Genomic DNA, 53,718 nt, shown 5'->3' with positions numbered 1-53,718 from the left:
CACAGAACGACATGGCTACGATCCGACTTCGCGTTCGGTCCGGCCGCGCAGGCGCTCGCGGTGCTCGGACTCGGGGCCGCGCTCGGCGCCGGTCCGCGACCGGCCACGCGGCACCGCGCCGCCGAGAAGCCTTGACGACGCCTTCCGGACGGCCGGGCACGGCGGGCACACGATCGAGGAGGGAGTGCGGATGATCCTCGGTGTCACCGCCGTGCTCGGCGCCGCGATCTCGAACAACGCCGGGCTCATCGTCGAGAAGCGGGCCCTGGACCGGATGCCGCCGCAGGAACTGCGCCGACCGTTGAAGATGGCCGCGACGCTGGTTACGCGTCCCTTGTGGGCGCTCGGTTTCGCGCTGTTGCTCCTCGGCGCCGGTTTGTACATGTACGGGCTCGCCTTGCTGCCGCTGTCGGTCGCGCAACCCTTGTTCGTGGTCGGACTCGCCCTGGTGCTGGTCGTGGCCGCGGTCGTCCTCGCCGAACCGCTCCGGCCGGCCGAACGGCGGGGCCTCGCGGTGGTCGCCGTGGCCTTCGCGCTGCTCGCCCTTTCGTTCGACTCGCACACTGACAAGTCCGGGGCTCAGCAGCACGCTGTGATGTGGAGTGTGGTCGTCGCCGGTTTCGCGGTGTTGTCAGTGGCCGTGTTCGCCAGGGCCGGCTCCGGAGTTCCCTACGGCGTCGCGGTCGGGCTGATGAACGCGGTCGGCGGCATGGCTGCCAAGGCGACCGCGGCTCACCTGGTCCGGCACGGCTCGGCGGTCGGTCTGATCGCTTACCTCGGCGTGTTCGGGGTTTCCGGGGTGCTGATGCTCGGCATGACCCAGATCGCTTTGCAGCGCAGCCGCGCGGCGGCTGTTCTGCCCGCACAGGTGGTCGCGGGCAACGTGGCGGTCACCGCGGCGGGGACGCCGGTGTTCGGCGAACACCTGCCGGACACGCCGCTGCGTCTCTTCCTCCGCCTGGCGGGCTTCGTCGTCGCCCTGCTCTCCCTGGCTGTCATGCAACGGGCTGGTGACGCGCCCTCGGCGCCGCGTTCACCACGGTCGCCGAATCCGGCACGACACTCGAACCCGGCACGGCACGCGAGCGCATCGCGGCACCCGAACCCGGCACCGTTGCTGCTGCCGCCGCCACCGCTACTGCCGCCACTGCCCCCGCCCCCGCCACCGCTGGCAGTGCAACCGGTGCGGCCACCGGGCAGGCATGCAGGCACGACCCGACCGGTACGGCTGCGCGTCCCGTTCCTGCGCCGTCACGCCGGACGGCGCCGCTCCACCGCCTCGGCGAGCACGGACTCGAAGCTGGAAACGGTCGCCGACCAGCGCAGCGCGCGGGCGCGGGCAGCGGCCTCGTCGCCCATCGCGTGACGCCGCCGGTCGTCCAACGCCAGCGTCGCCCACGCCGACGCGAACCCGCCCTCCGTGTCCGCGAGCAGCCCGGTCCGGCCGTGGTTGAGCGCGTCCCGCACCCCCGGCACGTCGAATCCCACGGCCGGGGTCGCCCGCACCGCGGCCTCGGTGATGACCAGCCCCCAGCCCTCGATCTGCGCCGGATGCAGCAGCAGCCAGGCCCGGCACAGCAGAGCGTGCTTCTCGGGCTCGGACAGCCGCCCGGTGAAGTCCACGCCCGGTCCGGCCAAGCCACGCAGCCGGTCCCGCTCGGGGCCGTCGCCGGCGATGGCGAGCCGGCCGCCGGTGACCGGCCGCACCCGCTCCCACAGCCGCAGCAGCAGATCCAGCCGCTTGTAGTCGGCGAGCCGGCCGAACGCGACGAACAGCGGGTCGCCCGACTCCGCCACCAGGCGCGCCGGACGATCGACGCCGTTCAGCACGATCCTGATAAGATCCGGATCAACGCCGATGCCCTCCAGCTCCCGCGCGGTCGACGGCGACACCGCCACGAAGAGGTTGCCCCGATGGACACGCGGCATCACGACAGTCTCGGCATAACGGCCCGCCACGGACACCGGAGGACGGTACCGGACCGGCCACAGGTCCGCGTGTACGTGGTTCACCAGGCAGACCACCGGCCCGCGCCACCACAACGGAGCCAGGTAGGGCAGTCCGTTGCAGACCTCGACGAGGACGTCTATCCCCTCACCGCCACCGGCCGTCCGGCGCCGGACGGTGAGCGGGGCTTTCAGGAACTGGCTGAAGTCGCCGCCGTTGCGGACCACGTCGTAGGGACGTGCGCCGGTCTGGCCGCCGCACACCAGCGTCACCCGGTGGCCGCGCGCCACGAGACCGGCCGCGAGCTGGTCGACGAGCATCTCCGAACCGCCGGCGCGCGGATGGGCGAGGTCGCGCCCCGCGATGAACGTGATGTGCATCGCGCCCGTCCTCGGGGAGGGGTCTGGCGAACAGGTCAAGACGCAAGCTACTGTCTTGTTGACGGATCGTCAACAAGCTGTGCCGAGCCTTTGCGGATCGGGCGGACCACAACTCCGAGGGGTGCGTCGTGGCGGTGAGCGAGACCGAGCCGCCGGGCCGGCCCGCGGCCTCCTCCGCGTCCGGCCGCCCGCGCCGCCGGATGGCGCCGGACGACCGGCGGCAGGCGCTGATCAAGGTCGCGCTGGACCTGTTCAACACCCGGCCGTACGGCGACGTGTCGGTCGACGAGATCGCCGAGGTGGCCGGCGTGTCGCGTCCGCTGCTGTACCACTACTACGGCGGCAAGTACGGGGTCTTCCTCGCCGCGCTCGGGCACGCCGCCGACGAGCTGATCACCGTGGTCGTCGAGGCGTCGCGGAACGCCCCGCGGGACTGGCTGCTGGCGGGCCTGCGCGCCTACCTTGACTACGTCGAACGGAACCCGATCGGGTTCGGCGCCCTGGTTCGGCACGGCGCCGGGCCCGGCGAGGGCGAGGACCAGGCCATCCTCGACGGCGTGCGCGACAAGCTGCTGCGGCTCATCGTGGACGCGCTCGCCGTGCCGGAGCCTCCGCCCGCGTTGCGGACCGCGATCCGCGGCTGGATCGCGCAGGTCGAGGTCTCGTGCCGGGACTGGCTGCCGGGGGCGAAGCCGGTGAAGGCCGACCTGTATCTGCTCGATCTGTTCGGCGGCGTCCTGGTCACCGCGGCCCGTCACGACGAACAGGTGCGGCGGGCACTGCGCAGTTCGCAGACCGGGCTCGAGGGCTCCGGCGTCTCTCTCCTCTGACTGCTCAGTCGTCGCCGCGGAACGCGTGTGACTCGTAGGCGAGCCGCGACAAGCTGTCCGCGTACAGCTGGTTGGGGACCAGCGCCCGGTACAGCGCCTCCTGGGCGCGCTCAGGGAGCAGCCCCGCGAGCCGCCACACCATCCCGATGCGGCCCGGAACCCAGACCTCGAACCGTGGCCGCAGCACGACGTCGAACACGGCTTCGGCGACCTGCTCCGGGGCCAGCCGGCGCGTGACGCCCCTGGCGGTGCCCACGGCGAGCGGAGTGTCGACGACACTGGGGAGCACCAGCGACAGGTGCACGCCGCTGCGGTGCAGCTCCTCCCGGACCGCGGCGCAGTAACCGTAGACGGCGCCCTTGGTTCCCGCGTAGCTCGCCGCGCCTGGCGCGGACATGCGCGCGGCGGCGGAAGCGATGGTGATGACGTGGCCGCCTCCGCGTTCGCGCATCCGCGGGACGACCAGCTTCATGCCGTGAAGGACACCGAACACGTTGACGTCGAACTGCCGCGCCGCCACTTCGTCGGACTCCTCGGCGAACGGGCCGACCCACATCACGCCGGCGTTGTTGACCAGCACGTCGAGCGGGCCCAGGGCGTCCTCGGCCTCGTCGAGGAACGCCGCGAACCACGGCCGGTGGGTGACGTCCAGCGGGATGCCGACGGTCCGGGACCCGGTCAGCGTGCCGACGTGCTCGGCCGCCGCCTTCACCCGCTCGGCGTCCAGGTCGCCCAGCGCCACCGCCGCACCGGCCAGCGCCAGCCGCCGAGCCGTCGCCAGACCGATGCCGCGGGCCGCGCCGGTGACCGCGACCACGGTGCCGTCGAGACGTTCGTGTACTGACATAGCGGGCTCTCCCCGGCTGGACCCCGGCCCGGCGGGACCGGCCAGGCCAAGTGACAACACGCAGTGTCAGTTCTACGATGCGATAAGTCAATACACTGTGTTATCGAATCGGAGCAGGCTGTACGGCCGACACGGACCATGACCGAGATGGAGACCCGTCGTTACCGCGGCCTGGACGCCTCCGAACGCCAGGTCGACCGTCGCGAACGCCTGGTCCACGCCGCCTTCGACCTGTACGGCACGCTGGGCTACCAGGCGGTCTCCATCCGCCGGCTCTGCCGCCACGCGGGCCTGACGGAACGTCACTTTTACGAATCCTTCACCCATCGTCACGAGTTGCTGAGCGCGGTGTACGAGACCGTCTTCACCACGGTCCGCGACGCGACGTTCCACGCGGTGGCCGACGCTCCCGCGACGCTGGAGGCCCAGGCCCGAGCCGGACTGCGCACCTTCATCCACGCCCTGGCCGACGACCCCCGGGTGGCCAGGGTGCTGTTGTTCGAGACGGTCGGAGTCAGCGAATCCCTCGACAGGCGCCGTCGCGCGGTCGTCAACGAACTCGCGGACTTCATCGCGGCGACGGTGCTGCCCCACTCCGGCGAACCGGTCACGCCCCGTCTGTCGATGGTGGCGGCGATGATCGTCGGCGGCATCAACGAGCTCATGGCGCAGTGGACACAGGGGCAGCGCCATGGGTCGATCGAGGACTTGATCGATACGGGGGTCGATGTGAGTACGGCGCTCTACCGCGCCTTCGTCGATCGGCCGTGATGCGCGGGCGGGGCCCGCTCCGGCCGGAGATGCATAAAGCATTCATATAAAAGCTGTATGCTTCTGCCATGAGCCGTCAAGACGCCACTCATGGCGCTTCCGCTGCCATCGGGTCAGCCCTCTACGGTCTGGCCACCAGGGCTGTGAGGCGCCTTCCCCGCGACATGAGCCTCACGTCCGCTGCCACCCTGGCCACCCTGGACAGGACCGGCCCGCGGCGCATCACCGATCTGGCCGCGATCGAGGGCGTCACCCAGCCCGCGATGACCGTCCTGGTCCGGGTGATGGAGGAATCCGGGCTGGTCGAGCGGAGAGGCGACGCGTCCGACAAGCGGGTCACGCTGGTGCATCTGACCGAGGCCGGCGCGACCTACGTCCAGGCGCGGCGCCAAGCGGGCGTCGAGGCGTTCGCGCAGTTGATCGACAACCTCGCCGACGACGAGGTCGAGGCCCTGGCGGCGGCCCTTCCGGCGCTCCAGCATCTGGCAGAGCTCGAAAGCCAGGACCGGGAAGGGCCGAAGAAGTGACAGGGTCCTCCCTTCAGGCCGCTGAGCCGGGCGAGCCGCGGGAGGCGCGGCTGCTGGTCCCCTCCCTGATGTTCATCGCCCTGGTCGTGGCGGCGGTCGGCAGCCTCGGGACGCCGCTCATCACCAGCGTGGCGACCACCTTCCACGTCTCACTCGACAGCGCGCAGTGGACGCTGACCATCGCGCTGCTCAGCGGGGCCGTCGCGACACCCCTCCTCGGGCGGCTCGGAGCCGGCCCGCACCGGCGGGCCACGATCCTCGCCACGCTGGCGGTCGTCGTCGCCGGCAGTGCGCTCACCGTGCTGCCGCTGCCGTTCGCGTGGTTGCTCGTCGGCAGGGCCGCCCAAGGCGTCGGGCTCGGTCTGACGGCGCTGATGATGGGCGTGGCCCGTGACCATCTTCCCGAGAAGCGCGGCGCGCCCACGATCGCCCTGATCTCGGTGGTCTCGATCATCGGGGCCGGGGTCGGTTACCCGCTCGCCGGGCTGCTCGCCGAGTTCGGCGGGGTGCGCGCCGCCTACGGCCTCGGTCTGTTCGTCACCGCCATCGCTTTTCTGGCCGCGTGGCGTTCCATACCCGTGGCTCCCGAGGGCCGTTCCGCTCACGTGGACATAGCGGGCGCGCTCGTCCTGGCCGGTGGATTGTTCCTTGTCCTGTTCCTCGCGAGCCAGACACGTCTATGGAGCCACCACTTCACGGTCGCGGCGGTCCTCGCCGTCGTCGCAGCGCTCTTGCTCTGCGTCTGGACTGTCTTCGAGCTGCGCAGTAAGACGCCCCTGGTTGATGTCCGGGCGGTGCGGCACCCCGCGGTCGCCGGGGCGAACATCGCCATGTTCGTCGGCGGGATCGGCATGTACCTCCTGCTCACGCTCATCACGCGGTACGCGCAGACGCCGCACGGCGCCGGCTACGGCTTCGGGCTGACCACCTTCGTCGCGGGGCTGGTCCTGGTCCCGTTCTCGGTGCTGGGGTTCGTCGCCGGCAAGCTCACGCCTCGGGTCCGCGAACGAATCGACGCACCCTTGCTCTTGGCCGGCAGCGCCGCCGTCGTCGGTGGCGGATTCGTGCTCTTCGCGGTGGCCCGGTCGAACCTGGCTGAACTGTTCGCAGCAATGGGCGTTCTGGGCTTCGGCGTCGGCAGCTTCTCGGCCGCCATGCCCGGCGTCATCCTGGCCGCGACTCCCAAGAGCGAGACGTCGAGCGCCATGAGCTTCAACTATGTCGTGCGCAGCGTCGGATACTCCCTGGGCAGCGCCATCGGCGGCCTGGTTCTGGCCGCCGGCACCGACACCGGCCATCTCCTCCCGAACGACGGCGCCTACACCACGGCGGCGCTGGTCGGCCTCGCCGCGATGGCGATCACGACTGCGGCCGGCCTCGCTCTCGCCCGCCGGCGTTCGCACGAGACCACCCCGGCGGCAGCCTTGGTCGGCGCGTCGAGTCAGGGCCGGCCGGGTCGATGACCAGGTTGCCGGGAGGTACAGCAGGTGGTCGGCGGTGTGTGATCGCACCTCGTCTGCCCCAGCCGTGGCGGCTGGCCTTGGCGCTCGCCTCCGCACCCCCTTGCCGACTCTGACCGCGCCACGCGAGCTGAACTCGACTCTGCCTGCTCTTCGAATGTCTGAGAGAACACCATCCGCGCTGCTTGTGCGCAGACATGCGCGGCAGCGCGGATGGCAATCGGACGACCTGTCGGTCAGCGGGCGGTCTCGGTCGGCGGCGGGCTCAGGTGCCGAGCGAGGAATCGGGCCGCGGCCTCACCCGCGAAGTGCGGGATGCCGGTGTGCCCGCCCATGTTGGCGTTCAGGGCCTTCTCCTTGGAGCCGAAGGCGTCGAACAGGTCCAGGGCGGCCTGCCGGTCGTTTCCCTCGTCGTCCCATTGCAGCAGGACGTGCAGCGGGATGGTGATCTGCCGGGCGTCTTCGAAGATGCTGCGGGGAATGAAGCTCCCGGCGAACAGAATGGCGGCCGCGATGCGCGGCTCGACCACCGCCAGCCGGACGCCGATGGAGATCACTCCTCCCGAATAGCCGACCGGGCCGCCGATCTCGGGCAGGGAAAGGAGCGCGTCCAAGGTGGCCTGCCATTCCGGGACCGCCTGGTCGACCAGCGGGAGGATGAGCCGGTCGATGATCTCGCCGTCGACCGGCCCGCCCGCCTTCAGCGCTCGGCGCAGGTCGTCGCGGGCCTGCTCGGCGCCGGCCACCGGAGGCCGGTCACCGCTTCCGGGGAGCTCGATGGCGGCCGAGGCGAAGCCGTCCGCCGCGGCGTGCCGGGCCCGGGCCGCCAGCCGGGGGTACATCTTGCGCAGTCCCAGCCCGCCGGGGCTGCCGAGCAGGATCAGCGGGGCCGGTGCGGACGCGGATGCGGGAGTCCACAGGATGCCGGGGACGTCGCCGAGGGCGAACTCGCGCTCGAGGACGCCGTCGTCGAGGCGCTGTTCAGACGTGAAGTGCATGGTCGTGCCTTTCGGGAGTGCGTGAACGGCGCTCCCGGACGACCTATCGCCCGGCCGTGACCCCAGAGGGGAGCACCCATGTCGATACGTTCACGGGTACCACCTCCTCCATCTCTCGCACGGCCTCAGGCACCGTAGCAGTGGTCGCCGAGGCCCGCCAACGGGTTTTGCGGTAGGAGCGATGACAGACGAAGCCGGCCGAAGCGATCACACCCGGATGGCCAGGAGCTTGGTCCCGTCCGCTGAATAGGCGGAGAGGACCGGCTTGTCCGTTCCGGTGTCAGAGCCGGCGGCCTCGGCGGCGAAGGCCATCCAGCCGGGCGAGCCGGGGAGGGTCAGGACCTTGGCGGGCACGGATCGTCCGCCGAAGGTGAGGGTGACGGTGGCCGGGGTCCCTGGGCCGTGGTAAATCCCCGCCCACAGGGTCGTGGAGCCCACGGTCCGGGCCACCGCGGTGACCGGTGCGGTGCTGGGGTCCGGTACCGGAACTGTGTCGGACTGCTGATGGCCCGTCCCCAGAGCCAGTGACAAACCTTGGCTGCTCAGCCACAGTTCCGCGCCCGATGGCATCGTGACGTGCTCTCCGGCCGCCACCGTCGTGACGGTGTCCCGGGCGGACTGGGTGTCGATCGTGCGCGTCGCCGCCGGCTGCTGCCCGGGTGAGGCGGAGTGGGACCGTGCGGACCAGTCGGGGATTCCGATCGCGCCGATGGCCCCGACCGCCGCCACAGCCAAAGCCGTCGTCGCGGTGCGGCGGCGCCGGCGGGCGACCAGGCCGCGCCGCACGGTCTCCGCGGTCGGCGAAGGGTTGACGGCGATTCGGTGCGCGGTCCGCTGCATCGCCTCGGCTAGCGTCTCGTCGAGATTCATGAGGCCTTCTCTCCGGTGATCGGGGCGAGCGCGGACGCGAACGTGGACGCGGAAGTGGACGTGGAAGTGGACGCGGAAGTGGACGCGGACCTGGGGGAGTCGACCGGCTGGGTCCGGCCGGTCAGCTGGGCCAGCAGGCCGTCCCCGCGCAGTCTGGCCATGGCCCGGGACAGCTGGCTGCGCACCGTGCCCTCCCGGCTGCCGAGCGCCGCCGCGATCTCGGCGTGCGTCATGTCGTCGAAGTAGTACAGGACCACCACGGCCCGTTGGCGGGCCGGCAGCCGTCCCAAGGCGGCGAGGAGAACCTCGGCTTCCTCGCCCGACGGTTCGGCGGGCGAGGCCGGCGGCTCCGGCAGGCGTGAGGTGAGCCATTCGGCGACGCGCCGCCGGCGGAACTGGTCGGCGTGGCAGTGGACCATGATCTGGCGGACGTAGGCGCCGGGATCGTCGCTGGCACGCACCCGCTGCCACTTCACGAAGGCACGCACCAGCGCGGTCTGGGCGAGGTCCTCAGCCCCGTGGTGGCTGCCCGTCAACAGATAGGCGGTGCGGACCAGGGCCGGCCAGCGGGCGGCCATGAAGTCCCGGAAGTCGTCGTCGGCGGTGGTGGTCACGTAGTCCCTATCAAATGGTGCGACTGCGGGGGAGCGGTGATGCGCGGCCGCGATCCCGGGGATCACGGCCGCTGTTCCCCTAAGAGCTCTGCACCGTGATCGACGGCTTGTCGGCACCGACCTTGTGCGAGTCGAGCACGTAGTACACACCCCAGCCGGGGTGGCCCGCCAAGGAGGTCACGTGGGCCTCCAGGGTGCGTCCGCCCACCTTGATCGTGACCTTGGTGGTGTCCGAGACCGGGCCACGGTAGATCCCGGCCCACAGCGTGCCGGAGGCGTTCCCCGACGCAAGGGTCGAAACCTTGCCCGGCAGCACTTCCGCGACCCGCAGCAGATCGGGCTTGTCCACACCGAGAGCCTGCACAGAGAGCCCTTCGGGCGAGAGCAGCAGCTTGTAGTCGCCCACGGCGATCGGACCGTCGGCGGCGGGTGCGGCCGCGTCAGCGGCGGCATGGACGACCGGCTGCGCTGCCGGTGCCGTCGCGACCCCCGCTCCAGCGGGCGCCGCCGAATCCGTGCCCACCGCCGCGGCGACCCCCGCCCCCGCGCCGAGCGCGCCGGTGACGGCCACCGCGATCATGGCCAGTCGCCCGCGCTTGCCCACGCGCCCACCATCGGATGTCATCTTCACTCCTCGAAGCTGGATGTCGACCCCCGGTTCACCCCGAGCCGGAGAGGCCGGGACTTGTTCGCCCCGTCCATCTCCCAGACAGGGCTTCGAGGCTTCGGTGCTGCTTCCGTGCAGGAATGCCGCTGTGATGTGCGTCACGCCCCGGTGCGAACGGCTCGATCCCAGCCTGGTCCGCGGGCGAGGTCTGTACCCAGCACCATCTGCTCCGGACGGCCGGTTCGGCAGTGTTGCGGCCGGCGACTGTTGATGCCGCAGGTACAGATGAGCCGCCCGGGTCGTCAGTCGTCGTCCACGGCCGGGATGCCTTTCGGCTCCGGCGAGCGAAGCATGGATACGCGCGGTGCCGACCGGCCCTGCCGCTTGGGCCGAATGCCTCTACTGGTTGAGGACGCCACGCGCGATGGTAGCGGGGAAGGAGGTCGGTTTGTCGTGTCTCTCCCCGACGTGATCGCCGACCCGGTTTTCGGCCGGAGAGAGTCCGAAGACCGCATTGCCACCCGGTCAAGAGGGGAACGGTCATGACGAAGCAGGCCCAGTCCCCGCCGCCCGGTGGCCGGCCGTCACCGACGGCTCCGCCTCCCCAGCCTTGGTGGCGAAACCTCGTGTGGCCGATCGCCATCGGCGTGATGGCGCTGGTGTGGATCGTCACGCTGACGAACCTGTCGAGCAGGCCAGCCGATACGACCTTGTCATACTCCCAGTTCCTGGCCGACGCCGACGCCCATCAGGTCAAGGACATCACCCTGCAGAGCAACGGGACGGCCACCGGCACGCTCACCAACGGGCACACCTACACGACCACGGTGCCGGTGCAACTGGCCGGCTCCTCGTTGCTGGACCGTCTGCAAGCCGACAACGTCGTGATCAACGCCAAGGCGTCGAGCTCGTCGTCCGGCTCCCAGGTGCTGTCCTGGGTCCTGATCCTGGCGCCGTTGGTGCTCATCATCTGGTTGTGGCGCCGGCTCTACCGTGGCGCCACCTCGCAGGTGCAGGGCGTCATGGGGGTGGGGAAGTCCAAGGCGAAGGTGTTCGACGCCGAGCACCCGCAGACCACGTTCGCCGACGTCGCCGGGTACGAGGGTGCGAAGGCCGAGATCGCCGAGGTCGTCGACTTCCTGCGCCAGCCCGACCGCTATCGGCGGGCGGGGGCGATCGCGCCGCGCGGGGTGCTGATGGTCGGTCCGCCGGGTACCGGCAAGACCCTTCTGGCGCGCGCGGTCGCGGGGGAGGCGGCGGTGCCTTTCCTGTCGGTGGCCGGCTCCAGCTTCGTGGAGATGTTCGTCGGCGTGGGCGCCGCCAGAGTACGGGACCTGTTCGCCGAGGCCCGCAAACGCGCGCCGGCGATCGTGTTCGTCGACGAGATCGACGCCCTGGGCGGCCGGCGGATGGGCGGCGGCGCGGCGGTCTCCAACGACGAACGCGAGCAGACGCTCAACCAGCTGCTGTCGGAGATGGACGGCTTCGACCCGGCCGAGGGGATCGTCGTGCTGGCCGCCACCAACCGCCCGGACGTCCTGGACCCGGCCCTGCTGCGGCCCGGCCGATTCGACCGGCAGGTCGTCATCCCCCTGCCCACGCTGGCCGAGCGGAACGCGATCCTGGCCGTGCACTGTAAGAGCAAGCAGCTCGCCGAGGACGTGGACCTGGACGTCGTCGCGCGCGGCACGCCCGGCTTCTCGGGCGCGGACCTGGCCAACCTGGCCAACGAGGCGGCCATCGCCGCCGTCCGCGACAGCCGCGAGGTCATCACCGCCGACGACTTCGACACCGCCCGCGACCGGATCCTGCTGGGCCGTCGCGAGGGCTCGAACGTGCTGCTGCCCTCGGAGAAGCACGCGGTCGCCGTCCACGAGGCGGGCCACGCCCTGATCGCGGCCTTGTCCCCGCACGCCGATCCGGTCGCCAAGGTCACGATCCTGCCCGCCGGGCAGACCCTCGGCGTCACCGAGCAGCTCCCCCTCGTCGAACGCCACCTGCACGGGGAGGACTACCTGACCGAGACGCTGGCCGTGCGCCTGGGCGGCCGGGCGGCCGAACTCGTCGAGCTCGGCCAGGGCTCCACCGGCGCGGCCAACGACCTGGCCGACGCCACCGAACTGGCCGTCAAGATGGTCCGCGAGTTCGGTCTGTCCCCCATCCTGGGCCCGGTGGGCTATCCGCAGGGCGGCTCGGCGTTCCTGGGCGCACGCGGCGACCAGCTGTCCAGCAGGCCGTACGCCGAGGCCACCCAAGCGGCCATCGACACCGAGGTCGCCCGCCTGGTCAGAGAAGCGGAACAGCAGGCCGTCGGACTCCTCGAAGCCCACCAGGGGAAGTTGCGGCAGCTGGCCGCCCTGCTCGTCGAGCACGAGACCATCGACGGACCGGCCGTGTACCGCCTGCTCGGCGTCCAGCCGCCGAGTGAACAACCCGCCGGCACCACGGTCGCACCGCACGGCCCGAGCCCCGTCCGGCAACCGGCCGCCCACCGCACCCACCCCACTGGGGCCGGCGGCCCGACGGACGGCGCCCAGCCCCGGGAAGGGCATGACACGCCGTGAGCGTCACCGTGTGTGATGCCCGATGCCCGGCGCCCGATGCCTGATGCCCGGCGCCCGACGCCAGTAGCCAGGCGTCGGGCGTGTGGTTCGCCCCGTCGGCGGAGACGGAGACGGAGACGGAGGCGGGGGCGGGGGCGGGGGCGGAGGCGCGGGGGATCGCAGCCGCACCTCACGCCCGGCGCCGTGCCGCCACTTGCAGATAGCCGACGACATCCTCATCGGTGACAGGGGTGAAATCGCCGTAGAACTGGTCGATTCCGGTGAACTCGTGCGGGGTGTCCAGGCACACCAGCTCGTCGGCGACGTCGGCCAGGCGCGTGGTCCAGCCGCGCGGGGCGACCGGCACGGCCAGCACGATCCGGCCTGCGCCGGCGGCCCGGGCGGCCAGGCAGGCGGCCCGGGCGGTCGACCCGGTGTGCAGGCCGTCGTCGACGATGATCGCGAGGCGGCCGGACAGCGGCTCCGGTTCCCGTCCGGACCGGTACAGCCGCGCTCGGCGCGCCAGATCCATCCGCTCCACGGCCTCCACCTGATCCCACTGGGCCTCGGTGGTGTCGGTGGCGTGCAGGACGGCCTCGTTGACGACCCGGACACCGTGGTCGCCGATGGCGCCCATGGTCAGCTCGTCCTGGCCCGGTACGGCCATCTTGCGCGCCATGACGACGTCCAAAGGGGCGCCCAGAAGCCGGGCCACCTCGGCGGCCACCGGCACACCGCCGCGCGGCAGCCCGAGCACCAGCGGGTCCTGCTCCGCCAGATGCCCCAGGAGCCCGGCCAGTCGCCGTCCGGCCTCATGACGGTCGCTCAGATACACGATCCAGCTCCTCAGCTAGCGGTGGCCATCGGCACCAGGCCACCACGCCGCGGCGTGATCGGCAACGCGGCCGACCGCGATCAGCCCGGCCACAGCCGTGCGGGGACCTCGAACGTGCTCGTCACGGTGTGCGGCCGGTGGGCGACGGGCTCACCTGGACCGGACGCCCCTCGATTTCCTCGATGTCCGCGGCCGCGGCGTGCAGCAGGTGGTTGCCGAACGCGATGAACGCGCGGCCCACGGCCACCTCGTCGCCGATCTCCGCCACGTCCAGATCGGTGGGGCGGCGGTGCGCCTCCCCATAGCTCTGCAGCTTGCGGACACCGGTGTCCGCCACGATGTGGGCTTTGGTCAGGCCGCTCTCGTGCTCGTCAACGATCACGTCGACGTGCCACCTCTTGCCGTGCGACGGCCCTTCGGGTTCGTGCGGCGCCTGCTGGTGGATGATGCGGGCATCGGGCCCCGGAAAGATGAGGTCGGTGTGGTCGGTGTGTCCGTCCTCGGACCAGCGCACCACATAGGGCGGGCTGCCGTCTGCGCCGCGGACTTCGATGATTTCGCCTTCGCGCACCGGCGCGTCGAGGCGCCGGGACGTGATCACGATGCGATCGCCGACTGTTGCTTTCATCGGGAAAGCCTCCTTGCTGGGCTCGTCGTCGGGCTTCCGCCGCTGGTCAGGGGAACCGGCAGAGCGCTCCGACGCCGTGGTACGGCGCGCCGGGCGTTCGCGGGTCGAGCACCCAGACGTCGGCGCCCCCGAGAAGCGCGGCGCGCACGGCCACATCCGTGACCGGTCCGCGTTCGGGTTCCACGCCGTTGCGGGTGAGGCCGGTGACGTGCAGGCCGATGTCCGTGGCCGCCGGCCCGAACCAGGCCACGCCCCCGTCGGCCGCCTGGTCGGTGACCAGCAGGGTGCGCACCTGGCCGCGCGCCAGAGCACGCAGCGTGGCGGCGACGCCTTCGACGCTGCGGCCGTTCTGGCCGGACCGGTCGGCGAACTCTTCAAGGAGTCTGCGGCCATGGCGGTGCGCGGCCTCGGTCATCTCGGCTTCGACTTGCTGGGCGCGCAGGTCGGTGGACCCGTCTTCGCTGCGGCCGCCACTGACCATGCGGACTTCCACCTCGTTCTGGATCCAGGCCGGGAGTTGGTCGGTCAGGAGTTGGATCGTCCGTATGTCCCCGGCCACCAGCAGCAACCGCGCGTCGCTGCGCTCGAGCGCGGCGGCGATGGCCTCGACGTCGTGCCCGGCGTTGTGTTTCCAGGAGTCCTCGGCCCGGCGCTGGTACCGGGGCTGCGCGGGGCCGCCGGGCGCGGTGCGCACGATCTCGTCGTCGGGCCCGGTCACCGTGGTGGACGTCGGGGAGTGGTCGCCCGCGGGGAAAACGGTGATGTCCGCGCCGGCACGGTCGACGACCGCGACGACGTGCGCCGGGTGGGTCTGCCACCAGGCCAGCAGCGGGGTCAGGTGCGGTACGGCCGAGGCGATGACACGATCCTCCCCGGGCGCGCCGGGAATCGGGAAGAGTCTGCTGGAACCGTCTGCCCCGATGAACACGGCCTTGGCCTCGGTACCGGCGGGAATCTCTTCGATGACCTTTCTGAGCGCCTCTACGGCCTTGGGCGGAGATCCCTGCGCGACGGCGCGCAGGACGGCGCCGTGCAGATCGGCCGTGCTGTACTCGTGGGTCGGGGGGACCCCGCCCAGGTAGACGGACAGGATGGGGACGGGGAGCTCGAACAGCTCGCTGACGTCGGGTGGGATTGAGGTCTGGAGGGTCTTCATGGATCAAGCCCAGTCGATATCGGCCGGTCCCGGTAGTGTCTTTCGGCCTGTTTGTCACGGTTGGAGACAAGAATCCGGTATCGGGCGGGACCGGGCCTGACCAGCCCAGAGGGGTGGACGGGGCCGAAGGCGCCGGCGACCGTGTGCCGGGAGCGAACCCGGTTGGTCCAGCGTCGCCCGCCGGCCGCACCCGAAGGTCCGGCCGGCGAGCTTCCTGGTGCTCGGTGAAGACCAGGCGTCAGTCGCCGTGGGTGGACGCGGCGAACGCCAGCGCCGGGACGAAGTACGCCCCGTCGATGGTGCCCCAGCCGGTCGCCATGTCGTAGCCGGGTCCCGCGGCCGGGCCGGTCACGTCGTGGTCGCTGATGTCGCCGACGGTCACGTCCTGAAGGCCCGTGAACTTGCCGAGCTTCGGGTTCGCGGACAGGCGGCCGAGCTGGTACAGGGCCGGGTTGATGGTGCCGAGCCGGTGGCCGGCCACCTGGTCGGCGAGCGCGACGACGCCGGACATGATCGGGCAGGACTCGCTGGTCCCGGCGATCAGGTGCCAGCCCGGGCGGGTGAAGCTGAAGTACACCCACGCCGCGCCCGACAGGGTCGCGCTGAACGAGATGTCCGGTGTGCCGCGCTGAGCGCCGACCACGGCCTTGACGCCGTCCTGGTAGTCCGGGCGCTTGAACACGTGGGACTGCCCGCCGCCGCCGACGACGCCGCCGGGGAACAGCAGGTCGTTGTCGTTGCCGGTGACGTCCGGGGCGAGCCGCTTGCCGGTGTCGTCGATGGCCGGGTAGGTGCCGCCGATCGAGGTGACCAGCGGGTCCGCCGAGGGCCAGGAGTTCGCCGGGTACGGGAAGAACCCGTTGCCGTCGAGGGTCTGGCTGGTCACGCCGTTGTCGCCGGAGGACGCCAGAACCGTCACATGGTGCGCCGCGGCGTCCTTGTACGCGTACCGCAGGTTCGTCAGCGACGAGAAGTCGTGCTGGTCGAAGCCGGGGAACGTGTCCTCGGTCGCGCCGAAGCTCTGGGAGATCACATCCGGGACGCCGGCGTCGATGAGCGACTTCTCAGCGTCCATCATCTCCGGCAGGCCCGTGACGCCCTCGGTCTCGGCGACCGCGGTCTCGGCCAGGACGATCTTCGCACCGGGGGCGATCGCGTGCGCGTACTCGACGTCCAGAGTCGTCTCCTCGGCCCAGCTGACCATGGTGGAGTCGTTCGGGTCGAAGGCGGGGACGTTCCCGAACTTCCGGACGTCCACCGTGGTGTCCGGCAGACCCCACTGCTTGTCGAAGACCTCCAAGTCGCTCTGGATGGTGGGCGACCCGTAGGAGTCGACGATCAGGATCGTCTTCCCCTTGCCGGTGATCCCGGCCTGGTACAACGGGTTCAGGTCGTAGGCGCTGCGGTACTGCAGAGGGCTGTAGCAGTTGATCCCGAGCTGCGTCAGGCACTGCGAGGTCGGCAGCGGTGTCGGCAGGTTCGCCGCGTCCCGGCTCCCCCAGGTCATGGGGTGCACGTGGACGGCCTTGCCGGACCCCTGGATGCCAGCGGAGGTCACGGTGGACGCGGCGGACGAAGCGGCCAGGGTGAACGCGCTCGCGATCGCGAGGGTGAGCGCGCCGGCACGGGTGGCACGTTTGCGGGTGCTCATTTGACTCCTAGTCTTGGGAAAACACCCCGATGGAACAGTGCACTGTCACGTCACCCAAAACGCGGGTCGAGCGCAATGCCACTCGGCTGTGGTTGGCTGAATCGTTATCGGGGATAAGGGTTTCTCCTCTGGAATCATTCGATGATGGCCGACCGGTCACGTCTTCTGCCGCAGGATGCCCGGGTCGGAGGCGACGGGTCTTCGGCGAACACTTCGACGCCGGTGCCGAGGCCGTCGGTGAGGGTGCGGGAGCGGCGGCCATCCAGCACGGTGCCGAACCCGGCGCCGGGATCCGTGATCGCTAGCGCGAGGTGAACTTGCCGTCCGCCAACTTGGTGACGGCCGCCAACTGCTGGGACGATCCGGTGACCGTATCGTCGTAGTCGGCGACGGTTATCAGAACATTGTCTCGTCGGATGATGCTGACGTCGTTGTCGGACAGGTGGGTGTCGCCCTTTTTCGTGGCGCGGGCCGTGACGGTGAGGCTCTCGTCGCCGACTCCGGCTCCGTCGACCACGCCGAACTGAACCTGGTTTCCGTCCATGTCGACGCCGGTCGGGCACCTGAGCACGAGCTTTCGGATCGCCTCGACCGTCTTGTGGGCCCCGTCGCCGGAGTAGGAGAGCAGTGCTTCCATGCCGCTCCAGTCGGACCCCGTGTCATCTTGTCCACCGAGGTGGACCGCGGCCTGGGCGAAGGCGCTCCCGCCCAGGTCGACGAATGAGAAACCGTCGATGAACGATCCGCAGTCGGGACTCGGGTCCACCCCTGGCTCCTGCTCACCGGGGTACGACATCGGCTGCACGGAAAAGCCGGCCGGCAGATCGCTCGTCGTCGGCAAGTGCGCGGTCAGCTGTTGAGCGTTCGCCGGAGTCGCCACGGGCGTGGGCGTTGGCGAGGGCACTGGCGTCGGCGCTTTTGCTTGCGTCTTTGTCGTGCCCGAATGGCCGCAGGCTGCCAAGGCGGCCATTGCCAATCCGATAGCGAATCCAGCCAGCGGTTTGCGCGTCATACTTTCAGCCCCCTGAGTAGCGATCCCATCCGGGCTGGACGCTAACGGCGCCGCTGTAAGGCTTCGGTCAAAGGAGACATGACGCAAAGTGCTGTTCGGATTACCCCATGTTCGGCCTGGATGCGACGCGACCGTCGCCAGTGGACGTATCGTTACGCGACCCCACGCTCCCGCAGATACCTCGCCAACGACTCCACGGTGTCCAGCGCGACCAAGTCGTCATCCGGTTCCACCGCGATGCCGAAGCGGCGTTCGACGGCCTGGATCAGGCGTACCTGGCCGAGGGAGGTCAGCCCGAGCAGCGCGAGCGAATCGGGCTCGGCCAGCGCGCCGGCGGCGGTGATCTGGCCGTCGCTGGCCTCGGCGACCAGGGCGGCGACCACGGCGGCGACGTCGTGGCGCGGGTCGTCGCGGGTCATGCGTCCTCCTGTTGCAGCTCTTCGACGCAGGCGACCACGCCGTCGATGGTGGGGGTGTCGAAGAAGAGGTCGAACGGCACCTCCACGCCGACGGCGTCCAGGATCCGGGCGGTGATCTGCATGATGGTGAGCGAGTGCCCGCCCAGGTCGAACAGAGAGTCGTCAGGCTTGATCCGGTCCTCCCGCAACACCTCCCGCCAGATGTCGGTCACGATCCGGGTCAGGTCCGCGGGGTCCGGCTCCGCGGCGGTGGCGGCCGGCGCCGCAGCACCGTTGTCGAGGTCGGCCCCGTCCTCCGCCGGAGCGGGCAGCGCACCCCGGTCGAGTTTGCCGTTGGGTGTGGCGGGCAGCCGCTCCAGCCGGACGAAGTCCCTGGGGATCATGAAGCGCGGCAGCACGCGGGCGATGTGCGCGCGGACCGGTGCGAGCTCATTCACGCCGACCACGTACGCCACCAGCTCGCCGGACCACACGGCCACCGCAGCCTGCGTGACCCCGGGCGCTCCGAGCAGGGCCTGCTCGATCTCGCCGAGCTCGATGCGGTGCCCGCGCAGTTTGATCTGGTCGTCGCCGCGGCCCAGGAACTCGATGTCTCCGTCCATGCCGAGCCGTACCCGGTCGCCGGTGCGGTAGAGCCGGCGGCCGGACGGATCGGTCACGAACCCCGCGGCGGTCAGGTCCGGACGTCCCCGGTACCCCCGGGCCAGCCCGGCACCGCCGATCCACAGCTCGCCCGGCACGCCGACCGGCATCGGCCGCATCCCGGCGTCCAGCACGTGCAGTGTGGTGTTGGCGATCGGGCCGCCGATCGTGACGCGCCGCGGGTCGGGCGGCACCTCGGCGGCGGTGGACCAGATGGTCGTCTCGGTCGGGCCGTAGACGTTGATCAGGCGCCCGACGAGCGGTCGCAGCCGCCGGGCCAGCGGCAGCGGCAGCGGCTCGCCGCCGCACAGCGCGGTGACCGGGGCGCCGTCCCAGCCGGCGTCGAGCAGCAGCTGCCAGCTGGAGGGCGTGGCCTGCACGTGCGTGATCCCGGTGTCGCCGATGAGCCGGGCCAGCGCCGTGCCCTCGCGCACGGCCGCGTCGGCGGCCACCGTGACCTCGCCGCCGGCGGTGAGCGGCGCGAAGATCTCCAGCCCGCTGATGTCGAAGGAGACGGAGGTCAGGTTGAGCCAGTGGTCGGCCGGTCCGGTGCCGATCAGTTCGCCCATCGCCGCGACCAGGTTCACCAGCGCGGCGTGGCCGATCTCCACGCCCTTGGGACGTCCTGTCGAGCCGGAGGTGTAGATGACGTAGGCCAGCCCGTCCGGGTCCGTGGCGGCCGGCGGCGTCGCCGGCTCGGCCGCGAACGCCGCCCCGGCGTCGAGCGGCACCAGCTCCAGCGACAGCCCCGACAGCGGCGTCATCGCCGCCTCGTGGCCGAGGACCAGCTTCGCGCCGGCGTCGGCGGCGATGAAGGCCGAGCGCTCGGCCGGATACGCCGGATCCAGCGGCAGATAGGCGGCCCCGGCGGCGAGGATGCCGAGCAGCCCCGTGACGAGTTCGGTGCGCCGGTGCGCGCACAGCCCCACCACGTCGCCGGCGGCGACACCGCGCCGGCGCAGCCCGTGGCCGACACGGTGCGCGCCCGCGACCAGCTCCCGGTAGCTCAGGGTGCCGTCGACGCCGGACACCGCCGGCGCGTCGGGGGTGCGTTCGGCAGCGGCGCGGACCTGGTCGAGGACGGTCGTGGACGGCCGGGGGAGCGCGGGACCCGTCAGCGCGGCCAGCGCCGCCCGCTCGGCCGCGCCGAGCAGGTCCAGTTCGCCCACCGCTCGGTCCGGCTCGGCCAGCCCCGCGCCGATCAGCGTCCGCAGATGCGCGGCGAACCGTTCGGCGTCGGCCCGTGCCAGCAGCCGGGTCGGCACGTGCATCCGTCCGGTCAGGCCGTGCGGAGTGTCGATGAAGTGCAGATGCGTCGCGGCGCGGACCGACGCTGTCGCGAACAGCCGGTCCACCCCCGAAGCCGAGGGGTCCAGCCGCAGATAGCTGGTCGACACCGGAGCCAGGGCGAGCCGGGGTGGCAAGCCGGTCCGAGCTCTGGCCGGCGGCACCTCGCGGTGGGCGTAGGCGGCGCGCGCCTCGGCCCGTACCGCGCGGACCAGGTCGGCGAAGGAGGTCTGGAGGTCCACGCTCATCGTGACCGGCACTTCGTTGACCCACATCCCGAGTTCCCCGGCGGTCTCCGGACGGCGGGTGGTGACGTCCACCGCCACCGATGTCAGGGTGTTGCCGTAGCGGGCGAGCACCGCGTGGACGCCCGCCAGCAGGATCTCGAACCGGGTCGCCCCGAGCTCCGCCGCACCGGCCGTCATCGCGGCGTCCAGCCGGGGGTTCCATTCGATGTCGAGGTGGGTGGCCGGTTCGGCGACGGTGGGCGTGGCCGCCAGCCCCGGCATGAGCACCTCGGCCGGGGGCGCGGGCCGGCCGGCCCAGAAGGCGCGGGCCGCGGGCAGGGCTTGGGCGATGCGATCGCTCTGGGCCTGGACGAGCTCGCCGATGTGCGTCAGCGATCCGGCTCCCAGGTCCCGGCCGGCCAGCGCGGCGGCCAGGTCGGTACCGACCAGGTCCCGGCCCGAGGCGTCGACGACGAGATGGTGGCCGACGATCATCATGACCGTGCGACCGTCGTCGACCCGCAGGGCCACGCAGCGTGCGAGCGGGCCGACGGCCCGCCCGGCGCCGGCGAAGTCGAACCCGACGGCGAGTTCCTCGGCGAGCCCGGCCATCAGACCGGCCGCGCCGACTGTGCGGTGGGCGACCGGAACCGGCTCACCGCGGACCAGCCGGGGCTCGCCGGCGGTCTCGACCACGAGCGCGGCGAGCAGCGGATGCCGGCGGACCAGCGTGGTCCACGCCCTGTCGATCGCGGTCTGCTCCATCGGTTCCGGTACCACGACGACGGCCGGGACCAGATAGGCGGCCGCCGCCGTTCCGGTCCGCTCGGCGAACCAGAGTCCTTGCTGAGCCGGGGACATCGGGATGCCGGTCGGTGCCTGCTCCATGGATCCGCCTCTCCTCTCCTTCACGTACGGGGGTCCGGCGCGGCGTCGAACAGTTCCCGCAGCCGGTGTTTGACGACCTTGCCGCCGGCGTTGCGGGGGAGTTCGTCGACGTGGACGATCCGGCTGGGCTGCTCGTGTCCGGCCAGCCGGGCGGCGAGGAAGGCGCGCACCTCGGCCAGGCGCAGCTCCCGGGTGGCGACCAGCACGGCGACCGGGGTCATGCCGAGCACCGGGTCGGGCAGGCCGAGCACCGCGGCCTGGACGATCTCGGGGTGCTCGTGCAGCGCCGCCTCGACCGCGATCGTGGAGACCTTGTCCGCGCCGCTCTTGATGACGTCGCCTTCGCGGTCGACGAGGAACAGGTAGCCGGCGGCGTCCAGGTATCCGACGTCGCCCATCCGGGTCCAGCCGCCGCGGAACACGTGCCGGGTGGTCTCGGGATCGTCGAGGTAGGACCGGGGGATCCCGGCGCCGCGCATCCACACCTCGCCGACCACTCCGGCCGGGCAGGGCCGTCCGGCCTCGTCGCACACCCGCAGCGTCCCGCCGGCGGCGGCACGGCCCAGCGCCGCCGGCCGGGCCGGGTGGAAGACCATGCTGGTCTGGGTGGGCGCCGCCTCGGTGGAGGTGTAGTAGTTGACGAGCGTGGCGTGCGGCATCGCCGCCGCGAGCTCGGCGGCCACGGTGGGCGGCAGCGCGGCGGCGGTCGAGCCGAACAACGCCACACTGGAGACGTCGTGGCGCTCCAGAGCCCCGGAGCGCAGCAACTCGATCGCCATCGCCGGTACGACGAACACGGTGCCCACCGCGTGCCGTTCGATCAGCCGCGCGAAGTGCTCGGGGACGAATCGGGCGGTCGCCAGCATCCCGGCGTGCGCGGTGAGCGCGTTGAACAGCATGGTCTGCGCCGCGTTGGTGCCGATCGGGAAGGCGTGCAGGAAGTGCCGGGAGTGCGCCAGGGCCCGCAGCGGCGGGTTCAGCCGGGCGCCGTGCGTGAGGTTCGCGTGCGCCGCGACGACACCCTTGGGTCGCCCGGTCGTGCCGGAAGTGTAGAGGATCTGCGCCGCGTCGCCCGGCCGCGGCCCGGGGATCGGCTCCGCCTCCGGCAGGGCGCTGATGCGTTCCGGACCCCAGCACAGTTCGACCGGGACGTCCGGCGGTTTCGCGGCGGGACCGTACACCAGTGCGCGGGCGTCGCAGTGTTCGAGCATGTACGCCAACTCGGCGGGCGCGCTGCGAACGGACATCGGCACCGCGACCGCTCCGGCGGCGAGCACACCGGTGTAGGAGCAGGCGTAGGCGATCCAGTCGCGCGGGCCGTACAGCAGCCCGACCCGCTCACCCGGCCGGATTCCGGCGGCTCGCAGCCCCGCGGCGATCGCCTGGGTCCGGGCCTGCCAGGCGGCCAGATCCAGCGTATCCGCACCCTGACTGATCGCGATGTGCGCGGGCTCGGCCTCAGCCCGGGCGGCGAGCAACCGGGGCACCGTCAGCGCCACCGACGGTCCGGTGCCACGACCGGTGCCATGACCGACGCCCCCGTCGGCACCCCCACCGGCTTCAGCCGCCGACGCACGCATGGTCATGAGCCCGTCCTCCCCGTGGTGTCCGTGCCCGGCCGCTGGGCGACAGGCTGCGCCGCACGGCGGCTGCGAACGGCCTCCACGCCGAACTCGTCGTCCGGTCGCGCGTCGGGCACCTCGTCGTCGAAGCCCGCGGTCCGCGGCAGGCGCCGCGCCACCAGCACCACGACCGTGATGGCGACGGCGAGCAGCAGATACAGCAGCCCGATGCCGCGGCCCGGCCCCACGCCGATGACCCGCCCGACGCTGCCGGCCAGCGCTCCGCCCGGAGCCATCAGCGGCTGAAGCAGCGCCGAGCCGGCCGGACCGACCAGGGCCCAGCCGACCGGCAGTGTGGACCAGGCGATGACGGTGTTGACCGCGAACACCCGGCCGTGGAACCGCTGCGGGACCTTGACCTGCACGATCGTCGTGTAGACGCCGTTGAGCAGCACGAGCGCGGCCGACATGCCGAACGCCCCCGCCGCGATCACCCACAGGGCCGGCCGGGAACCGATGACGACGCAGAACAGCGCCAGCACCAGCGCGCAGCGCAGCACCGTGCGCAGCCGCCGGTGCCGCGGCCCGCCCCACACCGCCATCGCCAGGCCGCCGAGGAACGCTCCGAGGCCGCCGGCGACCGACACCTCGGCCACCTCGTGCAGGCCCGCGAACGCCAGCACCAGCGGCGCCATCATCAGGAACAGCGGCGACAGGAACACGTTCAGCGCCATGAAGAACAGCAGCATGGCCCGGAAACCGCGGTGTCCCCAGGAGAAGCGGAAGCCCTCACGGATCTCCGAGGCCAGACTCTCCTTGCGGCGCCAGGCCAGCGTGCGCGGGAACCGCACCAGCAGCACGATGCCGATCGCGGCGGCGTAGCTGAGCACGTCGACGACCAGGATGCCGCCCAGGCCGATCGCCGCGAGCAGCGCCACCGCCACCAGCGGCATCATCGTGGTGGCGGCGCCGCCGACCATCTGCACCACCCCGTTGGCGTGGCCCAGGTACTGCTTGGGGACCAGCTGCGGGACCGCCGAACCGTAGGCGAGGCGCTGGAACGTCAGCGCCACCGACAGCGCGGCGAGCAGCGGGTAGATGTGCCACGTCTGGAGCGACCCGGTCCACAGCAGGATGCCGAGGACCAGTTGGGTGCCGCCGGCCCCGATGTCGCCGCACAGCATGACGGCGCGTCTGCTGCGGCGGTCGACGACGGCGCCGGCGATCGGCAGTGTCAGCAGGCTGGGCAGGAGCCCGACGACCGCCAGCAACGCGAAGTTGAGCAGCGACCCGGTCTGCTTGAGCACCCACAGCGGCAGCGCGACGTCGGTGAGAGTCGATCCGAGCAGCGAGATGAGCTGGGCGCAGGCGACCACCAGGAACCGGCTCATACTGGGCGCCGGCCCCGCGGCGGCGACCGGGCCGGGGGAGCGTGACGTGCCTTGCAGCCACCACGTCGCGTTCTGGCCGCGCGCGGCGCGCGACAGCGGCTCCGGCTGTTCCGCCGCCAGGGCCGCGTCCGTCGTGGTGACGATCTCGGCCAACTCCGCGGCCCGCCACTTGAGGAAGAAATGCCCGGCCTCGTCGAGCACGACGACGGCGGTGCGGTCGGTGAGGAAGTGCCACTCGGTGAAGCGCTCAGAGGAGAACTCCGTCGCCGGGTCCCGGGTCCCCGCCACGCTGATGACCGGCGCGCGCAGCCGCTCGGTACCGTTGTGCATCAGCTCCGTGAAGTACGCCTCCGCCTGATCGGAGTCCCGGCGCATGTTCTGGATGATCCGTCGCGCCTGGCCCGGCTCGAGGTCGTTCACCTCGACGCCCAACCCGGTCAGCCAGTTGGCGTACGCCTGGTGGGACCGCAGCCGTTCCCACCGGGACAGCCGGGAGAGGCCGGACCAGAGCGGGTTGCGAGGCCGGGCGAAGGGGAAGATCGCGCCGATGTAGACCGCGTCGAGCTCGCGCCCGTGCGCCTCCAGACGGCGGGCGATCTCGACGATGAGGGCGGAGCCCACGCCGCAGTGCCCGTACAGCGCGATCGGGCCGTCTACACGGTCCAGGATCTCGGCGACGCAACGCTCGGCCAGGTCCTCCAGCGGCGACGCGTCCTCGTCTACGCCGACGTCGTGACCCGGTATCGCGACGGAGAACAGCCGGTGCCCGGCCGGCAGCTCGTCGGCCAGCGCCTGGTACACCACGGCGCTGCCGCCGCCGTAGGGCACGCATACCAGGCTACGTACGCGCTGCGCGACCGGTACTGGTCTGGTGAGCTCGTGCAGCAGCGCCCGGGGCGCCTGCCGCTCGGCGGGGGTGTCGACGAACCGTGCGAGTTCGCGGACGGTGCGGTGCTGGAACACGTCCATCACCGACACCCCGGCGCCGACCGCGCGGCGCAGACCGGCGACGACCCGCACCGCCAGCAGCGAATGCCCGCCGAGGTCGAAGAAGTCGTCGTCGATGCCCACCCGCGGTACCCCGAGCAGTTCCGTCCACAGGTTCGCGATCACGATCTCCGTGGCGGTGCCCGGTGCGGCGTATTCGGCGCCGACGTCCCGGATCCGGCGCGGCGCGGGCAGGCGACGGCGGTCCAGTTTGCCGTTCGGGCTCAGGGGCAGCTCGCGTATCGCGTCGAAGGTCGCGGGCACCATGTGGTCCGGCAGCCGCCGCCGCAGCGCGGACCGCAGCGCGGTCGCGTCGGGCGGGGTGTCCGCGACCAGGTACGCCGCCAGCCGCTTGTCCCCGGGAACGTCCTCCCGGACGGCGACCGCGGCCTCGCGCACCCCCGGCTGGTCGCGCAGCGCGGCCTCGATCTCGCCGAGCTCGATGCGCAGACCGCGCACCTTGACCTGGGAGTCGAGGCGGCCGAGGAACTCCACCGAGCCGTCCGGGCGCCACCGGCCCAGGTCGCCGGTGCGGTACCACCGCTGTCCGTCCCGGCCGACGACGAACCTCTCGGCGGTCAGCTCCGGGCGCCGCAGATAGCCGTGCGCCAGGCCGACCCCGGCCAGGTACAGCTCACCCGGCACGCCGACCGGCAGCGGCTCACCGTGCGCGTCGAGCACCGATATCCGCATGTTGTCGATCGGCCTGCCGATGGGGACCCGGGCGCGACCGGTCAGCGCGTCGGCCGTGCAGTGGTGGGCGGTGACGTCGACGGCGGCCTCGGTGGGGCCGTAGAGGTTGTGCAGTTCGGCGCGCGGCAGCGCCGTCAGAGCTCGAAGTGCCAGGTCGACGGGCAGTTCCTCGCCGCTGCAGATGATCCGCTCGAGCGGGCTGGACTCGTCGGCTTCCTCGCCGGCGTCCTGCTCGGAGCCCTCCCGGGCCAGGAAGACGGCGAGCATCGACGGCACGAAGTGTGCGGTGGTGACGCCTTCGGCGGCTATCACCTCGCGGAGGTAGCCGGCGTCCTTGTGCCCGTCCGGGCGGGCCAGGACCAGCCGCGCGCCGGCGAGCAGCGGCCAGAAGAACTCCCAGACCGACACGTCGAACCCCGCCGGAGTCTTCTGCAGCACGGTGTCCGCGGCGGTCAGACCGAAGCGTCGCTGCATCCAGTGCAGCCGGTTGACGATGCCCCGGTGACCGTTGAGGACGCCTTTGGGCTGTCCCGTGGAACCGGAGGTGTAGATGGCGTACGCGGGATCGTCCGGCCCGGCCGCCGGCTCGGGCGCGGTCTCCGGAACGCCGGACCAGGCGGCCTCATCATCGAGCACGAACAAGGGACGGTCCGTCCGCGGCACCGCCTTTCGGGACGTCCCGGTGGTCAGGACGGCGACCGGGTCGGCGTCGGCGAGCATGAACGCGAGCCGTTCGGCGGGGTGATCCGGGTCCAGCGGCACGTAGGCCGCACCGGAGAACAGCACGCCGAGCAGGCCGACGACGAGCTCAGGGCTCCGCTGGGCGCATACCGCGACCAGCTCGCCGGGTCCGGCGCCGTGTTCGCGCAGCCGATGCGCGACCCGGTACGCCCGCGCCGCCAGTTCGGCGTAGGTCAGGGTCGTGCCTTCGAAGGTGACGGCCGGCGCGTGCGGCGTGGCGGTCACCTGGTCCTGGATCAGGTCGTGCAGGGTGCGGTCGGCGGGGAAGTCGGCGGCGGTGTCGTTCCAGGCGGCGAGCATCCGCTCGTCGGATCGCCCGGCCGTGGCGAACAGGCGGCCCAGCGGCCGGTCCGGATTCCGCACGGCCGCGTCCGTGAAGGCGACGAAGGCTTCTGCGATCCGTTCCATCTCCTGGCCGGTGAACAGATCGCGGTTGTAGATGAGCGCGCCGGACAGATCGTCCGCGGCGACCAGGTCCAGCTCCAGGTCGAACCTGGTCGCCACGGCGTCGACGGCGAACGGCGTCACCGTCGGGCCGGACGCCGAAGCGGTCCCGGAGGCCGAAGCGGTCCCGGACGCTGAAGCGGTCCCGGACGCCGCGGCGGCTCCCGGTGTGCGCATCGACAGCACGGCCTGGAAGATCGCGGCCCGCCCGGTGTCGCGGACCACGTCCAGCTCCGCGACCAGGTCCTCGAACGCCACGTCCGGGTGCGCGTAGCCCTCCAGCACGGCGTCCCGGATCCGGGCCAGCAGTTCGGCGAACGTCGGATCACCGGCGGCGTCGACGCGGGTGACCTGCATGTCGACGAACATGCCGATCATCGGTTCCAGCTCGGCGTGCGTGCGCCCGGCCTGCGGCGACCCCACCGCGAAGTCGTCCTGTCCGGCGTACCGGGCCAGAACCGCCGCGTAGGCGGCGAGCACCGCCATGTGAAGGGTCGCCCCGTGGCCGAGCGCCAAGCGCCGCAAGCCTTCGGCCGTCTCAGTGCTCAGGCGCACGCCGACCGGCGCGCCGCGGTAGCCGGGCCGCGCGGGGCGCGGCCGGTCCGTGGGCAGGTCCAGCGGCGGTACCCCGGCCAGCCGTTCCCGCCAGAAGGCGATGGCGCGGTCGTGCGTGCCGTCGGCGACGCGTTCCCGTCGGCGTTCCCGTCGCCAGAGGGCGTAGTCACCGTACTGGGCCGGCAGCGGCGGCAGGGATGCGCCGGCCGTCAGGGCCAGCAGCTCGCTGATCAGGATCTCGGCCGACCAGCCGTCGCAGACGATGTGGTGCAGGGTCAGCGCGAGTACGTGGTCGTCGGGCGCGACGGCGTACACGGCGGCGCGCAGCAACGGAGCGCGGGCCAGATCGAACGGTTCGGCCAGCCGGGAGCGGACGTCTTCCCGCACCCAAGCCTCGCGCGCGGCCGCGTCGGCGCCCACCGCGTCGCGAACCTCGAGGTCGACCACGGCGCTGTCCTCGACGGACAGCGCCGGCCGGCCGTCGGCGGTCGCCTCGAAGCGCATCCGCAGGCTCTCGTGCCGGCCCACGACCGTGTTCAGCGCGGCACCCAGCGCGGCGACGGACAGCGTCCCGCGCAGCCGTACCACGACCGGCACCGTGTACGCCGCCGTGCCGGGAGCGAACTGTTCCATGAACCACAGCCGCTCCTGCGCCGGCGACAGCGGCACCGCCGTCCCGGGCGGCCGGGGCGGCACGCTCTGAGCCGGGGCGGCGGGCTGCCGGAGGCGGGCGGCCAGCAGCGAACGCTTGGCCGGCGAGAGCCGATCGGGGGCGGTGGTCATCCCGCCTCCGTCCGCGCGGCCAGCTGGGCCTCGGCCTCGGCCTCGGTGAGCTGGTCGATCTCCGCGACCAGCGCAGCCTCGACCGCTTCGGCGAAACCGGCCACCGTGGGCCGGTCGAACAGCAGCCGCACCGGCACCTCCAGGCCGACGACCGCCCGGACCCGCGCGATCACCCGGACGGCCAGCAGCGAATGCCCGCCGAGGACGAAGAAGTCGTCGTGGGCGCCCACCCGCCGCACCGGCAGCAGCTCGGCGAAGATCGAGGCGACCAACTCCTCCGCCTCGGTACGCGGCGCCTCGAAGACCGGCCGCGGCGCATCGGCCTCGGGCACCGGCAGAGCCCGGACGTCCACCTTGCCGCGTGCGGTCAGCGGCAGCGTGTCCAGCACCACGACGACATCCGGCACCAGCAGCGCGGGCAGCCGCTCGGCGCAGAAGGCGCGCACCTCGTCCGCGCCGGCGGTGCCGGTCACATACGCGACCAGCGACTCGCCGAACGCCGTCACCACGGCCCGGCCCACCTTCGGATGGCCGGTCACCACGGCCTCCACCTCACCGGGCTCGATCCGCACACCGCGTACCTTGAGCTGCCGGTCGAGCCGGCCGAGGAACTCCAGCACCGGCTCGTCGCGCCGCCACCGGGCCCGGTCGCCGGTCCGGTACATCAGACCACCGCCATACGGGTCGGCCTCGAACCGCTCGGCGGTCAGGTCGGGCCGGCCCAGATAGCCGTCGGCCAGCCCGGCGCCGGCCAGGCACAACTCGCCCGCCGCGCCCCGCGGCACCAGACGGCCGGCCGCGTCGAGGACATAGGCGCGGACTCCGCCGATCGGGCGGCCGATCGGCGGTCGGCGACCGGACCCGGTACCTGTCCCAGACCCGATCCCGGCCCCAGCCCCGGTACCGATCCCAGTCCCGATCCCGGTCCCCGTCCCGATCCCGGCCCCAGCCCCGGTACCTGTCCCAGTCCCAGTCCCGATCCCGGCCCCCGCCCCCGCCCCGTCCTCTGTCCCGGCCCCGGACACCGCGTCGGCCGCCGTCAGGTCGGTCGCGGTCGCGATGACCGTCGCCTCGCTCGGCCCGTACGTGTTGACCAGACGGATCCGGTCGCCGTGCCGCTCCCGCCAGCGCCCGATCGCGGCCGCGTCCACCTGCTCGCCGCCCAGGACCACCAGCCGCAGCGCCCGCGGCCAAGCCGGCTCGAGGTCCAGCAGCGCGTGCCAGTACGCCGTCGGCAGGTCGAGCACGGTGATCTCCGGATCAGCGGCCAGTACCTCCGGCAGCGAGCGCGGCCCCTCCGGCAGGAGCACCAGCGGGGCGCCGACCGCCAGCGCCGGCCAGATCTCCTCGGCGTGCGCGTCGAAGCCGAGGTCCGCGAACTGCACCACCCGATCGTCGCCGGTGAGCCGATAGGCCCCGACCATCCACGCGACCCGCTCGGCCACCGCGGCCCGGCCGATGAGCACCGGCTTGGGCACGCCCGTCGAACCGGAGGTGAAGACGACGAAAGCCGGATCGGCCACGACCGTCGGCGTGTCCGCCCCCCGCCCGACGCCGTCCGCCGCGACCACCGCCGCGACCCCGGCCTGCTCCATCAGCATCCTGAGGCGCCGGTCGGGCAGCTCCGGGTCGAGGGGCACGTATCCGGCACCGCAGCGCCAGATCGCCAGCAGCGCGACGATCTGCCGCGGGCCGCGCGGCAGCGACACCCCCACCAGGTTCCCGGGCCCGGCGCCGGCCGCGCGCAGCCGGTCCGCCAAGTCCCCGGAATCCGCCCACAGCTGTCCGCGGGTCATCCGCTCACGGCCGCTGTGGATCGCGACCGCGCCCGGCGCCAGCGCCGCCGCCAGCTCGACGCGGGCCAGCGGCGACGCGCCGGCGTCGGTCGCGACCGGCGGCCCGGCGCCGATCCGGAGCAGTTCGGTCCGCTCGGCCCCGGACACCAGCGGCAGGTCCCCCACCCGCACGTCCGGGTCCTCCAGGACGGCGCGCAGCACGGCCGCGAACCGGTCCGCCAGGTCGTCGGCCGTGGCCTGATCGAACAGGTCGGCGCTCGCGGTGAGCACCACCTCCATCCGGTCCCGGTCGGCGCGCGGGGCGATCGCCGTCGAGCTGACGAACACGTCCATCGCCACATCGGTGACGGTGCGCCGCGCCCCCTCCCCGAACGCCTCGACCGCGACCCCCTCGAAGCCCTCGAAACCGTTGGCGGAGGTGTCCATCGTGGTGTGCAGCGTGAACGCGGCCTGGAACAGCGGATTGCGGCGCGGGTCGCGCCGCGCCCCGGCGTCGGCGACCAGCTCCTCGAACGGCGTCCACGAGTGGGCGAAAGCGCCCAGGCACGCGGTCCGGGTCCGGCGGGCCAGCTCGCGGAAGACCACGTCGCCGGACAGATCCCCGCGCAGAACCAGCATCCTGACGAAGTACCCGAACACCGACTCGGCCGCCACCTCGTCGCGCCCGGCCAGCGGCGTGCCCACGCAGACCTCGTCCTGCCCGCTCACCTGCGCCAGCGTCAGCTGGTAGACCGTCATCAGCACCATGAACGGCGTGCAGCGCAGCTCGCGCGCCACCTCCTGCACCGACGTCCACACGCCGTCGTCGAACACCCGCGAGGCCACGAGTCCCGCCGATGTGCGCCGCCGGGGACGCTCCCGGTCCAGTGGCAACTCCAAGACCGGCGCGTCGGCCAACGCGGCCCGCCAGTACGCCAGCGCCGCCTCGTCGGTCCCCTGATGCGTACGGGCGTAGTCCAGATACCGCAGCGCGGGAGCGGCCGGCTCGGCCCCCCGATAGACGTCCGCCGCCTGGCTGAAGAGGAGATTGAGCGACCAGCCGTCGCCGATGATGTGGTGCGCGACGATGCACAGGACGTGCCGCTCCGCGTCGAGCCGGAACAAGGCGATCCGGACCAGATGCCCCGCGGAGAGGTCGAAAGGCGCCAGGAGCAGTTCCGCGACGGCTCGGCGCGCGGCGTCCTCGTCCGGCAGGTCGGCCCGCAGCACCGGCGTCGGCCGCGGCGGGAGCACTTCGGCCACCGGTTCCCCCGCGGACTCGACGAACCGGGTGTGCAGACACTCGTGCCGGGCGGCGACCGTGTCGAACGCGCGGGCGAGCCGGTCGGCGTCGAGGCGGCCGCGCAGCAGGACCGTGGTCGAGATGTGGTGGGCCGGATCGCCGGGATCGAGCCGGTCGAGGAACCACAGGCGCCGCTGCTGGTCGGTCAGCGGGCCGCGGTCAAGGGCGGACACCGGTGGCTCCCGGTGCCGTGCCCACCGTGGTCTCGGCCGACAGCAGGCGATCGAGCAGCGACGACAGGTCGGGCTCGTGCCAGCTTCGGAACACGCCGACGGCACCGGCCGCGGTCACCGACGCCAGGTAGCCCGGGTCGGCGACGGTCGGCACCGCCACGAACGGGCTGCCGGCCGCGCGCGCCGCGGACATGCCGACGACGGAGTCCTCGAAGACCAACTGCCGGGACGGCGGCACGCCGAGCCGCCAGGCGGTGATCCGGTAGGCGTCGGGGGCCGGCTTGGGCCGCGTCACGTCCTGCGCCGTCACCACCCGCGCCGCGCCGAACACGGGCAGCAGCCCGGTCCGGTGCAGGATCGCGAGCGCGGTCCCGCGCTCGGTCGAGGTGGCCACGGCCACGGGGACGCCGCGACCGCGCAGGCGGTCCACCACCTCGGCGACGCCGGCGCGCGGCACGATCTCCTCGACAGCGCCGACCAGGGCGGAGAACCACCGCTCCTTGGCGGTGAGCGTCCGCTCGGGCGAGGCCCCGGCCGGTGCCAGGGCCACGATCTGTGCCGCCACCCGGGCGTCGGGTCCCCCGATGAAGTTCGGGAGCCGCCGCAGGGCCTGCTCCCAGGTCAGTTCGACGCCGACGCTGCGGGCGGCCCGCAGCCAGGCCTCGTGGTGGAACCGTTCGAGATCGACGAGGGTGCCGTCGAGGTCGAACGCCACTGCCGCGATGTGGTCGCTCTTCACCGTCCACCGTCCTTGTGCCGCGCCAGCCGGACCACAGCCATCTCCGTGTCCTCGTAACAGATCGCGGCGTCGTATCTGGGACCGACCATGGACAGGAAGTAGTCCAGGTCGTCGATCAGCCCGATCCCCTCGCCGTGATCACGGCGCAGCCCCTTCGACTGGACGAGCAGCGCCGCGCCGGCGATGCGCAGACTGTCCATGATCAGGGCTGACAGGTCGATCGGCGTGAGCATGCGCCACAGGTCGAGGTGGACGACATGGTCGAAGGAGCCGTCCGGGTACGGTGTGCGGACACCGAACAGGTGCGGATTGCCGGGGCTGTGGGCCGCGGCGTGGTCGATGGTCGTCGTGCGGTCGGAGGCGATGGTCGCCGACACGTCGAATCCGATCCACAGGCTGCTCGCCGCTTCAGGAAGACCGACGGCCTTGCGCACCCGCTCCGCGTCCACCCGGCTCGGATGGTCGCGGACGAACTCACGGCAGTCCTCGTAGAAGGGCAGAGTCCGTGCGACTCGGCGGTGGTTGTCCGACGGGTGGGTGAAGAACTCGACGTCGTAGTGTCGGTACTTGTCGACGAGGTAAGGCAGCACCGGCTTCGTGTTCTCCCACTCGGTCGCCCAATCGCGGAAGTGCGGCATGTGGTAGCAGACAGCCTGCGGGTCGTAGCGGAAGCGGCTGCTGTCCCGGCCGAAGTGCCGGTAGATCCGGTACGTGAAGTCGGTGTCCTCGTATCCCCATCGGACGAACGACTCGTCGAACCCGCCGACCCGGCGGTACAGGTCGCGGGGGAGTGAGAGGTTGTGGGTGAAGCCGAACATCCACGCCGAACGCCGGTAGACGTCGAAGCCGCGGCCGCCCTCGGCACCGCCCGCGTCGCCGTCGGGCCGCGGCAGGTCCCGGTGGTCGCCCTCCATGGGCAGCAGGTCGTCCTCGGGCGGCAACGACTGCCGTAACCGTGCGAACGTCCCCCAGCTGGGCTCGATCCGCCGGCCGTAGACGACCTCGGGCCCCGCGCCGCCGGCCGGCCGCAGGTGGCGTTCGATGAGATCCGGGGCGGCGTAGGAGTCCGCGTCCATCAGAAGCAGAAGGTCGGACTGGGACTGGGCGGCGCCCAGGTTGCGCGCGGCGGCTCTGCCTTTGTTCGACGCCTGCCTCACGTAGCGCAGACACAGCTCGTCCTCGTGACGGCGGACCACCGCGCGGACGTCCTGCACGGAGGCGTCGTCGACCACGATCACCTCGAACCGGTCAGGTCCGGCGCTCTGGCCCGCGAGCGAGGTGAGGGTCAGGTTCAGGCATTCGGCCTGATTGTGGGTCGGAATGATGACGGACAGCACGTCAGGCCCCCGGATGAGTGTCGATGCGGCCGCTGCCCTGGTCCACCACTGCCTGCCGCCGCCATTCGGCGCGGGACCCCGGCCGGGCCGGTGCCCGGTGGCAGATGACGTACCAGTGCGGCGCCATGGTCAGATTCCCGTCGAGTCGGCGGATCAGGGCGTCGTGGAGCTGCTGCGGCGTCGCGGGCCGGTCTATCACGACGTACGCCACCAGCCGGGCCGCGGCGCCGTCGGCCTCGGTGGTGAAGACCTGCGCGGCGGTGGTGCCGGGCACGCTGGTGAGCAGGCGCCGCACCGCGTCCGGAGCGACCCAGCAGCCGTCGATCAGAACGCTGTCCTCCGGTCTCGCCAGCGGCCTGATCCCGGCCAGCTCGGCCACTCGCCGGAGATCGAGGTCGCCGGCGTCGAGCGTCTCGATCAGGACGAGTTCGAGGCCGGCCAGGAACGTCCGCGCCACTGAGCGGCTCACGTAGCGGCTGTCGCAGAACAGCTCGATGACCGCGCGAGATCGCAGGGCTTTGGCATGCAGGTAGAGCTTCAGCTCCTCGCTGTCCCGTCCGTCGAGATCCGATATCCGCGTGGCGGCGGTCATCTCCCGGATCTCGCGGACGCCCAGCCCCGCGGCCGCCGCGGCCGCCGGTTCGGGAACGACGTTGACGGTGGCCGCCAGGTCGACGGCCACCCCGCGCCGGATCTTGGTCTCGGCGAGGAGGCGGGCCGCTTCGCGCGGATCGCCCTGACCGCGTACGTAGGCGAGCTTCGAAGCCCTGTCCGCGGAGCGGATGGTGCCGGCCAGCGACCCGGCCTCGAGATCGATCAGGGCCGGCGCGGCCTGGTAGTAGGTCCCGACCGAAGCCGCGTCCGTCGCGGTGAACCGATTGCCTGTGGCGAGCAGCAGGGGCACGGCTCCGGTGTCCGACCGGATGCCGATGAGGGCTGACATCGCGCCCACCAGGACCGCGGCGGGACCGACGCGCAGCCGTGCGGCGAGCGCTCGCACCGCCGCGGCCAGGGCCACGGAGTGCAGCCCGACGCCCGGGAACAGCGGTGACTGGCCGGCCTCCGGACTGACGGGGAAGGCGGTCTGGGGTGCGGAGTCCAGAAACCGGCGCCAATGGGTGCCGAAGCGGTGGGTGATCTCGCGGGCCGGAGCCGACCGTTCGAACTCGGCCCGGGCGCGCGGCTGCCATCCGGATGCCGTCGCCGTGGCGCCGCCGGTGCGGAGCAGATCGAGGAACCGGGCACGCAGCACCCCGCATCCCCAGGCGTCGACCGCGAGGTGGGAGAACACGAACACCACCTGTCGGGGACGACCGTCCGCGGCCACGACGCTCACGCGGAGCGGCCACTCGTGGCCGTGCTGGAACGGCTCCCGCCACAGCCGTTCCTCTTCGGCGTCGGCCACCTTGCGCACTCCGCCGGGCTCGGTCTGGCACAGGTGTACCGGCAGTTCGCCTGCCTGGTCGCAATGTTGCCGGGGCTCGCGGTCCTCCTCGGCGGTGAACCGGGTCCGCAGGATCTCGTGCTCCCGCACCAAAGCGCGCAGGGCGTCCAGCACGCGCGCGTTGGTGGCGTCGGTGGGCAGATGTACCCGAAGCCGGACGTTGATGTAGTGGTTGGCCGGCGCCAGCGCCTGGAGGATGTCCCAGACGAACCGCTGTCCCCAGGTCAGCTCATCGACGCCGCCACTCAGGCCGGCGAACGCCAGCATGACCTCTTCCCGGCAGGCCAGGTCGGTCATGACGCTGACCGCTCCGCCGAGTCACGGTCCGCATCCGGTTCCGCGCCGGCCAGGCGATACAGCAGGAACCAGTCGCCGATCCCGACCAGGTCGCGCACGTCCGCGTCGGCGACGGTCGGCTCGCGCGCGGCGAGGACGTACCCGTGCTTGCGGAGCACCGGCGCGAAGTCCAGCCGCACCACGTCGTCCTCCAGGCTCAACAGCCTGTCGCCCTCGTTGGGGACGATCAGGAGCGTGGGCACCCCGATCCCGGCCAGCAGCCCCACCCACGCCTCGATCGCGGCGAGGGGCATCTCCGAGAAGCTGTGGATGTTGACCGCCAGGTCCGGCCGCTCCGCCGCCAGCCGCTTCGCGACCTGGTCCAGCGGCACGACAGCCGCCTTGTGATCGACACCCCGATAGCGGAGGTACACCTCGCTGAGAAACGTGGACTCCGGAATCGCGTCGACGCACAGGTAGCGCTTCAGGCCGGGAACGCACTCCACCATCCGGTGGGCGAGCCGGCCGTATCCGGCACCGATGTCGACGACCGTGAAGTCGGTCCTGGACAACAGATCCCAGTGGCGGTCCAGGAAGTACATCTCGTTGATCGAGTCGATCAGGTCCCTGCTGAGCGCCGGCATCCCGTGGAACCGGAACGTCCAGCAGCCGAACGCACCGTCCTCGCCGGTCTTCTCCAGGAGCTTTCGGGTGTCCAGGGAGCTGATGTACTGCGCGAGCAGGAAGAACTTCAACCGGGCCGCGCCGCCGAGCTGCCGCAACTGCCAGACGTAGGCGTTGTCGCCGCGGAAGTACCGCAGGTTCAGGTCGCGCAGCCGGCGGCTTCGCCGCCAGAAGCTGCTGGGCCGGAACGGGGAAGCCAGCCGGTGGTAGCGCGTGCGCAGCCGTTCCAGATCCGGATTCCGCTCGTGGAGCACCGCTGCCATGCCGGCCGGCAGGGGACGGGAGTCGTCGTGGCGGCCGTGGCCGGCGTGCAGGTGGAAGCTGGTGAGCTCGGTCGAGGTCCGGGTCAGGGTCAGGCCGAACAGGCCGATGACGTAGCGGACGGCGAGGAAGAGCCGGGATGCGGAGCGGTTCACGGCGCTCACCGGCCTGGCGTCCGGTCGGTGACCTCGACGGTCTCGACGGTCTCGACGGCCTCGACGGTCTCGACGGCCTCGACGCCTTCGGCGGAACCGCCGGGCCGGTACCGGCACGGTTCGCCGCCGGCGAGGACGCGCACCGCCATGTGCCCCAGCGCCACGTGCAGATCCTCGGTGAGGCCGTAGTCCGCCTGTCCGAAGACCACGGTCCGGTCCGCGAGGTCCGCCAGGGCCCCGGCGTAGCCGAGCGCCGCCAGCACCGTCATCCCCCGGGCCCGGCCGGCTTCGGCGGCGCGGACCAGGTTGGCCGACTGCCCGCTGACGCTCAGCACCAGCAGCACGTCGCCGGGCCCGCCCGTGAGCTGCCGGGCGAAGACCTCGTCGAAGGAGTGGTCGTTCGCGATGGCCGTGAGCCGCGCGACGTTCTCGGTCAACGCCACGGCGTGCGGCGCGCCCCCGAGCCCGCCCGCGGCCGCCGTGAGGTCGGCGGCGATGTGGACGGCCGCCGTGCTGCTGCCGCCGTTGCCGGCGATCAGGACGCTGCGGCCGGCGCGCAGCGCCGTGGTCAGCGTGCTGAGGACCCCGGTCGCCGAGGCCACGTCGAGGACGGCCAGTGCGTGGGTCAGGTCGTCGACGTACTCCTTGACCACGGCTCCGGCGGCGGCCGCATCCGTTGCGAGATCCACTAGAACGCTCTCGCGTTTGAAGAGCACTGACATGAGAGCGCTCTCATTTTAGGCACCATGACACCGTCCCCGCTGTGATCGAACTCAATAACCTGCGAAGCGTTTCGTCAGACTGGCGCAGCCCGTGACAGACCGTCAACCATCTGTCTCGCGATATGAGACGCCGAGCGGGCGCCGTCACCTGCTTGAGGCACTGCTGACCGGCCGATACCTTTGGCGTCCATGACCGAAACCCCCGACTCCGCCGAGCCCGCAGACATCGCCCTTGGAATGGTCTGGGATGCGGACTCGGCCACCGCCGGCCGCCGGAGCCCGCTCCAGGTCGACGTGTTCGTCGGCGTCCGCCGCCACCTCTCGGCGCACGGCGCCGACCTGGTGCTGCTCGCCGCCGCCCGCCCGGAGGACGGCGTCGACGCCTACGTGCACGCCGCGCACCGCCACGGACTCGACGGCGTCCTGGTCCTGGGCGTCGACGAGGGGCACCCCGCGCTCACCGCGCTGACCGCCTCCGGACTGCCCTGCGTGGCCGTCGATCTGCCGATATACCGGAATCAGACCACATACGTGGCCTCTGACAACCGTGCCGGCGCCGTCTCGGCGGTGGAGCATCTCCGGGCCCTGGGCCATCGGGCCATCGCCACGATCACCGGGCCGCTGTCGCTGATGCCGGCCGTCGAGCGGCTCGTCGGCTACCGCTTCGAGATGGCCAGGGCCGGACTGCCGGTCCGGCCCGAATACGTCGTGTCCGGCGAGTACACCCAGGAGAGCGGCTATGCCTGCGCGCAGCGGCTGCTGTCGCTGCAGGAGCCGCCGACCGCCGTCTTCGCCGCGGACGACCGCATGGCGGTGGGCGTCATACGGGCCCTGGCCGACGCCGGTGTGGCGGTTCCGGGCGAGGTCTCGGTCGTCGGGTTCGACGACGTCGAGGCGGCGGCCCTGGTCCGGCCCGGGCTCACCACGGTGGCCCAGGACCACGCGGCGATCGGCGAGGGGGCCGTCGAGCTGCTGCTGCGCACGATCCGGGGGGAGGCGCCGGACGGTGCGGACGGTGACGACCGGACGCGCGAGCGCCGGGCCGCGGAACCGCTGCTCGTGCCCACGCGGCTGGTGGTCCGGGAGTCCTGCGGGCCGGTCGCCGGGTCCTGATCCGTCCGGATCACCGCCGCACCGCACGCCGAGATCCCTGCGAAACAATCATGAAATGACCCCTTGACGCCGCCGTAACCGCCCGGCAAACTCGGCGCATCTTGAAGTGAGAGCGCTCTCATACGACTGCCCGACTCGGTGGGGAGGGGCGATGGGTGGTGTGCGCACAAGGGTGGTGGCGGTGGTCCTCGCCATCGCCTCGGTCCTGGCCCCGAGCGGCTGCGCCGGCTCAGCGGACGGTGCCGGCGCGGGACGGATCACCTTGAAGGTGCGGCTGTTCGGCACCTTCGGCTACCAGGAAGCAGGGCTCTTCGACGCGTACATGGCGCGGCATCCCGACATCAGGATCGAGTACTCGACGATCCAGGATTCCGGCCAGTACTGGACGGCGCTGCAGACGTCGCTGAGCACTGAATCGGGGCTCGGCGACCTGCAGGGCATCGAGGTCAGCGAGATCACCGACGCCACCGCCAACATGGCGGACTCGTTCGTGGACCTGGGACCGCTGGGCGCGAGTGCTCTGCGGGATCAGTTCTATCCGTGGAAGTGGGCCCAGGGCCTGACTCCGGACGGCAAGGTGCTGGGCTTGGGAACGGACATCGGTCCGGAGGCGATGTGCTACCGGCGGGACCTGTTCGCCAAGGCCGGGCTGCCGACGGCGCGGGCGGATGTGGCCGCGTTGTGGAAGAACGGGTGGGACGGGTATGTCGCGGCCGGCGAGCGGTTCAGGGCGGCCGGCATTCCCGGGTCGGCGTGGACCGACACCGCCTCCGGCATGTTCAACGCCATGATCGGCCAGTCGCCCGAGCAGTACTACGACGCTTCCGGCCGCCTGATCTACGACCGCAATCCGGCGGTGGCCACCGCCTGGGGAGAGGCGATGAAGATCGCCGCGGGCGGGTTGTCCGCGCGGCTGACGCAGTTCACGCCGGCCTGGAACCAGGCGTTCACCAGCGGCCAGTTCGCGACGGTCGCCTGCCCGTCCTGGATGATCGGCTACATCAAGAGCCAGACCGGCTCGCTGGACAACCGGTGGGATGTCACGACCGCTCCCGGCGGCACCGGCAACTGGGGTGGTTCCTACCTGGCGGTCCCCAAGGCGAGCAAGCACCAGCAGCAGGCGGCCGACCTCGCGATCTGGCTGGCTTCGGCGCCGCAGCAGGTGGCGGTGTTCGAGAAGACGGGCAACTTCCCGTCGAACAGGATCGCCGCCGCGGACCCGGCCGTGCGGGACTTCAGCGACACCTACTTCGGCGCCGTCGGCGATCCGGCGCCGATCGGCCGGATCTTCGGAGACGCCGCCGGCCGGCTGCCGGCCGCGGTCCTCGGGGCCCGGGACCAGGTCGTCAAGGACCTGATCACCAAGGGCGGCATCACCAGGGTCGAGGCGCAGGGCCAGGATCCGGCGAAGTCCTGGGCGAAGGTCGTCCGCGACGTGACGGCGGCGACCGGCTGATGGGCGTCCCCTCGCCGGCGCGTCCGCGCGTCCGTCCGGAGCCGGCCGCGCCGCTGCGGCGGAGTGTCGCCGAGCGTCTGTCGCCGTACGGGTTCATCGCCCCCTTCTTCGCGCTGTTCGCCGCGTTCGGCCTGTACCCGCTCATCTGGACGGCCTGGGACTCGCTGCACCGTGTCGAGCTGACGAACCTGCACAAGGCGAGCTGGGTCGGTCTGGACAACTACACCTATCTGATCCACGACCGGTACTTCTGGAACGCCTTCTGGAACACGATGACGCTGGGCGTCGTGTCCACCGTTCCACAGCTGCTCATGGCCCTGGGCCTGGCGCATCTGCTGAACCGGCGACTGCGGGCCGGACTGTTCTGGCGCGTGGCCGTCCTCGCGCCCTACGCCACGTCGGTGGCGGCCGTGACCATCGTCTTCGCCGAGCTCTACGGACGTGACTACGGGGCGGTCAACTACGTCCTGCACACCGTCTTCGGGCTCGGGAACGTCGACTTCGTCAACACCAAGTGGCCGGGCCAGATCGCCATCGCCTCGATCGTGGTCTGGCGCTGGACCGGATACAACGCCCTCATCTACCTGGCCGCCATGCAGACGATACCGGTCGAACGCTACGAGGCCGCGGCGGTCGACGGGGCGAGCCGCTGGCGGCAGTTCCGCGACATCACGTTGCCGGGCCTGCGGCCGACGATCCTGTTCACCATCGTGGTGTCGACGATCGGCGCCACGCAGTTGTTCGGTGAGCCGATGCTGTTCCAGGGCGGCGGGCCGAGTCCGGAGCTGGGGGGCTCCGACCGACAATACCAGACCTTGTCCATGTACTTCTACGAACGCGGCTTCGCCGACCGGCACCTGGGCCGGGCGGCGGCCATCGCCTGGGCCATGTTCCTGATCGTCGTCCTGTTCGCGGCGATGTACGCATATCTGCTCCGGCGTATCCGGCCGGACGGGGAGGCGAGACTGTGATCGAGCGCACCACCGCGGTGCCGACGCACCACTCCGGCCGGCGAGCCGGGCGGCGGCCCGGGGTGCCACCGCCGCGGCGGCCCGGTGCCGGGCGGCCCCGTGCCGGGTCGCCACGGTCGCCGTCCGGGCACAGGAGACGGTTCCGGAGCAAGGCGCACGGTTCGCGGGCCGGCTGGCCCACCTACCTGATCCTCGCCGCCGTGGTGATCGTGTCGGCCTTCCCGTTCTACTGGACGTTCGTCGCCGCCTCGACCTCCAACGCCGCGATCAACCGGACGCCGCCGAACCTCGTGCCGGGCCACCACTTCATGGCGAACGTGCGAGCGGCGCTGGCGAACGTCCCGCTCGCCCGGGCGATCGTCAACTCGGCGCTGGTGTCCGCGGCGGTCGCCGCGGGGACCGCCATGGTCGGGACGCTGGCCGGGTTCGCCTTCGCCAAGCTGCGGTTCCGGGGCCGGCGGGCGCTGTTCCTGGTGATCCTGGCGACCATGATGGTGCCGTACCAGATCGGCATCGTGCCGCTGTTCGTCATGATGGCCCGGATCCACATGGTGAACCGGTTGCCGGCCGTGGTCCTGCCGGGCCTGGTGAGCGCCTTCGGCGTGTTCTTCCTGCGGCAGTACCTGTCCCGGGCGCTGCCGGACGAGCTGCTGGAGTCGGCGCGCATCGACGGGGCCGGCAACCTGCGGGTCTTCGTCTCGGTCGTGCTGCCGCTGGCCCGCCCGGCGATGGCGGTGCTGGGGCTGCTCACGTTCATGGGCACGTGGAACGACTTCTTCTGGCCGATCCTGGTGCTCAGCCGGGACGATCCGACGACCCAGGTCGCGATCGGCGAACTCGGCCGCGGCTACGTTCCGGACGTGTCCGTCATCCTCGCCGGCACGCTGCTGGGCACTTTGCCCGTCCTCGTCGTCTTCGTCGTGTTGGGACGGCAGATCGTCTCGGGGATCATGCACGGCGGCGTCAAGGGCTGACCGGGGCGCGGCTGCGCGCCGCGTCCCGCCGCGCCCTGAGAGAGCGCTCTCACGAAGTATTCGCCGAGATCACCTCGGAGTCGGAGGTGCGGCCGGCGCCGGCGCGGTTCCCCGCCGTCCGGCCGCCCGGCCGCTTTCGCGTGTTCCGCCCCACGTCAGCACCGCGGGCGTGGTCGCGTGGGCGCCCGAACTGAGGACCCTGCTACTCGGTAACGTCGCGGTAACGGCTCCGGAACCCTTGTGAGAGCGCTCTCTTTCGGTTACGGTACCGGCATTCCGCAAGGCGGAAGCACCATCGCGACTCCCATCCGGCCGCCGACCGTGCCGCCCCAGCCGGGGTCCAGCGCGCGGCCCCCGAAGTGTAGGCAGTCTCATGATTCATATCCCGGTGACGACACCGCGGGCGAGAAGAAGGGCGTGGGCGCTGTGAGAGCCATCCTGCGCAGACTCGCGTTCTACCTTCTCGCCGCCTGGTCGGCCGTGACGCTCAACTTCTTCCTGCCGCGCATGCTGCCCGGCAGCGCGCTCCAGGCGGTGCTCGCCTCGATCCGCTCCGCGCCGATCACCCCGGAGGAGCTGCACGCGCTGGAGGCCGAGTACGGCGCCGGCGACAAGAGCCTGCTGTCGCAGTACGCGAGCTACATCAGCAACCTGCTGCACGGCGACCTCGGCACCTCGACCAGCAAGTCGGTCCCGGTGACGGACATCCTCGGCTCGGACCTGCCGTGGACGATCGGCCTGGTCGGTACGGCCACCGTCATCGCCTTCGTGCTCGGCACGTTCCTGGGCGTGATCGCCGGCTGGCGGCGCGGCGGGCTGCTGGACACGCTGCTGCCGGTCGCGACGTTCTTCCAGGCGATCCCCTACTACATCCTGGCGTTCCTGCTGCTGATGACGATGGGCTACCTGTGGCAGTGGTTCCCGCTGGCGGGCGGCTACGACATCAGCCGGGACTCGACGGTGGAACCGGGCTGGAACGGCGGCTTCATCGGCAGCGTGGCCTACCACGGCGTCCTGCCCGCGGCGACCATCGTCCTGGCCTCCATAGCCGGCTGGATCCTCGGCATGCGCAACGTGACGATCACGACCATGGACGAGGACTACGTCCTGGTGGCCGCGGCCAAGGGGCTGCCCCGCTGGCGGGTGATCTGGGTGGCGGCCCGCAACGCGATCCTGCCCCAGATCTCCTCGCTGGCCCTGTCGGTCAGCCTCATCGTGACCGGCTCCATCGTCACCGAGATCGTCTTCAGCTATCCGGGCCTGGGCCTGGCGATCAACAACGCGACCCTCGACGCCGACTATCCGCTCATGCAGGGGATCCTGCTGTGCGTGACGTTCGCGGTGCTGGCGGTCAACTTCCTGGCCGACATCGTCTACGTCGTCCTCGACCCGCGCGCCCGCAGGGAGGCCTGAACCATGTCCGTCGTGGGTGTCTCCACCGCGTTGCCCGCCGCGAACGAGCCGAAGCGCCGCAAGTCCCGCTTCACCCGGTCGCCGAAGATCGTCGTCGGCGCGTCGATCATCGTGTTCTTCGTCTTCATCGCGATCTTCGGCCCGACCATCGCGCCGCACTCGGCGAGCTGGCAGGCCAGCAACTCCAGCGCCTTCGCGCAGCCGCCGTCGGCGAAGTTCTGGCTCGGCACCGACCGCCAACAGCACGACATCCTCTCGCAGCTGCTCTCCGGCGGCCGGTCGACGATGATCATCGCGTTCGTGGCCGGGATCGTCGCCAGCGTCCTGTCCATCCTGTTCGGCGTGACGGCCGGCTACATGGGCGGCATGGTGGACGAGGTCCTGTCCATCATCGCCAACATCTTCCTGGCGCTGCCCGGCCTGCTGATCCTCATGGTCATCATGAAGCCGCTGCCGGCCGGGGACACCGACAACCCGATCCTCATCGGGTCTGTCATAGCCCTGACCGCCTGGGCCTACGGCGCGCGGGTCCTGCGCGCCCAGACGCTCGCCCTGCGCGACCAGGACTACGTGGAGTCGGCGCGGGTGATCGGCGAGCGCAAGCCCCGGATCATCTTCTCGGAGATCCTGCCGAACCTGCTGCCGATCCTGGCGTCGTCCTTCATCTTCACCGTCATCTACGGCATCAGCATCTACGTCGTGCTGTCGATCCTCGGCATCATCAACCCGGCGCAGGCTTCGTGGGGCACGATGATCCAGAGCGCCCAGGGCGCCAGCGCGATGATCTCGAACGACTGGTGGTGGTACGCGCCGCCGGCTCTGTGCGTGGCGCTGCTGGGCATCGGCCTGGCGCTGCTCAACTTCGGCATCGACGAGATCGTCAACCCGCGGGTCCGCTCGCGCCGGGGCAGCCGGCGCGGCGTGCGGTTCCAGCTCGGCCTGACGCCGGTGCTCCGGTCCGCGGGGCCGCGGGGCTCCGCCGGCTCGGCCTCCGCCGCGCCCCCCGGCGTCACGGCGCCCGTCCTGGAAGGAGAGGACCGATGACCGTCAATGGTCTGACAGCGGCCGGCGTGCCCGGTCCGGCTCGCCGCGAGGCGCCGGCCGAGCCGGTCCTGGAAGTGCGCGGTCTGTGCGTCGACTACGGTCTCGGCCGCGACGCGGTCCGCGCGGTGACCGACGCCGACCTGGTCCTGCGCCGCGGCGAGGTCCTGGGGATCGCGGGGGAGAGCGGTTCGGGCAAGTCCACGCTCGCCTACGCCCTGACCCGGCTGCTGCGCGCGCCCGGCGTCATCACCGGCGGGGACGTGCTGTTCCACTCGCGTTCGGCCGACGGCCGGACCACCACGGTCGACCTGCTGGCCGCCGACGCGCACGAGCTGCGGCGGTACCGGTGGTCGGAGATCGCCGTGGTGTTCCAGAGCGCGATGCACGCCCTGAACCCGGTTGCACGCGTCGAGGACCAGCTCACCGACGTGCTGCGGGTCCACCGGCCGGAGCTGTCGCGCGACGAGCGGCGGGCGCGGGCGGTGGAGATGCTGCGGATGGTCGGCATCAACGCCGACCGGCTGCGCAGCTACCCGCACGAGCTGTCCGGCGGCATGCGGCAGCGCGTGATGATCGCGATGGCGCTGATCCTGGAACCGCAGATCGTCATCATGGACGAGCCGACGACCGCGCTGGACGTGGTCACCCAGCGCGAGATCCTCGAAGAGCTGATGGCGCTGCGCGACCGGCTGGGGTTCGCCGTCATCTTCATCACCCACGACCTGTCGCTGCTGATCGAGCTGGCGGACTCCATCGCCATCATGTACGCCGGACGGATCGTCGAGCGGGCCGAGGCCGCCGAGCTCTTCCACGCCCCGCGTCATCCGTACAGCCTCGGCCTGCTGAGCTCGTTCCCTAGCCTGCACGGCGAGCGGGTGCGGATGGAGGGCATCCCGGGATCGCCGCCGTCGCTGGCCGCGATGCCCTCCGGCTGCACGTTCCATCCCCGGTGCCCGTATGTCATGGACCGGTGCCGTACCGAGGAGCCGCCGTTGGCCCGGCCGCTGAGTGAGGGCGGCGGCCGGGTCGCGGCCTGCTGGCTGCAGGACGGCCGGCAGGATCCGCCCGAGCCGCTCGCCCGCGCCGTCCCGCCGCTCGCCCCGCCGGTGGCGGTCGCCGCCGACGACCTGTCCAGGAGCACGTCATGACCGGCACCACCGAGCCCACCGAGCCCACCGAAACCACAGAGCCGACTGAGCCCACAGAACCGGCACGGTCCGCCGGGTCCACGGAGCCGTCCACAGCCTCGGCGCCGTCCCCGTTCGTCCACGGCCCCCGCCGCCCCGGAACACCGGCGCTGGAGGCCCGCGGGCTGGTCAAGCACTTCCCGATCCACAGCGGTATCGGCCGCAGCCTGGTGGTGCACGCCGTGGAGGACATCTCCATAGCCCTGCCGGCCGGCACCGTCACCGCGGTGGTCGGCGAGAGCGGCAGCGGGAAGTCGACGCTGGCGCGGCTGCTGACCGGGCTGATCAAGCCGACGGCCGGCCAGGTCCTGCTGGACGGGGTCCCGGTGGGGACCGGCGCGAAGGCGCGGCGGAAGTACACCAGCAGCGTCCACCTGGTCCTGCAGGACCCGTTCTCGTCGCTGAACGCGGTGCACACCGTGCGCTACCACCTGGAGCGGCCGCTCAAGCTGCACACCAAGCTGGGCCGCGCCGAACGCGCGCAGCGGATGCGGGAACTGCTGGAGCGGGTCTCGCTCACCCCGGCCGAGTCCTACCTGGACAAGTATCCGCACGAACTGTCCGGCGGGCAGCGCCAGCGGGTCGCGATCGCCCGCGGTCTGGCCGTGGAACCGCGCGTCCTGCTGGCCGACGAGCCGGTCTCGATGCTCGACGTGTCGATCCGGCTCGGGGTGCTCAACCTCCTGGACGACCTGCGCTCCGGCGAGAACCTGGCCACCATGTACGTCACCCACGACATCGGCTCGGCGCGCTACCTCGCCGACTGCATCGTGGTGATGTACGCCGGCCAGGTCGTGGAGTCCGGGCCGGCCACGCAGATCACCGACGAGCCCGCCCACCCCTACACCCAGCTGTTGCTGAGCGCCGCGCCGGATCCGGCTCGGGCCGAGTCCCCGGTACTGCGCGGCCGCGGGGCGCCGCCGAGCCTGGTCAACCCGCCGTCGGGCTGCCGGTTCCACCCGCGCTGCCCGTTCGCGATGCGGGTGTGCGCGGACGCCTTGCCGGCACCGCTGCCCGTGGGCGAGGACCACGTCTCCGCCTGCTGGCTGCACGCGTCGGGGCTCACCGGCGAACAGCGCGAGCCGCTGGCGGCGACCGCCGAACGTGTTCCGGCCCCGGTCGGGCCGGCCGGCGAGGCGCCGGACGACGGCACAGAAGCGAAGTAGAGCACAGGAAAACGAACACCGAGGAGAAACGATGAGGGACGACAGCCACGAGGGGCGGTGGGGCGGGAACGCCGCCCGCCCCCCACCGGGGGCGGGCGGCGAGGCTTCGGCGAGCGGCAACTCGCGCGAAGGGGAAAGCAGATCCGTTCCACACTCCGTACAGCCATAGTCATCGTCCATGTCCGTGCAGGACAGGCCGGCATCGAGCCGGTCCGGATCTTTAGGGAAGTGTACGCAATGCGTCGTACCGCTATCAAAGGGCTAGCCCTGGTCGCGGCCGTAGGCCTGTCGGCCGCGGCATGCAGCAGCAGCAAGAGCAAGGCGCCGTCCGACGGCAAGAGCACCGGCAGCAGCAGTTCGGGCAAGGTCCGCACGCTGGTGGTCGAGGACAAGCCGGTGGCCTCGTTCACCGACGACTTCAACCCGTTCGACGGCAACTCCTTCGTCAGCCAGGAGAACGCGCGCTCGCTGTTCTACGAGCCGCTGTACCAGTTCAACACCCTGAACTCCTCGCAGGACCCGATCCCGTGGCTGGCCTCGAAGTACGCCTGGTCCAACGGGAACAAGACGCTCACCTTCACGCTGAAGCCCGGCGTCAAGTGGAGCGACGGCCAGCCGTTCACCTCCGACGACGTCGCCTTCACCTTCACCCTGCTGAAGAACTTCAAGGCGGCCAACGCCGACGGCACGCCGGTCCCGGACAGCGTCACCACGCCGGACCCGACCACGGTGGTGCTGAACTTCTCCGCCCCGCAGGCGGCGAACTTCCAGGGCATCGCCAACCAGATCATCGTCCCCAAGCACAAGTGGTCGGCGATCTCCGACCCGGCCAAGGCCGTGGTCAGCGGTGCCGACACGGTCGGCACCGGGCCGTACCTGATGGACAAGTTCACCCCCCAGAACATCACGCTCAAGGCGAACCCGACCTTCCGCGACGGTGAGGCGGCGGTCAAGAAGATCTCCTTCCCGGCCTACGCGGACAACAACGCCGCGACGCTCGCCCTGGCCAACGGGGAGATCGACCTGACCGGCAACAACATCAACGACGTGCTGAACACGTTCGTGGCCAAGAGCAAGGACAACCACCTGTTCCAGACCACGGCGCCGTACTTCCCGGCGTCGAACACGGTGGCCCTGCTGCTGAACCAGCAGAGCAAGAACGCTCCGGCCCTGGCCGACGTCGCGGTGCGCAAGGCGATCAGCGCGGCGCTGGACCGCAAGTCGCTGGCCACCCAGTGCGAGACCGACTACGAACTGCCGGCCTCCTCCTCGGGCGGGCTGACCCTGCCGATCGACCAGAAGTCGCTGGCGCCGGCCCAGACCAACGACCTGAAGCCGGGTCCGGATCCGGACGCCGTCAACACCATCCTGTCCGGTGCCGGCTACACCAAGAACGGCAGCGGCAAGTGGACCAAGAACGGGGCCACGATCAAGTTCACGATCATCGACCCCAACTCGTTCACCGACTACTGGTGTGACGCCGAGGCCATGGTCAAGCAGCTGAACAGCGTCGGCTTCGACGTCAAGGACAACGGCGCCTTCGACTACAACAGCTGGAACACCGCCATCACCACCGGCAACTACGACGCCGCGCTGCACTGGGGTCAGGGCGGCACGCCGTTCCAGCGGCTGCAGTTCATCATGGACTCCTCGCTGGCCTCCGACCTCGGCCAGACCTCGGCCGGCGACTTCGGGCACTACAAGAGCCCGGCCGCCGACGCCGCGATCGCCGCGTTCAACGGTGCGACCAGCGACGCCGACCAGGCCACCGCGCTGAACACGCTCCAGGGGCTGTTCTCCTCGGACGTCCCGGCCGTTCCGGTGCTCTACGGCGCCGCCTGGTACGAGTTCAGCACCGCCAACTTCACCGGCTGGCCGACCAGCGACAACCCGTTCATCAACCCGTCGCCGCGGAGCCAGGACTACGAGTACCTGATCCTGAAGCTCACGCCCAAGCCCTGATCCCGCCCGGAGTCGCCGGAGCGTCCCGGTCGACACGGCCCCTTCAGGCGCCGGTCGCCGGGACGCTTGCTGCGAGACGCTCACCATCACCGCGGCCCGGCAGGGCGGCTGAAGAAGTATCGCAAGGAGTTGTCTGGAGATGAGTACAGGTACGCGGGTCGCGGCCGGTGACACGGTGGCGGTGGGCAGTCGGAGGGCTCGGACCAGGGCCTTCCCGGCAGACTTCCTGTGGGGTGCGGCCACCGCCGCCTACCAGATCGAGGGCGCGGCGTTCGACGGCGGGCGCACCGCCTCGATCTGGGACACGTTCAGCCGGGTGCCCGGCAAGGTCGTCAACGGCGACACCGGTGACATCGCCGCCGACCACTACCACCGGTTCCGCGACGATGTCGCGCTCATGGCCGGCCTGGGCCTGAGCGCCTACCGGTTCTCCCTGTCGTGGAGCCGGATCCAGCCCGGCGGCGAGGGGGCGCCCAACGTCACGGGGCTGGACTTCTACTCCCGCCTGGTGGACGAGTTGCTGGCCAAGGACATCCAGCCGGTGGCCACGCTCTACCACTGGGACCTCCCGCAGGAACTGGAGGACGCCGGGGGCTGGGGCAGCCGGGTCACCAGCGAACGGTTCGCCGAGTACGCGGCCATCGCGGCCGAACGCCTCGGCGACCGGGTCGAGCTGTGGACCACGCTGAACGAGCCCTGGTGCTCGGCGTTCCTGGGCTACGCCTCGGGGGTGCACGCGCCCGGCCGGCACGAGCCGGAGGTCGCCCTGCGGGCCGCGCACCACCTGAACCTGGCGCACGGCCTCGGGGTGCAGGCCCTGCGGGCGACGCTGCCGGCCGGGGCCCGGGTCGCGCTGACCCTGAACCCGGCCGAGGTCCGGCCGCTGAGCCAGGATCCGGTCGACCTGGACGCCGCCCGCCGCGTGGACGCGCTGCAGAACCGGATCTTCCTGGACCCGGTCCTGCGGGGCCGCTACCCCGAGGACCTGCTCCGGGACACCGCCCACGTCACCGACTGGTCGTTCGTCCAGGACGGCGACCTGGCGGCGGTGAGCCAGCCTCTGGACCTGCTCGGGGTGAACTACTACAACCCGGTGGTGGTCGGGGCGGCGGTGGACGGCGCCGAGGTCGAGCGCGGTGTCGACGGCCACGGCGCCAGCGACTACTCGCCCTGGGTCGGCAGCGAGTCCCTGCGGTTCGTCCGGATGCCGGGCGAGCCGACCGCGATGGGCTGGCCGATCGACGCCTCGGGACTGCGCGACCTGCTGCTGCGCATCCACGAGGACTACGGCCCGATCCCGATCGCGATCACCGAGAACGGCGCCGCGTTCCACGACTACATCGGCCCCGACGGCGAGGTGCGCGACCCGCGGCGGGTGGAGTACCTGCGCAGCCACCTGGTCGCGGTCCACGAGGCCATCGAGGCCGGGGTCGACGTCCGCGGGTACTTCTGCTGGTCGCTGTTGGACAATTTCGAGTGGTCCTACGGGTACTCCCGGCGCTTCGGGGTGGTGCATGTCGACTATGCCACCCAGCGGCGTACGGTGAAGGCCAGCGGGAACTGGTACGCCGGGGTCATCGCGGCCAACGCGGTGCAGGGCTGAGGCCGCGGGCGGCCGCTGCGGGAATCACGGGCAAGGAGCACTTCATCACATGACAGGCAAGGACGGGGGAATCCCGAAGGCGGTGGCACCGCCGACGCCGGAGACGGCGTCGGCGCCGACCCTGGAGACCGTGGCCGCGGAGGCCGGCGTCTCCAGGGCCACCGTCTCCCGCGTCGTCAACGGCTCGCCGAAGGTCTCCGAGGACGTGCGCACCGCGGTCGAGGCCGCGGTGGCCCGGTTGGGGTACGTCCCCAACCGGGCGGCCCGCTCCCTGGTGACCCGCCGGACCGGATCGGTCGCCCTGGTGGTCAGCGAGGCGGAGATGAAGGTCTTCACCGACCCGCTGCTGGCCGCCATGGTCCGCTCGCTCGGCGTGGCGCTGTCGGCGCGGGACGTCCAGCTGGTCCTGATGATGGTGCGGGCCGACCACGAGCGGAAACGGCTGACCGGCTACCTGCTCGGCGGCCACGTGGACGGCGTGTTCCTGATGTCGCTGCACGAGGGCGACCCGCTGCCGCGCATCCTGTCCGACTCGGGCATCCCGGTGGTGCAGATGGCGCGGCCGCTCGGCGACGTCAAACTGCCCTACGTGGACGTCGACAACGTCCACGGCGCCCGGCTGGCCGTCCGGCATCTGGTGGCCATCGGCCGCCAGCGGATCGCCACCATCGCCGGCCCCCGTGACATGGTGGCCGGCGTCGACCGCCTCGACGGCTTCCGCCAGGAGCTGATCGCGGCCCGCATGGCCGACCACCGCGTCGCCTTCGGCGACTTCAGCCAGTCCTCCGGCGAGCAGGCGATGCTCGCGCTGCTGGCCGACCACCCCGACCTGGACGCGGTGTTCTGCGCCAGCGACCTGATGGCCGCCGGGGCGCTGCGGGCCCTGCGCCGCCACGAGCGCCGGGTCCCCGAGGACGTCGCCGTCGTCGGGTACGACGACCTGGACGTCGCCCTGCTCACCGAACCACCGCTGTCCAGCGTCAGCCAGCCCGTCGAGGCGATGGCCGCCACGATGGTGGACATGCTGCTGTCCCGCATCGCCGGACGTCCCAAGCCGAGCCCGGCCATCCTGCCGACCCGGCTGGTCTTGCGGGCGTCGGGGTGAGGCCACTTCTCCGAGCACGGTGACGAGCCGTTCGGCCGCCATCCAGAACGAGCTCGGAGAACCGCTGCGTCTTCACCGCGAACTGCTGAGGTAGGTCAGCACGGCGAGGACGCGGCGGTGCCCGCTGTCGTCCGGTGCGAGGCCGAGCTTGGCGAAGATGTTGCCGACGTGTTTGTGCACGGCGTTCTCGGTGATGACGAGCCGTGCCGCGATCGTGGCGTTGTCCCTTCCCTCGGCCATCAGAGCGAGCACCTGGCGTTCGCGCGGTGTGAGGTCCGCGATCAGATCGTGTCGGTGGCGGGTGAGGAGCTGCTCGACCACCTCGGGATCCATGACGGTGGCGCCGCCGGCGACCCGTCGAGCGCCAGAACTGGTGTTCCTTCCGACGACGGCCTTCCTCGACGAACTCGACCTCCTCGGCGCCAGGATGTGCGACTCGTACCGGAGCGAATGCAACATGCGGGCGTAGTCGGCGAACGCCGATGCGACTCGGCCCGCTGGGCTCGGCGGAGTCTCCGGTGCGCGCTCACCCGTAGGGAGCTTTCGTCCTGCGAAATGGGAACGCACCGCTTAGACATGAATCGAGCATTGTCTGCATATCGACGCTATGACCTGATACGCGACCCCTGGGGTCGCAGCGTCCTGCGTCACTCGATAGGGCGAAGGGCGACAAGGTGGTGGTTGGGTGTTCGTTGTGATGGTCGCGCCGGAGTGTGCCCCGGCGGCGAAGGCCGGCGGCCTCGGTGACGTGGTGTTCGGACTCAGCCGTGAGCTGGAGATCCGTGGCCACGCCGTGGAGATCATCCTGCCGAAGTACTCCGGGATGCGCTACGAACACGTGTGGGACCTGCAACGCAGCTACGAGGACTTGCGGGTGCCGTGGTATGGCGGGGCGGTGTCCTGCACGGTGTGGTTCGGTCACGTCCACGGGCGCAAGTGCTTCTTCATCGAGCCGCACTCGGGTGACAACTTCTTCGGGCGCGAGCGCTTGTACGGGTATGACGACGACGCAATGCGCTTCGCCTTCTTCTGCAAGGCGGCGTTGGAGTTCATGCTGAAAACCGGCAAACGCCCGGACGTGGTGCACTGCCATGACTGGCACACCGGGCTGGTCCCGGTGCTGCTTTACGAACAGTACAGCCATGAGTTGGGCAACCAGCGGGTGTGCTACACGATCCACAACTTCCGCCACCAGGGGTTGACCGGGCCGGAGGTGCTGGCGGCCACCCAGTTGGGACGGCCGGAGCACTTCCTGGACCCGGACCGACTCGGGGACGACCACCACTGCCACACCTTGAATCTGATGAAGGGCGGGGTGGTGTACTCGAACTTCGTCACGACGGTGTCGGACAACCACGCCGACGAGGCCCGGCACGGCGACAGCGGCTTCGGGCTGGGGCACACCTTGTGGAAGCACCAGGGCAAGTTCGGCGGGGTGCTCAACGGGGTCGACTACGGCGTCTGGAATCCCGAGACCGACCCCTATATCCCCGCCCGGTACTCGGCCTGGGACATCGAGCGCAAGTACGAGAACAAGGAAGCGCTGCGCGACCGCTTCCTGCTGCGCAAGACCTGGAGCCCGCTGGTCGCCTATGTCGGGCGCTTGGACGAGCAGAAGGGCATGCACCTGGTCCACCACGCGCTCTTCCGGACGCTCGACGCCGGGGGCCAGTTCGTGCTGATGGGACAGGAACAGAAGCACAACGGTATAAACGGCCACTTCCAGCACCTCAAGGATCACCTGAACGACAACCCGGACTGCCACCTGGAGCTGACCTACCAGGAGGAGTTGGCGCACCTGGTCTTCGCCGGCGCCGACCTGCTGGTGGTGCCCAGTCTGTTCGAACCCTGTGGCCTGGTGCCGATGATGGCGATGCGCTACGGCACGGTGCCGGTCGTGCGCGCCACGGGCGGCATGCGCGAAACGGTCTTCGACCGTGACCACGCCCCCCACGAGTTCGAGCGGCGTAACGGCTACACGTTCCACCAGACCGACAACCAGGCGCTCGACAGCGCCCTGCAACGCGCGATCGGATTGTGGTTCGACCATCCGGCGGACTTCCGCTTCCTGATGACCAACGCCATGCGGGCCGACTACTCATGGGCTGGTCCCGGCCATCACTACGTCAACATCTACGAGCACATCCGCCACAAATAGACCGATGGGAAGCGCAGCATGGACCGGATCCCCGAGTACGTCGACGGTCTGCCGAACCTGTCCGGCCAGGAGGACCTGATCACCCGCAGCCTCGCCGAGGCACGGTCCCGGCCGGTGTTCGACGATCAGCTCGACCTCGGCCGGATCGAGGCCGCGTTCACCATCGCGCTGCACATGCACCAGCCGTTGCGCCCCGCGGACGGCGCGCTCGCCGAAGCCCCGATCATCGGCAACCTGGCCTGGATGATGGACCACCAGGACGTCGGCGACAACCACAACGCGCCCGCGTTCGCCTGGTGCTACCGGCGCATGGGCGAGCTCGTCCGGCAACTGCTCGAAGAAGGCCACCGGCCGCGGGTGATGCTCGACTACTCGGGCACCCTGCTGCACGGGCTTCGGCA

General features: G+C 71.4%; 40 protein-coding genes and 1 pseudogene (1 of these 41 only partly in view). 19 read left to right on the top strand and 22 right to left on the bottom strand.

Translation table 11 applies throughout. The annotated features are described in order from the left end of the window. Positions 1 to 190: 190 nt before the first annotated feature. The gene (locus tag ABD466_RS17110) at positions 191 to 1,366 is read left to right on the top strand and encodes a hypothetical protein (RefSeq protein ID WP_344658052.1); all 1,176 of its coding nucleotides are present in this window, start codon (positions 191 to 193) and stop codon (positions 1,364 to 1,366) included. Here ABD466_RS17110 and ABD466_RS17105 read toward each other — a convergent pair. Next, positions 1,252 to 2,328, bottom strand: a complete 1,077-nt coding sequence (locus tag ABD466_RS17105; RefSeq protein ID WP_344658051.1) for a glycosyltransferase family 4 protein — start codon at positions 2,326 to 2,328, stop codon at positions 1,252 to 1,254. The genes ABD466_RS17110 and ABD466_RS17105 overlap by 115 nt on opposite strands. A 134-nt stretch (positions 2,329 to 2,462) precedes the next feature. Between ABD466_RS17105 and ABD466_RS17100 the strand changes: the two genes are divergently transcribed. Further along, positions 2,463 to 3,158 (top strand): TetR/AcrR family transcriptional regulator, encoded by a 696-nt coding sequence (locus tag ABD466_RS17100; protein WP_344658050.1) that lies wholly within the window; start codon positions 2,463 to 2,465, stop codon positions 3,156 to 3,158. Between the two features lie 4 nt (positions 3,159 to 3,162). Here ABD466_RS17100 and ABD466_RS17095 read toward each other — a convergent pair whose 3' ends face one another. After that, positions 3,163 to 4,005, bottom strand: a complete 843-nt coding sequence (locus ABD466_RS17095) for an SDR family NAD(P)-dependent oxidoreductase (RefSeq protein ID WP_344658049.1) — start codon at positions 4,003 to 4,005, stop codon at positions 3,163 to 3,165. A 147-nt stretch (positions 4,006 to 4,152) separates the two neighbouring features. On the opposite strand from ABD466_RS17095, the gene ABD466_RS17090 reads away from it, so the two are divergent. The 3 genes from ABD466_RS17090 to ABD466_RS17080 all read left to right on the top strand — a co-directional run bounded on the left by ABD466_RS17090 (position 4,153) and on the right by ABD466_RS17080 (position 6,766). Beyond that, positions 4,153 to 4,776, top strand: a complete 624-nt coding sequence (locus ABD466_RS17090) for a TetR/AcrR family transcriptional regulator (RefSeq protein WP_344658048.1) — start codon at positions 4,153 to 4,155, stop codon at positions 4,774 to 4,776. Positions 4,777 to 4,940: 164 nt separating this feature from the next. Then, entirely contained in the window at positions 4,941 to 5,303 is a 363-nt protein-coding gene (locus tag ABD466_RS17085) for a MarR family winged helix-turn-helix transcriptional regulator (RefSeq protein WP_344658047.1), read from the top strand. 68 nt (positions 5,304 to 5,371) lie between these two features. Next, on the top strand, positions 5,372 to 6,766 hold the full coding sequence (locus ABD466_RS17080; RefSeq protein ID WP_344658058.1) for an MFS transporter: 1,395 nt from the start codon (positions 5,372 to 5,374) through the stop codon (positions 6,764 to 6,766). A 233-nt stretch (positions 6,767 to 6,999) separates the two neighbouring features. Here ABD466_RS17080 and ABD466_RS17075 read toward each other — a convergent pair whose 3' ends face one another. The 4 genes from ABD466_RS17075 to ABD466_RS17060 all read right to left on the bottom strand — a co-directional run bounded on the left by ABD466_RS17075 (position 7,000) and on the right by ABD466_RS17060 (position 9,870). After that, the gene (locus tag ABD466_RS17075) at positions 7,000 to 7,761 is read right to left on the bottom strand and encodes a dienelactone hydrolase family protein (RefSeq protein WP_344658046.1); all 762 of its coding nucleotides are present in this window, start codon (positions 7,759 to 7,761) and stop codon (positions 7,000 to 7,002) included. Positions 7,762 to 7,968: 207 nt separating this feature from the next. Next, on the bottom strand, positions 7,969 to 8,631 hold the full coding sequence (locus ABD466_RS17070; protein ID WP_344658045.1) for a hypothetical protein: 663 nt from the start codon (positions 8,629 to 8,631) through the stop codon (positions 7,969 to 7,971). After that, positions 8,628 to 9,245 (bottom strand): SigE family RNA polymerase sigma factor, encoded by a 618-nt coding sequence (locus ABD466_RS17065; protein WP_344658044.1) that lies wholly within the window; start codon positions 9,243 to 9,245, stop codon positions 8,628 to 8,630. Before ABD466_RS17065 ends, ABD466_RS17070 begins: the two co-directional genes overlap by 4 nt. Before the next feature lie 79 nt (positions 9,246 to 9,324). Next, complete coding sequence (locus tag ABD466_RS17060) at positions 9,325 to 9,870, bottom strand: hypothetical protein (protein ID WP_344658043.1); 546 nt, start codon at positions 9,868 to 9,870, stop codon at positions 9,325 to 9,327. Between the two features lie 524 nt (positions 9,871 to 10,394). On the opposite strand from ABD466_RS17060, the gene ftsH reads away from it, so the two are divergent. Next, entirely contained in the window at positions 10,395 to 12,416 is a 2,022-nt protein-coding gene (gene ftsH, locus ABD466_RS17055) for an ATP-dependent zinc metalloprotease FtsH (RefSeq protein WP_344658042.1), read from the top strand. Between the two features lie 169 nt (positions 12,417 to 12,585). Here the strand turns inward: ftsH and ABD466_RS17050 are convergent, their stop codons facing one another. The 15 genes from ABD466_RS17050 to ABD466_RS16980 form a co-directional block, all read right to left on the bottom strand. Continuing rightward, positions 12,586 to 13,230 carry a phosphoribosyltransferase gene (locus ABD466_RS17050; protein WP_344658041.1) on the bottom strand — a complete coding sequence of 215 codons (645 nt, stop codon included), beginning with the start codon at positions 13,228 to 13,230 and terminating at the stop codon, positions 12,586 to 12,588. A 121-nt stretch (positions 13,231 to 13,351) separates the two neighbouring features. Beyond that, positions 13,352 to 13,858, bottom strand: a complete 507-nt coding sequence (locus ABD466_RS17045) for a DUF1918 domain-containing protein (RefSeq protein WP_344658040.1) — start codon at positions 13,856 to 13,858, stop codon at positions 13,352 to 13,354. Positions 13,859 to 13,904: 46 nt separating this feature from the next. Next, positions 13,905 to 15,014, bottom strand: a complete 1,110-nt coding sequence (locus ABD466_RS17040) for a baeRF2 domain-containing protein (RefSeq protein WP_344658039.1) — start codon at positions 15,012 to 15,014, stop codon at positions 13,905 to 13,907. 238 nt (positions 15,015 to 15,252) lie between these two features. Further along, a complete protein-coding gene (locus ABD466_RS17035; RefSeq protein WP_344658038.1) occupies positions 15,253 to 16,665 on the bottom strand; it encodes a S53 family peptidase in 1,413 nt (470 codons plus the stop codon). 301 nt (positions 16,666 to 16,966) lie between these two features. Next, positions 16,967 to 17,677 carry a hypothetical protein gene (locus ABD466_RS17030; protein ID WP_344658037.1) on the bottom strand — a complete coding sequence of 237 codons (711 nt, stop codon included), beginning with the start codon at positions 17,675 to 17,677 and terminating at the stop codon, positions 16,967 to 16,969. Positions 17,678 to 17,829: 152 nt separating this feature from the next. Then, positions 17,830 to 18,096: an acyl carrier protein gene (locus ABD466_RS17025; protein ID WP_344658036.1), complete on the bottom strand. Its 267-nt coding sequence runs from the start codon at positions 18,094 to 18,096 to the stop codon at positions 17,830 to 17,832. Next, positions 18,093 to 21,140 carry a non-ribosomal peptide synthetase gene (locus ABD466_RS17020; RefSeq protein ID WP_344658035.1) on the bottom strand — a complete coding sequence of 1,016 codons (3,048 nt, stop codon included), beginning with the start codon at positions 21,138 to 21,140 and terminating at the stop codon, positions 18,093 to 18,095. Before ABD466_RS17020 ends, ABD466_RS17025 begins: the two co-directional genes overlap by 4 nt. 20 nt (positions 21,141 to 21,160) lie before the next feature. After that, positions 21,161 to 22,726, bottom strand: coding sequence for a class I adenylate-forming enzyme family protein (locus tag ABD466_RS17015; protein WP_344658034.1), 1,566 nt, complete (start codon positions 22,724 to 22,726; stop codon positions 21,161 to 21,163). Beyond that, the gene (locus tag ABD466_RS17010; RefSeq protein WP_344658033.1) at positions 22,723 to 28,296 is read right to left on the bottom strand and encodes a non-ribosomal peptide synthetase/MFS transporter; all 5,574 of its coding nucleotides are present in this window, start codon (positions 28,294 to 28,296) and stop codon (positions 22,723 to 22,725) included. The genes ABD466_RS17015 and ABD466_RS17010 overlap by 4 nt, the downstream gene beginning before the upstream one ends. Beyond that, positions 28,293 to 31,547 (bottom strand): condensation domain-containing protein, encoded by a 3,255-nt coding sequence (locus ABD466_RS17005; RefSeq protein ID WP_344658032.1) that lies wholly within the window; start codon positions 31,545 to 31,547, stop codon positions 28,293 to 28,295. Before ABD466_RS17005 ends, ABD466_RS17010 begins: the two co-directional genes overlap by 4 nt. Continuing rightward, the gene (locus tag ABD466_RS17000; protein WP_344658031.1) at positions 31,534 to 32,286 is read right to left on the bottom strand and encodes an HAD family hydrolase; all 753 of its coding nucleotides are present in this window, start codon (positions 32,284 to 32,286) and stop codon (positions 31,534 to 31,536) included. Before ABD466_RS17000 ends, ABD466_RS17005 begins: the two co-directional genes overlap by 14 nt. Then, the gene (locus ABD466_RS16995; protein WP_344658030.1) at positions 32,283 to 33,623 is read right to left on the bottom strand and encodes a glycosyltransferase family 2 protein; all 1,341 of its coding nucleotides are present in this window, start codon (positions 33,621 to 33,623) and stop codon (positions 32,283 to 32,285) included. Before ABD466_RS16995 ends, ABD466_RS17000 begins: the two co-directional genes overlap by 4 nt. A 1-nt stretch (position 33,624) precedes the next feature. Beyond that, positions 33,625 to 35,364 carry a condensation domain-containing protein gene (locus ABD466_RS16990; RefSeq protein ID WP_344658029.1) on the bottom strand — a complete coding sequence of 580 codons (1,740 nt, stop codon included), beginning with the start codon at positions 35,362 to 35,364 and terminating at the stop codon, positions 33,625 to 33,627. Next, positions 35,361 to 36,443, bottom strand: coding sequence for a putative sugar O-methyltransferase (locus ABD466_RS16985; RefSeq protein WP_344658028.1), 1,083 nt, complete (start codon positions 36,441 to 36,443; stop codon positions 35,361 to 35,363). Before ABD466_RS16985 ends, ABD466_RS16990 begins: the two co-directional genes overlap by 4 nt. Positions 36,444 to 36,448: 5 nt before the next feature. Next, positions 36,449 to 37,165, bottom strand: coding sequence for an SIS domain-containing protein (locus tag ABD466_RS16980; protein WP_344658027.1), 717 nt, complete (start codon positions 37,163 to 37,165; stop codon positions 36,449 to 36,451). Between the two features lie 189 nt (positions 37,166 to 37,354). Here ABD466_RS16980 and ABD466_RS16975 point away from each other — a divergent pair, with 189 nt between their 5' ends. The 11 genes from ABD466_RS16975 to ABD466_RS16925 all read left to right on the top strand — a co-directional run bounded on the left by ABD466_RS16975 (position 37,355) and on the right by ABD466_RS16925 (position 51,159). After that, complete coding sequence (locus ABD466_RS16975; RefSeq protein WP_344658026.1) at positions 37,355 to 38,278, top strand: LacI family DNA-binding transcriptional regulator; 924 nt, start codon at positions 37,355 to 37,357, stop codon at positions 38,276 to 38,278. A gap of 160 nt (positions 38,279 to 38,438) precedes the next feature. After that, positions 38,439 to 39,734 (top strand): ABC transporter substrate-binding protein, encoded by a 1,296-nt coding sequence (locus ABD466_RS16970; RefSeq protein WP_344658025.1) that lies wholly within the window; start codon positions 38,439 to 38,441, stop codon positions 39,732 to 39,734. Further along, the gene (locus ABD466_RS16965) at positions 39,734 to 40,705 is read left to right on the top strand and encodes a carbohydrate ABC transporter permease (RefSeq protein ID WP_344658024.1); all 972 of its coding nucleotides are present in this window, start codon (positions 39,734 to 39,736) and stop codon (positions 40,703 to 40,705) included. The genes ABD466_RS16970 and ABD466_RS16965 overlap by 1 nt, the downstream gene beginning before the upstream one ends. A 62-nt stretch (positions 40,706 to 40,767) precedes the next feature. Next, positions 40,768 to 41,679: a carbohydrate ABC transporter permease gene (locus ABD466_RS16960; RefSeq protein WP_425558666.1), complete on the top strand. Its 912-nt coding sequence runs from the start codon at positions 40,768 to 40,770 to the stop codon at positions 41,677 to 41,679. Between the two features lie 417 nt (positions 41,680 to 42,096). Beyond that, positions 42,097 to 43,092, top strand: a complete 996-nt coding sequence (locus ABD466_RS16955; RefSeq protein WP_344658022.1) for an ABC transporter permease — start codon at positions 42,097 to 42,099, stop codon at positions 43,090 to 43,092. Between the two features lie 3 nt (positions 43,093 to 43,095). Continuing rightward, the gene (locus ABD466_RS16950; protein ID WP_344658021.1) at positions 43,096 to 44,136 is read left to right on the top strand and encodes an ABC transporter permease; all 1,041 of its coding nucleotides are present in this window, start codon (positions 43,096 to 43,098) and stop codon (positions 44,134 to 44,136) included. Then, the gene (locus ABD466_RS16945) at positions 44,133 to 45,284 is read left to right on the top strand and encodes an ABC transporter ATP-binding protein (RefSeq protein ID WP_344658020.1); all 1,152 of its coding nucleotides are present in this window, start codon (positions 44,133 to 44,135) and stop codon (positions 45,282 to 45,284) included. Before ABD466_RS16950 ends, ABD466_RS16945 begins: the two co-directional genes overlap by 4 nt. After that, a complete protein-coding gene (locus ABD466_RS16940) occupies positions 45,281 to 46,489 on the top strand; it encodes an ABC transporter ATP-binding protein (RefSeq protein ID WP_344658019.1) in 1,209 nt (402 codons plus the stop codon). Before ABD466_RS16945 ends, ABD466_RS16940 begins: the two co-directional genes overlap by 4 nt. 237 nt (positions 46,490 to 46,726) lie before the next feature. Then, positions 46,727 to 48,451 carry an ABC transporter substrate-binding protein gene (locus ABD466_RS16935; RefSeq protein ID WP_344658018.1) on the top strand — a complete coding sequence of 575 codons (1,725 nt, stop codon included), beginning with the start codon at positions 46,727 to 46,729 and terminating at the stop codon, positions 48,449 to 48,451. A 139-nt stretch (positions 48,452 to 48,590) separates the two neighbouring features. Further along, positions 48,591 to 50,054 (top strand): GH1 family beta-glucosidase, encoded by a 1,464-nt coding sequence (locus tag ABD466_RS16930; RefSeq protein ID WP_344658017.1) that lies wholly within the window; start codon positions 48,591 to 48,593, stop codon positions 50,052 to 50,054. A gap of 49 nt (positions 50,055 to 50,103) precedes the next feature. Continuing rightward, positions 50,104 to 51,159 (top strand): LacI family DNA-binding transcriptional regulator, encoded by a 1,056-nt coding sequence (locus ABD466_RS16925; RefSeq protein ID WP_344658016.1) that lies wholly within the window; start codon positions 50,104 to 50,106, stop codon positions 51,157 to 51,159. A gap of 72 nt (positions 51,160 to 51,231) precedes the next feature. On the opposite strand, the pseudogene ABD466_RS16920 reads toward ABD466_RS16925, so the two are convergent. Then, a pseudogene (locus ABD466_RS16920) lies at positions 51,232 to 51,519 on the bottom strand (response regulator transcription factor); the annotation flags it as partial. A 325-nt stretch (positions 51,520 to 51,844) separates the two neighbouring features. Here ABD466_RS16920 and ABD466_RS16915 point away from each other — a divergent pair. Beyond that, positions 51,845 to 53,317 carry a glycogen synthase gene (locus ABD466_RS16915; RefSeq protein ID WP_344658015.1) on the top strand — a complete coding sequence of 491 codons (1,473 nt, stop codon included), beginning with the start codon at positions 51,845 to 51,847 and terminating at the stop codon, positions 53,315 to 53,317. 18 nt (positions 53,318 to 53,335) lie between these two features. After that, a protein-coding gene (locus tag ABD466_RS16910) for a glycosyl hydrolase family 57 (RefSeq protein WP_344658014.1) crosses the window boundary here: on the top strand, positions 53,336 to 53,718 show its beginning. Its footprint extends 1,063 nt past the window's final position; the window shows 383 of its 1,446 coding nt (coding positions 1-383); its start codon is at positions 53,336 to 53,338; the stop codon falls past the right edge of the window.

This window comes from Catenulispora subtropica, from assembly GCF_039531675.1.
GTDB classification, from domain to species: domain Bacteria; phylum Actinomycetota; class Actinomycetes; order Streptomycetales; family Catenulisporaceae; genus Catenulispora; species Catenulispora subtropica.
The sequence above is the reverse complement of the archived record's forward strand: the minus strand, read 5'-3'. Positions and strand labels throughout refer to the sequence as shown.

Coding starts and splice junctions, on each gene's coding strand:
- ABD466_RS17060 (WP_344658043.1), bottom strand. CDS start 9,870: ATGACATCCGATGGTGGGCGCGTGGGCAAGCGCGGGCGACTGGCCATG.
- ABD466_RS16930 (WP_344658017.1), top strand. CDS start 48,591: ATGAGTACAGGTACGCGGGTCGCGGCCGGTGACACGGTGGCGGTGGGC.
- ABD466_RS17080 (WP_344658058.1), top strand. CDS start 5,372: ATGTTCATCGCCCTGGTCGTGGCGGCGGTCGGCAGCCTCGGGACGCCG.
- ABD466_RS17030 (WP_344658037.1), bottom strand. CDS start 17,677: ATGACGCGCAAACCGCTGGCTGGATTCGCTATCGGATTGGCAATGGCC.
- ABD466_RS17110 (WP_344658052.1), top strand. CDS start 191: ATGATCCTCGGTGTCACCGCCGTGCTCGGCGCCGCGATCTCGAACAAC.
- ABD466_RS17090 (WP_344658048.1), top strand. CDS start 4,153: ATGGAGACCCGTCGTTACCGCGGCCTGGACGCCTCCGAACGCCAGGTC.
- ABD466_RS17025 (WP_344658036.1), bottom strand. CDS start 18,096: ATGACCCGCGACGACCCGCGCCACGACGTCGCCGCCGTGGTCGCCGCC.
- ABD466_RS17105 (WP_344658051.1), bottom strand. CDS start 2,328: ATGCACATCACGTTCATCGCGGGGCGCGACCTCGCCCATCCGCGCGCC.
- ftsH (WP_344658042.1), top strand. CDS start 10,395: ATGACGAAGCAGGCCCAGTCCCCGCCGCCCGGTGGCCGGCCGTCACCG.
- ABD466_RS17040 (WP_344658039.1), bottom strand. CDS start 15,014: ATGAAGACCCTCCAGACCTCAATCCCACCCGACGTCAGCGAGCTGTTC.
- ABD466_RS17045 (WP_344658040.1), bottom strand. CDS start 13,858: ATGAAAGCAACAGTCGGCGATCGCATCGTGATCACGTCCCGGCGCCTC.
- ABD466_RS16975 (WP_344658026.1), top strand. CDS start 37,355: ATGACCGAAACCCCCGACTCCGCCGAGCCCGCAGACATCGCCCTTGGA.
- ABD466_RS16925 (WP_344658016.1), top strand. CDS start 50,104: ATGACAGGCAAGGACGGGGGAATCCCGAAGGCGGTGGCACCGCCGACG.
- ABD466_RS17095 (WP_344658049.1), bottom strand. CDS start 4,005: ATGTCAGTACACGAACGTCTCGACGGCACCGTGGTCGCGGTCACCGGC.
- ABD466_RS16965 (WP_344658024.1), top strand. CDS start 39,734: ATGGGCGTCCCCTCGCCGGCGCGTCCGCGCGTCCGTCCGGAGCCGGCC.
- ABD466_RS17010 (WP_344658033.1), bottom strand. CDS start 28,296: ATGACCACCGCCCCCGATCGGCTCTCGCCGGCCAAGCGTTCGCTGCTG.
- ABD466_RS16950 (WP_344658021.1), top strand. CDS start 43,096: ATGTCCGTCGTGGGTGTCTCCACCGCGTTGCCCGCCGCGAACGAGCCG.
- ABD466_RS16945 (WP_344658020.1), top strand. CDS start 44,133: ATGACCGTCAATGGTCTGACAGCGGCCGGCGTGCCCGGTCCGGCTCGC.
- ABD466_RS16935 (WP_344658018.1), top strand. CDS start 46,727: ATGCGTCGTACCGCTATCAAAGGGCTAGCCCTGGTCGCGGCCGTAGGC.
- ABD466_RS16980 (WP_344658027.1), bottom strand. CDS start 37,165: ATGTCAGTGCTCTTCAAACGCGAGAGCGTTCTAGTGGATCTCGCAACG.
- ABD466_RS17085 (WP_344658047.1), top strand. CDS start 4,941: ATGAGCCTCACGTCCGCTGCCACCCTGGCCACCCTGGACAGGACCGGC.
- ABD466_RS17035 (WP_344658038.1), bottom strand. CDS start 16,665: ATGAGCACCCGCAAACGTGCCACCCGTGCCGGCGCGCTCACCCTCGCG.
- ABD466_RS17015 (WP_344658034.1), bottom strand. CDS start 22,726: ATGACCATGCGTGCGTCGGCGGCTGAAGCCGGTGGGGGTGCCGACGGG.
- ABD466_RS16940 (WP_344658019.1), top strand. CDS start 45,281: ATGACCGGCACCACCGAGCCCACCGAGCCCACCGAAACCACAGAGCCG.
- ABD466_RS16990 (WP_344658029.1), bottom strand. CDS start 35,364: ATGACCGACCTGGCCTGCCGGGAAGAGGTCATGCTGGCGTTCGCCGGC.
- ABD466_RS17020 (WP_344658035.1), bottom strand. CDS start 21,140: ATGGAGCAGGCACCGACCGGCATCCCGATGTCCCCGGCTCAGCAAGGA.
- ABD466_RS17075 (WP_344658046.1), bottom strand. CDS start 7,761: ATGCACTTCACGTCTGAACAGCGCCTCGACGACGGCGTCCTCGAGCGC.
- ABD466_RS17070 (WP_344658045.1), bottom strand. CDS start 8,631: ATGAATCTCGACGAGACGCTAGCCGAGGCGATGCAGCGGACCGCGCAC.